Annotated in this window: 54 protein-coding genes (2 of these 54 only partly in view); 21 read left to right on the top strand and 33 right to left on the bottom strand. The window is 30.5% G+C overall.

The window, feature by feature from the left end; genetic code table 11:
- From ACFQ1O_RS01780 to ACFQ1O_RS01765, 4 genes are all read right to left on the bottom strand, one after another.
- On the bottom strand, positions 1 to 946 hold the 5' portion of the coding sequence (locus tag ACFQ1O_RS01780) for an alpha-ketoacid dehydrogenase subunit alpha/beta (RefSeq protein ID WP_377712689.1). Its footprint begins 1,463 nt before the window's first position; only the first 946 of its 2,409 coding nucleotides appear in the window; its start codon is at positions 944 to 946; its stop codon lies off the left edge, out of view.
- A 172-nt stretch (positions 947 to 1,118) separates the two neighbouring features.
- A complete protein-coding gene (locus ACFQ1O_RS01775) occupies positions 1,119 to 3,923 on the bottom strand; it encodes a M1 family aminopeptidase (protein ID WP_377712687.1) in 2,805 nt (934 codons plus the stop codon).
- Positions 3,920 to 5,101, bottom strand: coding sequence for an endonuclease/exonuclease/phosphatase family protein (locus ACFQ1O_RS01770; RefSeq protein ID WP_377712685.1), 1,182 nt, complete (start codon positions 5,099 to 5,101; stop codon positions 3,920 to 3,922). The genes ACFQ1O_RS01775 and ACFQ1O_RS01770 overlap by 4 nt, the downstream gene beginning before the upstream one ends.
- A 174-nt stretch (positions 5,102 to 5,275) precedes the next feature.
- Positions 5,276 to 5,965, bottom strand: a complete 690-nt coding sequence (locus tag ACFQ1O_RS01765; RefSeq protein ID WP_377712683.1) for an LOG family protein — start codon at positions 5,963 to 5,965, stop codon at positions 5,276 to 5,278.
- A 206-nt stretch (positions 5,966 to 6,171) separates the two neighbouring features.
- Here ACFQ1O_RS01765 and ACFQ1O_RS01760 point away from each other — a divergent pair, with 206 nt between their 5' ends.
- Positions 6,172 to 7,230, top strand: coding sequence for an endonuclease (locus ACFQ1O_RS01760; protein ID WP_377712681.1), 1,059 nt, complete (start codon positions 6,172 to 6,174; stop codon positions 7,228 to 7,230).
- A gap of 70 nt (positions 7,231 to 7,300) precedes the next feature.
- Here ACFQ1O_RS01760 and ACFQ1O_RS01755 read toward each other — a convergent pair whose 3' ends face one another.
- From ACFQ1O_RS01755 to ACFQ1O_RS01745, 3 genes are read right to left on the bottom strand one after another with little or no spacing between them, the layout of a single operon-like run.
- The gene (locus tag ACFQ1O_RS01755; protein WP_377712679.1) at positions 7,301 to 7,699 is read right to left on the bottom strand and encodes a YchJ family protein; all 399 of its coding nucleotides are present in this window, start codon (positions 7,697 to 7,699) and stop codon (positions 7,301 to 7,303) included.
- Between the two features lie 30 nt (positions 7,700 to 7,729).
- A complete protein-coding gene (locus ACFQ1O_RS01750) occupies positions 7,730 to 8,236 on the bottom strand; it encodes a T9SS type B sorting domain-containing protein (protein WP_377712677.1) in 507 nt (168 codons plus the stop codon).
- 18 nt (positions 8,237 to 8,254) lie between these two features.
- Entirely contained in the window at positions 8,255 to 9,709 is a 1,455-nt protein-coding gene (locus ACFQ1O_RS01745; RefSeq protein WP_377712675.1) for a TonB-dependent receptor, read from the bottom strand.
- A 184-nt stretch (positions 9,710 to 9,893) separates the two neighbouring features.
- Between ACFQ1O_RS01745 and ACFQ1O_RS01740 the strand changes: the two genes are divergently transcribed.
- The gene (locus tag ACFQ1O_RS01740) at positions 9,894 to 10,661 is read left to right on the top strand and encodes an MBL fold metallo-hydrolase (RefSeq protein ID WP_377712673.1); all 768 of its coding nucleotides are present in this window, start codon (positions 9,894 to 9,896) and stop codon (positions 10,659 to 10,661) included.
- 4 nt (positions 10,662 to 10,665) lie between these two features.
- Positions 10,666 to 11,184 carry a hydrolase gene (locus ACFQ1O_RS01735; RefSeq protein WP_377712671.1) on the top strand — a complete coding sequence of 173 codons (519 nt, stop codon included), beginning with the start codon at positions 10,666 to 10,668 and terminating at the stop codon, positions 11,182 to 11,184.
- A 1-nt stretch (position 11,185) separates the two neighbouring features.
- On the opposite strand, the gene ACFQ1O_RS01730 is transcribed toward ACFQ1O_RS01735, so the two are convergent.
- The 13 genes from ACFQ1O_RS01730 to ACFQ1O_RS01670 all read right to left on the bottom strand — a co-directional run bounded on the left by ACFQ1O_RS01730 (position 11,186) and on the right by ACFQ1O_RS01670 (position 27,805).
- Positions 11,186 to 11,803 carry an HD domain-containing protein gene (locus ACFQ1O_RS01730; protein ID WP_377712669.1) on the bottom strand — a complete coding sequence of 206 codons (618 nt, stop codon included), beginning with the start codon at positions 11,801 to 11,803 and terminating at the stop codon, positions 11,186 to 11,188.
- Complete coding sequence (locus tag ACFQ1O_RS01725) at positions 11,803 to 12,462, bottom strand: alpha/beta hydrolase (RefSeq protein WP_377712667.1); 660 nt, start codon at positions 12,460 to 12,462, stop codon at positions 11,803 to 11,805. Before ACFQ1O_RS01725 ends, ACFQ1O_RS01730 begins: the two co-directional genes overlap by 1 nt.
- Positions 12,463 to 12,465: 3 nt before the next feature.
- Positions 12,466 to 12,801 (bottom strand): hypothetical protein, encoded by a 336-nt coding sequence (locus ACFQ1O_RS01720; protein WP_377712665.1) that lies wholly within the window; start codon positions 12,799 to 12,801, stop codon positions 12,466 to 12,468.
- Positions 12,794 to 14,050: a dihydroorotase gene (locus ACFQ1O_RS01715; protein ID WP_377712663.1), complete on the bottom strand. Its 1,257-nt coding sequence runs from the start codon at positions 14,048 to 14,050 to the stop codon at positions 12,794 to 12,796. The genes ACFQ1O_RS01720 and ACFQ1O_RS01715 overlap by 8 nt, the downstream gene beginning before the upstream one ends.
- A 28-nt stretch (positions 14,051 to 14,078) precedes the next feature.
- Positions 14,079 to 15,992 carry a BatA domain-containing protein gene (locus tag ACFQ1O_RS01710; RefSeq protein ID WP_377712661.1) on the bottom strand — a complete coding sequence of 638 codons (1,914 nt, stop codon included), beginning with the start codon at positions 15,990 to 15,992 and terminating at the stop codon, positions 14,079 to 14,081.
- Positions 15,993 to 16,199: 207 nt separating this feature from the next.
- Positions 16,200 to 17,510, bottom strand: coding sequence for a PepSY domain-containing protein (locus ACFQ1O_RS01705; protein WP_377712659.1), 1,311 nt, complete (start codon positions 17,508 to 17,510; stop codon positions 16,200 to 16,202).
- Between the two features lie 156 nt (positions 17,511 to 17,666).
- Positions 17,667 to 19,853: a TonB-dependent receptor gene (locus tag ACFQ1O_RS01700; protein WP_377712657.1), complete on the bottom strand. Its 2,187-nt coding sequence runs from the start codon at positions 19,851 to 19,853 to the stop codon at positions 17,667 to 17,669.
- 118 nt (positions 19,854 to 19,971) lie between these two features.
- The gene (locus tag ACFQ1O_RS01695) at positions 19,972 to 20,355 is read right to left on the bottom strand and encodes a hypothetical protein (RefSeq protein WP_377712655.1); all 384 of its coding nucleotides are present in this window, start codon (positions 20,353 to 20,355) and stop codon (positions 19,972 to 19,974) included.
- Between the two features lie 66 nt (positions 20,356 to 20,421).
- Positions 20,422 to 22,236 (bottom strand): cytochrome-c peroxidase, encoded by a 1,815-nt coding sequence (locus ACFQ1O_RS01690; protein ID WP_377712653.1) that lies wholly within the window; start codon positions 22,234 to 22,236, stop codon positions 20,422 to 20,424.
- 1 nt (position 22,237) lies between these two features.
- Positions 22,238 to 23,695: a phosphatase gene (locus tag ACFQ1O_RS01685; protein ID WP_377712651.1), complete on the bottom strand. Its 1,458-nt coding sequence runs from the start codon at positions 23,693 to 23,695 to the stop codon at positions 22,238 to 22,240.
- Between the two features lie 184 nt (positions 23,696 to 23,879).
- Entirely contained in the window at positions 23,880 to 24,644 is a 765-nt protein-coding gene (locus ACFQ1O_RS01680) for a TIGR02757 family protein (protein ID WP_377712649.1), read from the bottom strand.
- A gap of 2 nt (positions 24,645 to 24,646) precedes the next feature.
- A complete protein-coding gene (locus tag ACFQ1O_RS01675; protein ID WP_377712648.1) occupies positions 24,647 to 25,309 on the bottom strand; it encodes an ABC transporter ATP-binding protein in 663 nt (220 codons plus the stop codon).
- Between the two features lie 51 nt (positions 25,310 to 25,360).
- Positions 25,361 to 27,805: a DUF5916 domain-containing protein gene (locus tag ACFQ1O_RS01670; RefSeq protein WP_377712647.1), complete on the bottom strand. Its 2,445-nt coding sequence runs from the start codon at positions 27,803 to 27,805 to the stop codon at positions 25,361 to 25,363.
- A 135-nt stretch (positions 27,806 to 27,940) separates the two neighbouring features.
- On the opposite strand from ACFQ1O_RS01670, the gene folE reads away from it, so the two are divergent.
- Together folE and ACFQ1O_RS01660 are read left to right on the top strand one after the other, a co-directional pair.
- A complete protein-coding gene (gene folE, locus ACFQ1O_RS01665; protein ID WP_377713214.1) occupies positions 27,941 to 28,537 on the top strand; it encodes a GTP cyclohydrolase I FolE in 597 nt (198 codons plus the stop codon).
- Between the two features lie 11 nt (positions 28,538 to 28,548).
- Entirely contained in the window at positions 28,549 to 29,664 is a 1,116-nt protein-coding gene (locus ACFQ1O_RS01660) for a hypothetical protein (protein WP_377712646.1), read from the top strand.
- On the opposite strand, the gene ACFQ1O_RS01655 is transcribed toward ACFQ1O_RS01660, so the two are convergent.
- Both ACFQ1O_RS01655 and ACFQ1O_RS01650 read right to left on the bottom strand, forming a co-directional pair.
- Entirely contained in the window at positions 29,654 to 30,190 is a 537-nt protein-coding gene (locus tag ACFQ1O_RS01655; RefSeq protein WP_377712644.1) for an NUDIX hydrolase, read from the bottom strand. The genes ACFQ1O_RS01660 and ACFQ1O_RS01655 overlap by 11 nt on opposite strands.
- 3 nt (positions 30,191 to 30,193) lie before the next feature.
- The gene (locus ACFQ1O_RS01650) at positions 30,194 to 31,516 is read right to left on the bottom strand and encodes a DEAD/DEAH box helicase (RefSeq protein ID WP_377712642.1); all 1,323 of its coding nucleotides are present in this window, start codon (positions 31,514 to 31,516) and stop codon (positions 30,194 to 30,196) included.
- Between the two features lie 105 nt (positions 31,517 to 31,621).
- On the opposite strand from ACFQ1O_RS01650, the gene rlmD reads away from it, so the two are divergent.
- The 3 genes from rlmD to ACFQ1O_RS01635 all read left to right on the top strand — a co-directional run bounded on the left by rlmD (position 31,622) and on the right by ACFQ1O_RS01635 (position 34,466).
- Positions 31,622 to 33,073 carry a 23S rRNA (uracil(1939)-C(5))-methyltransferase RlmD gene (gene rlmD, locus ACFQ1O_RS01645; RefSeq protein WP_377712639.1) on the top strand — a complete coding sequence of 484 codons (1,452 nt, stop codon included), beginning with the start codon at positions 31,622 to 31,624 and terminating at the stop codon, positions 33,071 to 33,073.
- Positions 33,074 to 33,506: 433 nt separating this feature from the next.
- Positions 33,507 to 33,869 (top strand): hypothetical protein, encoded by a 363-nt coding sequence (locus ACFQ1O_RS01640; protein ID WP_377712637.1) that lies wholly within the window; start codon positions 33,507 to 33,509, stop codon positions 33,867 to 33,869.
- A gap of 216 nt (positions 33,870 to 34,085) precedes the next feature.
- Entirely contained in the window at positions 34,086 to 34,466 is a 381-nt protein-coding gene (locus ACFQ1O_RS01635; RefSeq protein WP_377712635.1) for a hypothetical protein, read from the top strand.
- A 50-nt stretch (positions 34,467 to 34,516) separates the two neighbouring features.
- On the opposite strand, the gene ACFQ1O_RS01630 is transcribed toward ACFQ1O_RS01635, so the two are convergent.
- The 3 genes from ACFQ1O_RS01630 to prfB all read right to left on the bottom strand — a co-directional run bounded on the left by ACFQ1O_RS01630 (position 34,517) and on the right by prfB (position 38,554).
- On the bottom strand, positions 34,517 to 36,979 hold the full coding sequence (locus ACFQ1O_RS01630; RefSeq protein WP_377712633.1) for a TonB-dependent receptor domain-containing protein: 2,463 nt from the start codon (positions 36,977 to 36,979) through the stop codon (positions 34,517 to 34,519).
- 121 nt (positions 36,980 to 37,100) lie between these two features.
- Positions 37,101 to 37,439, bottom strand: a complete 339-nt coding sequence (gene arsC, locus ACFQ1O_RS01625; protein WP_377712631.1) for an arsenate reductase (glutaredoxin) — start codon at positions 37,437 to 37,439, stop codon at positions 37,101 to 37,103.
- 5 nt (positions 37,440 to 37,444) lie between these two features.
- A complete protein-coding gene (gene prfB, locus ACFQ1O_RS01620) occupies positions 37,445 to 38,554 on the bottom strand; it encodes a peptide chain release factor 2 (RefSeq protein WP_377712628.1) in 1,110 nt (369 codons plus the stop codon).
- A 121-nt stretch (positions 38,555 to 38,675) separates the two neighbouring features.
- Between prfB and ACFQ1O_RS01615 the strand changes: the two genes are divergently transcribed.
- From ACFQ1O_RS01615 to ACFQ1O_RS01585, 7 genes are all read left to right on the top strand, one after another.
- The gene (locus tag ACFQ1O_RS01615) at positions 38,676 to 39,695 is read left to right on the top strand and encodes a threonine aldolase family protein (protein ID WP_377712625.1); all 1,020 of its coding nucleotides are present in this window, start codon (positions 38,676 to 38,678) and stop codon (positions 39,693 to 39,695) included.
- 91 nt (positions 39,696 to 39,786) lie between these two features.
- Positions 39,787 to 40,194, top strand: a complete 408-nt coding sequence (locus tag ACFQ1O_RS01610) for a hypothetical protein (protein WP_377712623.1) — start codon at positions 39,787 to 39,789, stop codon at positions 40,192 to 40,194.
- Positions 40,194 to 40,745, top strand: a complete 552-nt coding sequence (locus tag ACFQ1O_RS01605; protein ID WP_377712622.1) for a DUF1572 family protein — start codon at positions 40,194 to 40,196, stop codon at positions 40,743 to 40,745. The genes ACFQ1O_RS01610 and ACFQ1O_RS01605 overlap by 1 nt, the downstream gene beginning before the upstream one ends.
- A 3-nt stretch (positions 40,746 to 40,748) precedes the next feature.
- Positions 40,749 to 41,432, top strand: coding sequence for an alpha/beta fold hydrolase (locus ACFQ1O_RS01600; RefSeq protein ID WP_377712620.1), 684 nt, complete (start codon positions 40,749 to 40,751; stop codon positions 41,430 to 41,432).
- Complete coding sequence (locus ACFQ1O_RS01595; protein WP_377712618.1) at positions 41,433 to 41,903, top strand: hypothetical protein; 471 nt, start codon at positions 41,433 to 41,435, stop codon at positions 41,901 to 41,903.
- A gap of 15 nt (positions 41,904 to 41,918) precedes the next feature.
- Positions 41,919 to 42,083: a hypothetical protein gene (locus ACFQ1O_RS01590; RefSeq protein WP_377712616.1), complete on the top strand. Its 165-nt coding sequence runs from the start codon at positions 41,919 to 41,921 to the stop codon at positions 42,081 to 42,083.
- Positions 42,084 to 42,109: 26 nt separating this feature from the next.
- Complete coding sequence (locus ACFQ1O_RS01585) at positions 42,110 to 42,313, top strand: DUF4279 domain-containing protein (RefSeq protein ID WP_377713212.1); 204 nt, start codon at positions 42,110 to 42,112, stop codon at positions 42,311 to 42,313.
- A 26-nt stretch (positions 42,314 to 42,339) separates the two neighbouring features.
- Here ACFQ1O_RS01585 and recQ read toward each other — a convergent pair whose 3' ends face one another.
- Positions 42,340 to 44,451 carry a DNA helicase RecQ gene (gene recQ, locus ACFQ1O_RS01580; RefSeq protein WP_377712614.1) on the bottom strand — a complete coding sequence of 704 codons (2,112 nt, stop codon included), beginning with the start codon at positions 44,449 to 44,451 and terminating at the stop codon, positions 42,340 to 42,342.
- 33 nt (positions 44,452 to 44,484) lie between these two features.
- Positions 44,485 to 45,300 carry a DUF1853 family protein gene (locus ACFQ1O_RS01575; protein WP_377712612.1) on the bottom strand — a complete coding sequence of 272 codons (816 nt, stop codon included), beginning with the start codon at positions 45,298 to 45,300 and terminating at the stop codon, positions 44,485 to 44,487.
- Positions 45,301 to 45,470: 170 nt separating this feature from the next.
- On the opposite strand from ACFQ1O_RS01575, the gene ACFQ1O_RS01570 reads away from it, so the two are divergent.
- Positions 45,471 to 47,021: a DEAD/DEAH box helicase gene (locus ACFQ1O_RS01570; protein ID WP_377712610.1), complete on the top strand. Its 1,551-nt coding sequence runs from the start codon at positions 45,471 to 45,473 to the stop codon at positions 47,019 to 47,021.
- 87 nt (positions 47,022 to 47,108) lie between these two features.
- On the opposite strand, the gene ACFQ1O_RS01565 is transcribed toward ACFQ1O_RS01570, so the two are convergent.
- Both ACFQ1O_RS01565 and rlmF read right to left on the bottom strand, forming a co-directional pair.
- The gene (locus ACFQ1O_RS01565) at positions 47,109 to 49,079 is read right to left on the bottom strand and encodes a GTP-binding protein (RefSeq protein WP_377712608.1); all 1,971 of its coding nucleotides are present in this window, start codon (positions 49,077 to 49,079) and stop codon (positions 47,109 to 47,111) included.
- Between the two features lies 1 nt (position 49,080).
- Positions 49,081 to 49,935 (bottom strand): 23S rRNA (adenine(1618)-N(6))-methyltransferase RlmF, encoded by an 855-nt coding sequence (gene rlmF, locus ACFQ1O_RS01560; protein WP_377712606.1) that lies wholly within the window; start codon positions 49,933 to 49,935, stop codon positions 49,081 to 49,083.
- A 120-nt stretch (positions 49,936 to 50,055) separates the two neighbouring features.
- On the opposite strand from rlmF, the gene ACFQ1O_RS01555 reads away from it, so the two are divergent.
- Positions 50,056 to 50,844 (top strand): tRNA pseudouridine synthase A, encoded by a 789-nt coding sequence (locus ACFQ1O_RS01555; RefSeq protein ID WP_377713210.1) that lies wholly within the window; start codon positions 50,056 to 50,058, stop codon positions 50,842 to 50,844.
- Positions 50,845 to 50,895: 51 nt separating this feature from the next.
- Here ACFQ1O_RS01555 and ACFQ1O_RS01550 read toward each other — a convergent pair whose 3' ends face one another.
- Positions 50,896 to 51,030, bottom strand: a complete 135-nt coding sequence (locus tag ACFQ1O_RS01550) for a hypothetical protein (RefSeq protein WP_377712604.1) — start codon at positions 51,028 to 51,030, stop codon at positions 50,896 to 50,898.
- A gap of 108 nt (positions 51,031 to 51,138) precedes the next feature.
- Between ACFQ1O_RS01550 and ACFQ1O_RS01545 the strand changes: the two genes are divergently transcribed.
- The gene (locus ACFQ1O_RS01545; RefSeq protein WP_377712602.1) at positions 51,139 to 51,873 is read left to right on the top strand and encodes a DUF2461 domain-containing protein; all 735 of its coding nucleotides are present in this window, start codon (positions 51,139 to 51,141) and stop codon (positions 51,871 to 51,873) included.
- Between the two features lie 3 nt (positions 51,874 to 51,876).
- On the opposite strand, the gene ACFQ1O_RS01540 is transcribed toward ACFQ1O_RS01545, so the two are convergent.
- A complete protein-coding gene (locus ACFQ1O_RS01540) occupies positions 51,877 to 52,299 on the bottom strand; it encodes a glyoxalase (RefSeq protein WP_377712600.1) in 423 nt (140 codons plus the stop codon).
- Between the two features lie 148 nt (positions 52,300 to 52,447).
- Complete coding sequence (locus ACFQ1O_RS01535; protein ID WP_377712598.1) at positions 52,448 to 53,485, bottom strand: TlpA family protein disulfide reductase; 1,038 nt, start codon at positions 53,483 to 53,485, stop codon at positions 52,448 to 52,450.
- A gap of 190 nt (positions 53,486 to 53,675) precedes the next feature.
- Between ACFQ1O_RS01535 and hutH the strand changes: the two genes are divergently transcribed.
- The gene (gene hutH / locus ACFQ1O_RS01530; RefSeq protein WP_377712596.1) at positions 53,676 to 55,181 is read left to right on the top strand and encodes a histidine ammonia-lyase; all 1,506 of its coding nucleotides are present in this window, start codon (positions 53,676 to 53,678) and stop codon (positions 55,179 to 55,181) included.
- An 87-nt stretch (positions 55,182 to 55,268) separates the two neighbouring features.
- The gene (locus ACFQ1O_RS01525) at positions 55,269 to 56,027 is read left to right on the top strand and encodes a M15 family metallopeptidase (protein WP_377712594.1); all 759 of its coding nucleotides are present in this window, start codon (positions 55,269 to 55,271) and stop codon (positions 56,025 to 56,027) included.
- On the opposite strand, the gene ACFQ1O_RS01520 is transcribed toward ACFQ1O_RS01525, so the two are convergent.
- A complete protein-coding gene (locus ACFQ1O_RS01520; protein ID WP_377712592.1) occupies positions 56,024 to 57,046 on the bottom strand; it encodes a formimidoylglutamase in 1,023 nt (340 codons plus the stop codon). The two genes, ACFQ1O_RS01525 and ACFQ1O_RS01520, sit on opposite strands and share 4 nt — an antisense overlap.
- A 123-nt stretch (positions 57,047 to 57,169) precedes the next feature.
- Between ACFQ1O_RS01520 and ACFQ1O_RS01515 the strand changes: the two genes are divergently transcribed.
- Positions 57,170 to 57,671, top strand: the 5' portion of a protein-coding gene (locus tag ACFQ1O_RS01515; protein WP_377712590.1) for a chromosome partitioning protein ParA. 377 nt of this gene lie beyond the right edge of the window; only the first 502 of its 879 coding nucleotides appear in the window; the start codon lies at positions 57,170 to 57,172; its stop codon lies beyond the right edge, outside the window.

Raw genomic sequence — 57,671 nt, 5'->3', positions numbered from 1 at the left:
AATCGTACTCAACTTCCCAAGCCAAACGATCTTTAGATTTGTAACGTTCATGCGAACCAGAAGTAGAGTGACCTTGAGGTTGAGTTAACTCTTTTACGTGAATTAAAACCGGACAATGCTCTTTTCTTGCAACAGAGGAAGCCCTTTGGTATACATCTACTAAATTAGGGTAGTCCCAACCGTTGATAGTAAAGATCTCATATCCATTAGAGTTTTCATCTCTTTGGAAGCCTTTAAGGATTTCTGAAATATTCTCTTTGGTAGTTTGATGTCTTGCATGTACAGAAATTCCGTATTCATCATCCCATACAGACATAACCATAGGTACTTGTAAAACTCCCGCAGCATTTATAGTTTCAAAAAATAAACCTTCACTAGTACTTGCATTTCCTATAGTTCCCCAGGCAATTTCATTTCCTTCAACAGAAAATTTTTCGGTATTAATTCCTTCTACATTTCTGTAGATTTTTGAAGCTTGAGCTAATCCTAATAAACGTGGCATTTGCCCAGCAGTAGGAGAGATATCTGAACTTGAATTTTTTTGTTTAGTTAAGTTTTTCCATGTGCCATCTTCTTGTAAACTATGAGTAGCGAAATGCCCACCCATTTGCCTCCCAGCAGACATAGGCTCTTCTATAATATCTGTATGACCATATAAACCAGCAAAAAATTGCTGAATTGTCAACTCACCAATAGCCATCATAAATGTTTGATCTCTGTAATAACCAGATCTAAAATCACCATTTTTAAACGCTTTAGCCATGGCCAATTGTGGAACTTCTTTTCCATCTCCAAAAATTCCGAACTTAGCTTTACCTGTTAAAACTTCTCTTCTTCCAAGTAAACTACATTCTCTACTTGTAATGGCTATTTTGTAATCGTTTAAAACTTCTGCTTTAAAATCTTCAAAAGTAATATTGCTAGTAGTATTATCTGTTTTACTCATGGTGCGTAGAAATTAACTTTTATATCTCTCGCAAAAGTAGTGAAAATAGAAGATTTTAGCAAATTGAAAAACATCTCTTTTTTATTAAATTAACTTATATTTAGTTAATTTTTTATGAAAAATTTAAAATAGTTTAATAAAAAGCTTTCTTGAATAAGAAATCTTCAATGTGTTAATGCCATTTACGAGTGAACAATCCTATTAATACTTTAGGTGTCAAAACTATTTTAAAACGTATTTTTTCTTGATATTTTGTTTGATTAACTTCCCAACCTAGGTTAGAATATACAGGAAAATATAATTCAAAATAATCTGGTACTAGGTTTAAATGTATACCAGAGTCATAAACAAAATTTGTTGAATTTCTATTTCCCACAAACCCTATATCTCCATAAGCAAATATATATTTCCAGATGTTAGTGTTTAAATTAGTGGTTGTAATCCAGCTATTAGCAAAAGGGGTAAGTAATTTAGATTTAAAACCTCCTTCGGCAATAATAATTTGTTGACTATATATTCCAGTGCTTTCTGATCGACCTAAATAATCATAATCAAACAAGTAATCTGTTGGACGGTCTAAAGCAAAACTAAAGTAATCAGAATTAGTGTTGTTGTATAGAAAGCTTCCAGCAAATAAACGAGCATTAATTTGTCTGTTGTTTTCAAAAGTTCTTCTCCACTCAAAACTAGCTGATATTTTTCCAAACCTTTTTGCAAATTGAATATCTGTACCAGCAGAATAGAAGTGCAGTAAGTTCTTGTTAGATAGGCCGTATTTTAAATTGAATACACTGTAGTTTGGGTCTGTTTCAATACCTGATTGTTGTTCTTGCTGAACAGTAACATGCCTAGCAACAATTTTCTGACTAAAATTATCTCTTAAGTCATTTTTATTACGAAACGAAAAAACGATAAACGGATTAAAACGTTGGTAACGCAATCCTTCTTGATAGTGATAGGTAGAATATGATAATGCATAATCTACACTAAATAAGTTTTTGTTTTTTATAAATTGAGTGTAAATAGCGCTTGCACTACCAATTAAAGTTTTACTGCGTAAACCATAAGTGGGTTTAATACTATAAGTAAATGGTTTTTTTAATATTGCTTTGTTAGAAAAACGCATTCCAGGTGTTAAACCATCGTATAAGTTAAAACCTAATTGTGGAGTGTAAAAAGCCTGATTGTGTTTTGGGGCTTCAGCGTCTTTTAAGAAACTAAACTTTAATGGTTTGTTAAATAAATGGTTTTTAATTGTTTTAGTATTGTTTCTTTGGTTAATTTCTGGAACTATTTCTTCGTAATTTAAAACCAACCTATCTGGTTGATGATTGGGTATAAGTACTGTTTTTTCACCAACAAAACCATCAATATATTGTTTGTGAACAATTTTTTTATCTACTATCTGGTAAATAGCGATAGGTGTAGTTGTTTGAGCTCTATTTTTTAGCTGAACTTGAATAGTTTGAGCACCTTCTACAGCATCTAAAATTGTATAATCTATTGGGTTGTTTGTGTTGATAAAGTCTGATATAAACCAACTTATGTCTTTATCTGTTTTACTTTGTATAGCGTTAAAAAAGTCATTAGAAACGATATTAGCAGTTTTATTTTTAAGGTAAAACTCTTTAATGGTTTTTGGAATGATGTCTTTACCTAAGTAATCATTTAAGTACACTAATCCAATACCTGCTTTATTTTTATTAGCTATTTTTTGATTGAATTTTAATAATGAATCTTTTGAAGTGTTAATAGCTTGTCCTAAATTAATTCTAGCCATGTATTGAGTAGTATAATCATACTGGTCATTAAATTTCTTTTTTGCTATTTCAAAAGATCTTAGCCCCCAAATTTTAGACAATGTTCCTAAAATTTTCATGTCAGGGTAATATTTTTCAATATACTGATACATTAAATAGGTTTCTAAAGCATCATTTAACCAGAAATCTTTTCTAGGGTTGGTGTTTACGGTGTTTTTTAAAAAGTTGTGTATCGTTGTTTTTAAAATTTTAACTTCATATTGAAAACCGTCAGGGTAAGGTCTAATAAAATCTGGAAGTTGGTTTAGACCGTACACAGGGTTGTTTTTATAGGCTAGTTCTGAAAGGATTAATTTTTTATGAGGGTATTTACCAAGTTTTTCAATTAAAAATTGATCAATTTTATCATGAATAACTGCTTTTAAACCGATACCAATTCCCTCATTATCAATATCAGATATATAACTTAGGTTTTCTGTTTTAAGTTCAGAAAAATTACTGTTTTTACTTAAATAGAGTTCGGTGTTGATTCTATTAACGCCTTTAAGCAGTACTTTACTAATACTGTCGTTAGAGGTTATATTTTGAATATCTAAATCACTAGTAATTTTATAGCTTTTAGGAAAAGTTAAGTTGATGTATAAATTACTATTAGGGAAATATAAGTCGTCTAAATCTTTATTGCTGTAATATTCCCAATTTTTATTTAGCTTGGCTGGTACAATAAACCATTCTTTAAGAGCAATGTCTTGTTTGTTATCAATTCCAAACCCATTAAATTTTGATGATGGTAGTTGTAGTTGGTAATTTAAAATAAGCTCTATAGATTGTTTTTTGTCAAGCGGATTTTCTAATGCTACCTCTATTATATCTACTTCGACTCTTTTGTATTTTAATGAAATGTTGTTTGACAAAATAGAATTTATAGTAGTAATACCTCTTTCTTTGTCTTTAGCAAAATGCATTTTTTGAATATACTCTTCTTCATAGCGAATTGCCAAAGGAGAGTTTTTAGACGAAGATGAATTATTCCAGTCAGATAAATAAATACGATCTATAGGTTTATTGGTAGTATTATGTATAAGAATTTTTTGTTTTACAGAAACCTGGTTTTCATCAGGGTTAAATTCGGCATTGATAAAAATATCTTCTTGAGCTTGAAGAAAACTGTAACAGCTTAAGAAGATAAAGAATATAGATATTTTTATTGCTTTCAATTCGTTTTAAAAAATTTGAGTGGCTCAATGTTGAATTTGTCGTTGGTAATATAGTAAATACCGGTAGATAAATGAGCAACATCTAGCGTAATTAATGCTTCACGGGTTATATAATAATCTAATACTCTTTGTCCGAGTTGATTATAAATAATTAGTGTGCTGTTATTTAATTTGTTAGGACTTTTTTTAATTCCTAAAGAATGTGTAACGATATTGCCATCACTAAAGCTAAGTAAATTTTCTACAACTATCTCAGAAGAAATTGTTAAAGTTTGCTGAGTTTCTAGTTCCATTACAACAGGTAGATGATCACTAAAGTTAAATAAATGGTTTCTAATTGTTTGTGAATAGGTTCCAGAACAGCTAGTATTGTTTATACTCTTATTCCAGCAGTTTCCATTATTTCCATAGGCTGCATATGTGTTGGGTTTATAATAAACTTCAGAGGATGTTTGAAGGTTTTCAGACATCATTATAAAGTCGAATCGATCATCAATACCTCCAGTAGATCCATCTCCAATATGTCCGTTTCCATCAGTTACAGAAAAAGTAGATTGTGTAAAAATATCTTGAAAAGAACTTGTATTGTGCCAAGAGCCAGGTCTGTTTATGGGATCTACCATAACAATGTTATTGGTAGGATCTAATAATTCTACATATGCAGGTTCATTAGCATCGTATAAGTTAAAGTCGCCCGCAAATAAAATATACCTATCTGTTGGAACACTATTTAATGCTGTTGTGAAAACATTAATAGCATCTAATCTCTTTTGTTCGTTATTAGGATTTTGCGAGTTGGTTCCTGCTTTTAAGTGAGTAACAAATACTTCTAAATATTTTGGATTAGTAACTTTATCAGGTGTTTCTAATAGAAATGTATATTGGTTTATATCTCTAACAACAGTTGTATGAACAGTCTCTGTTACTAAGTTTAGTTTTTGATGGTTAAAGTAAATCATTTGTTGTAAATCACTACTAGGTACCGACTGATTACTTACAAAAGTGGCAGCTACGTATCTATTATCAGGAGTTTGAATAGCGTTTAATACACCACTAGCACCACCATTTTCCAATTCGCAAACTGCAAAAATATCGGGCTGATAATCATCTAAAATAGCTTCTAAGTGACTAATTCTTGATGGCTGAGTAGAAGGGTAGTGTAATAAGTTATAAAACATAACTTTTATATTACCTTGGCTAAAAGATAAGAGCGTGCAGGAAAGCACAAAAAATGAAAGTAGCTTTTTTTTCATGAAGTAGTTTTTAAAGAAGTGAGAAGAGAAAATGTTATATCAAAAAACACACTGAGGGAGTTTGCTAAAACTCCCCCAATGATGTATGATATTAGGCAATTAGAAATTAGGACTTAAAGCATACTTTCTGTAGAAAGCGTCAAGAATATTTATAACTTCATCTTCTGTGTCTACAACATTAATTAAGTCTAAATCTCCAACACTAATAGTTTTGTGTTCTATTTCCATAGTTTGTTTAATCCAGTCTAATAAACCTGACCAATATTCTGAGCCAACTAAAATAATTGGGAATTTTTCTATTTTATTTGTTTGTATTAAAGTAATAGCTTCAAATAATTCATCTAAAGTTCCGAACCCACCTGGCATTACTACAAACCCTTGAGAATATTTAACAAACATTACTTTTCTAACAAAAAAGTAATCATGATCTATTGATTTATCTGAATCGATGTAAGGGTTGTCATGTTGCTCAAAAGGTAATTCTATGTTAAGCCCTACAGAAGTTCCTCCTCCTAAATGTGCCCCTTTATTACCTGCTTCCATTATTCCCGGGCCACCTCCCGTAATTACTCCATAACCATGATTAACAATTTTATTGGCAATACTTACGGCTAGTTCGTAGTATTTATCTCCTGGTTTAGTTCTTGCAGATCCAAAAACAGATACACAAGGACCAATTTTACTCATTTTCTCAAAACCAGAAACAAATTCGCTCATGATTTTAAAAATAGCCCACGAATCATTTGTTTTAATTTCGTTCCAAGTTCTGTTTAATTGTGATTTTCCCATATAAGATTTTTTTTACTGATTATCTATAAGATGTTTTTTTTCAAACCTACCAAAAATAATATTTTTTTCATTATCCAAGTAAAATTGTAGAGTTTAAACTAAAAAACAGATAAATTTTACTGTTTGTAGATTAAAAATGCACTTAGTCTAATAAAACATTCAACTAGATAAAAAAACTGTTTATTTGTCGGCCCTAAAAATTACTTATGAAAAAAATATTTCTTGTTTTATTCTTATTACCATTATTAGTAGTTGCTCAAATACCTAATTATTATAATGGTATTGATTTTAGTTTAACAGGAGATGCTTTAAAAGCAGAGCTTAGTAATTTAATAACCAATACACATACAACAGAGCTGCCATATACAAGTAGTTTAACAGATACTTGGGATGTTTTAAGACAAACTGATTTGAATCCTAATAATACATCAGAAGTATTGTTACTATATGGATATGATGATTTAGATGCGGTTACCAAAAATGATTCTAAACGCGATAAGAATTTATCTTGTCATGTTTCATCTTGTATTGGTTTATGGAATAGAGAACATGTTTATGCAAAATCCCTGGCAACACCTTCTTTGCAGACAGATGATCCTGGAGCAGGAACAGATATTCATAGTTTACGTTCTTGTGATGGACAAATGAATAGTTCTAGGAACAATAGACCATATGAGTCGGGTAGCGGTAATGCAGGTATAACTAATAATGGAAACTGGTATCCTGGAGATGAATGGAAAGGAGATGTAGCAAGAATGATGATGTATATATATGTACGTTATCCATCTCAGTGTTTGGCAACAAATGTAGGTGTTGGAAGTGCATCATATTCTAATTTTGGTGATATGCCTAATATTTTCTTAGATTGGAACGAACAAGATCCTGTTTCGCAATATGAACGAAATAGAAATGATGTTTTAGAAGGTATTCAAGGTAATAGAAACCCTTTTATAGATAACCCATATTTAGCTACTATTATATGGAATGGGCCAATAGCTACAGATACTTGGGCAGTATTATCTAGTCAAGATGTATGGTTTAAAAATGTATTTGTTTATCCAACTTTAACTGAAGATTATGTGTATATAGAAGCTGGTAATAAGGAAGAGTTTGTGTATTATGTATACAATACTTTAGGCCAATTGATTAAGTCTGGTAGTACAGATTATAAAATAAATTTATCTAACCAATTAGAAGGTATGTATTTTATAAAATTAACACTCGGAGGTGCTCAAGAAAAAACTTTTCGAATATTTGTGAAGTAAATTCGAGAAAGCAATAATGGAATATTTGTATAAAAGTCAGGTAATTACTTACTTGACTTTTATATTGCTATTAAAGAGCATCTACATACATCCAAATCCCTTTTTCTTTTTTGAATAGAGAGTTTTCGTGAATAACTTGAACACTACCATTTTCAAAATAAAATGCTTTAAACGTTACAGTTCCTTCATTGTCGTTAGCTAAACCATTAGTTGTTTTTATTACATCTAAGCGAATCCACTGTACAGATTTAGCCCATTTAACAATGCTCTTCTTCTCTTTAATTGGTCTAGTAGAAGAGTGGTGACTATCTATTAAGTAGTTGCCATTTGCTAAAACAAAAGCACTATATCTAGAGCGCATTAATTGTTCTGCTGTAGTTACTTTAGTTATATCTCTATGAGCTATTTCGCAGCATTTAGTATATGATGAATCGTTTCCGCAATAGTAGGAAGATTTAGAATAGTTCATAATACGAAATAAATTTTTAAGTGATATTACCTATATGATTAAAGGGTCAATGCCAGAAATGTCAATGCAAGAGTTAAAGCTATGACCATTAGCATCAGAAAAGTGTCTAATAATGCATAAATAACCTTGATTAAGATAAGTTTGTTCGTTTTCTACAACTATTTTGTATTTGTAGGATCCAAATGGTAACTCTTCATTCGTTATGTGATGATATCCTGAAAAGTAGTGAAATGGAGTAGATGCATAATTTTGAATTTCAAAAACTAGATTATCATTTAAGTCATAAATACTAACTGTAGTATTATTATACAATTCAATATTTCTTATTCCAAAAAAATCGTTTAATCCATCTCCGTTAGGAGTAAAAGCTTCATAAACAGTAATTACCTCATTACCTTCATTTAGATTATTAATGTTTTGAAATGGATTCTCTCCACAGCATAAAAATGTATCTTCTTCAGGTGTTTCATCGTTATCAGAGCTACTGCATGATAATAAAATTGAGAGCGCTAATAGCGGTTTGATAATTTTAATCATAAAAAAAGGAAAATAGTATTAAAGACTAACTATGTCTTCTTCAGCTTCACAGTTAAATAAACTATGTTTTTTAATTAACTCTGCAATACCATTAGGTAACATTTCTTCCCATCCTGGTTCTCCTTCAGAAATCATTTTTAAAACTTTTCTAGAGTAAATATCTAAAACAGAAGTGTCTGCATTTTTAATATCAACCATTTTGCCGTTGTATTTAAAGAATTTATATAAATCTTTCATGCGCGGGTGAACTTTAATGTTCTCGGTTGTCATTAATTCATTTTCTTTATTTTTAAACGGATAAACAAATACTCTTAAATCACTAGTTGCTAATTTACCAAAGGCTTCTAAAATACCACCAGGTAGATCTCTATAGTATCTTTCGTCAAATAATTCTACTAAGTTTTTACCGCCTAAGGCTAAGCCAATACGTTTTTTAGTATAGTTGTTAAAGTATTGAGCAACTTTGTAATATTCTTTAAAATTAGAAATCATTACGGTATGCCCTAGAGAACACAATAACTCTGCTCTATCAAGAAAGTCACGTTCATCAATTTCTTCCGATCCATCTTTAAGATTGGATAGAGTAATTTCAAAAATTACTTTGGTTCTTTCTTCATCTACTTTAGACTCTTTAATAAACATATCATATGATTTTTTAAACATATCCATGTTTACTTTGGTAACTGGTCTAAAACTTCCTCTTAGAGCAAGAATGTTCTTTTTGTATAAAATTTTTGCTGCTAATAAATTATTTCCATCAGGTCCGAACATTACGGCATCGGTCATACCATGTTTTACCAATTGCAAACTCATTAAACGATTATCTACATTCTTAAAACGAGGACCAGAAAAGTTTACCATATCTATTTCTATCTGATCTTTATCTAGGTGATCGTATAAATATTCAACAAGTTTTTTAGGGTTATTGTGTTTGTAGAAGGCACCGTGAATTAAGTTGGTACCTAACGCTCCTAATGTGTTTTGTTGTAATCGAGCATCATTTTCTTTAAAACGTACGTGTAAAATAATATTGCTAAAATCTTCATTAGGATCTATCTGGAAACGAATACCTACCCAACCGTGACCTTTGTATTTTTTTGCAAAATCTATTGTAGCAACAGTATTTGCATAAGAGAAAAATAATTTATTAGGATGCTTATCTCTAGAGATACGCTCTTCTAATAAATTCATTTCATGATCTAACATTTTTTTTAAACGAGCTTCTGTAACATAACGTCTATCATCTTCAATTCCGTAGATGGCATCACTAAAGTCTTTATCGTAAGCAGACATGGCTTTTGCTATAGTACCAGAAGCTCCTCCAGCTCTAAAAAAGTTTCTTACAGTTTCTTGCCCCGCGCCAATTTCTGCAAATGTTCCGTAAATGTTATCATTTAAATTAATTCGCAACGCTTTACTAGCAAGTGAAGGTACGTTTTCAATTTGTTTGTCTCCTTTAAGCTTAATAGTCATAATTAAATCTGAGGGTTAAAGTCTCTTATAGACAAAAATAAGAATTCTAGGTGTCTAATTGAAAAAAAACACTGTTTTATTAAGTGTTTAAGCTTAAATTAGGATGATTCTAACTTTACTATAAGCTTAATAATTTGTTTGTTTAATTATTTCTAACTAGTATTGATAGATAAAATTACTCAGAATGAAATTAACATTTTTAGGCACTGGAACTTCTCAAGGAATTCCTGTTATTGGAAGCACACATCCGGTATGCCTTAGTAATGATTTTAAAGACAAAAGACTTCGTTCGTCTGTTTTAATAACTACTGCAGGTAAAAATATTGTTATAGATTGTGGCCCAGATTTTAGACAGCAAATGTTACGTGTAAACCCTAAAACTGTAGATGCTATATTATTTACTCACGAACATTCAGATCATACAGCGGGTTTAGATGATATTAGACCATTTTGTTTTAGACAGGGTGATATTCAATTGTATGGAGAAGCCAATGTGTTTCAATCTTTACAGCAGCGTTTTGCGTATATTTTTGAAACTCAGAATAGGTATCCAGGTGCTCCGACCGTGGCTATGAATACTATAAATGAGAATGAAAAATTTTTAGTTGCTAATAACACTGAAGTCATTCCGATAAGAGTTATGCATGATAAATTACCAATTTTAGGTTTTAGAATAGGCAAAGTGGCTTATTTAACTGATGCAAAAATTGTTAGTGATACAGAAATAGAGAAGTTATTAGGTGTAGAGGTATTGGTAGTTAATGCTTTAAGAGAGGAGGAGCATGCTTCTCATTTTACATTGTCTGAAGCTTTAAATTTTGTAGAAAAAGTAAAGCCTAAAAAAGCTTATTTAACCCATATAAGTCATTTGTTAGGTTTTCACGAAGAAGTAGAAGAAAATTTGCCAAAAAATGTATTTTTGGGATATGATAATTTAACTATTGAAATTTAGCCTCATGAAAAAACAGATCTACTTATATTTATTCTTATTAACAGCCTTAATATTATTATTTGTTATTGTAAACGGAAAGAAAGAAGTAACACAGTACGAAACGAAAATAAATAAGTTAGAGCAAACTGTTGAAACGAAATCTGCTAAGTTCAAGGATACAATAGATCAATTAAGAATTGAGAATATTGAATTAGGAGGATTTACACTAAAAGAAGATGCTTACTCTTTAGAACATTTGTTTAAAGAGGGGTATGATGCAGATAAACTAGAAGGACTTATTCAAGATCAATTAATTGACCTAAATAGTCATCCAGAAGGCAACCCATTAATTCCTTATGCAGGAATGCATAATGATAAAATGTTGATTAATAGTGTGAAAATGTTGAATTACAAATGGGTAATTGCCGATTTTTCAGACGGTAAACATTGGGGACAAGTGATGCTAAAATGCCAGTATAACGAAGATAAAACGATTAGTTTTACAGTTTTAGATTCGTTTTTATATCCTTTAGATGTTTTATAAACTAAATAAGAGTTGTTAGCTCTTTTTTTAAATTAGTTCTTGCTTTTTCCTCGTAAAGGAAAAAGAAGAAATCTGTTTTATACAACTTATCTTGGTTTAATAAATGATTTAGTACCTTTTTTCTTCCTTTGTTGTAAATAAGTTTAGGGTAAATTTTATATTCTTTTCTAATTTTTTGAGAATAACCCTGATATGTTTCCCATTTAGAAGCTAGTATGCTAAGATCTGCATCTGTAAATAAGTTACAATCATTATTCATTGATAATTGATGAGATTTTGTAGCTAATATATGTGAGTAACAACGCTGAATTTGTTTTTCAGGAAAACTAGTTTCACGAAGTCGAGTTACCGCTAAATCAGCACTTTTTTCTTCATTATCGTTTTTTAAAGTATTGTAAATGGCATCATGATAAAACAAAGCAAATAGAATAGAATCCCAATCTTCAATTTGATCTTTTACTAGTTCTAATTGTTTGTAAAGATTTTCTAGGTGGTTTAAATTATGGTAATACCTTTTATTTGAATTATATAGACTTTCAAGTTCTATCCAATACTCATTAATTAACTCAATATTTTGTGTATACTTGAGTAGAGTAGACTTGAAAAGTTTTTCTAACATTATAGTTTGCTTTCTAGCCAAGTTTTAAACTCAAAAAAGTTTTGAGGAGCTACTCCATGTCCAACAGGAAACTCTCTATAGGAGTTTTTAATATTTAATTTATCTAAAAAGGCAGGAGCTTTATTAGCCCAAGTGTATGGTATTACTTGATCTACACTACCATGAGATATATAGAAATCTAGATGAGAATGATCTTTATCTGTATAATCATTAGTCAAAATAGATTCATTTAAATAACCACTTAATGCTACTACATTTTTAATTTTTTCTGGATATGATAAAGCAACAGAATAGCTTAAAATAGTTCCTTGGCTAAAACCAATTAAGTTGACATTATTAGCATCAATAGGGTAAGTGTCTATTAATTCATCTATAAAAGTAGCTATGGTGTCTCTAGAAACTCTAGCTTCTTCATCGTTAGAGAATTTTTCATTATCTGCAGTAAAATGTATAGCGTACCATGCATGTCCGTATGGTTGTAAGTCATAAGGAGCTCGAGCAGAAACTATAAAATAATCTTCTGGCAATTCTGAAGCAAAAGAAAATAAATCTTCTTCGTTACTTCCATAACCATGTAATAATAACAATAATGGAGCTTTTTTAGAAGTGTCATTTGCAGGTCTTACTAAATGATAAAGTGATAAATTTTGCGTAGTCATTAATTAGTTTTGATTACCGATTATATTTTTAAAAATTTCTTGAATTTTTTCTCCAACTAAAGGTACTGGAGTTGTCTTTCCGTTTAAAGCACCTAAAAAACCATAAAACCATAAAATAGCAAATGAAAAATAAAAAGCACCAGAAATCATCCAACTATCAAAATACCCAATGAATGTAGATATTAGAAAAAATAAAATCCATAAACCTAAAGACTGACGAATATGGAAGAAAGCAAACTCTTTCTTATCGTCAAAGTTTATAAAATATGCTATAATTACACCAAACAGCGTTAAGTACGCTACAATACCAGCTGTTTTTCCTTCAGGGTTATTACTCATTACAAATTAATTGACTGTTGTTATATATTCCATATGCCTTGCCTTTTAATGTGCTACCTAAAAATGCTGAGTTTTTAGAAGTAGATATAATATCATCTATATTAAATTGATAAGAAGCATTTGGATTGAAAATACTTAAGCAAGCTTTGTTGCCTTCTTCTACGCTAATGTTTTCTTGATTAAAACGAGCTTTATTTTGAGTAAGTAACTCAATTACTTTTTCGGTATCTAGAATACTATTTAAAACTCCAAAGGCAGACTCTAAACCAATGGTTCCGTATTTGGCATGATCAAATTCAACTTTCTTATGTTCAATGTCAATAGGTAAATGGTTACTAGTTACAAAATCAATAGTACCGTCTAAGACTCCATCTAACAAAGCCTTTCTATCTGTTTTAGTTCGTAAAGGAGGAAGTACTTTAAAATTAGTATCAAAATCGGTTATAGCATCGTCTGTAATTGCTAAATTAATAAGAGCTACAGAGCATGTAACATTTAAGCCTCTTGCTTTAGCTTCTTTAATTAATTCTACACTTTTTGCGGTTGATATTGTAGGTATATGTAATTTACCTTCTGTGTATTCTAATAAAAATAAATCTCTAGCAACTTGTAGTTCTTCTGCTAAGTTTGGAATTCCTTTTAAACCTACTCTTGTTGCATTTTCTTCTTCGTTCACAATACCTTTTCCAGCTATTGCATTTTCTTGAGGATAAGAAAGTACCAATCCATCAAAATTTTGCGTGTACTGCAAAGCTATTTTTAATAAGTTAGGATTAGAAATAGACTTTTGATAATCGCCAAAAGCAACTGCTCCAGCTTGTTTCATATCATATAATTCAGCCAAGTCAACTCCTTTACTCTCTCTAGTTAACGCTCCAATAGGATGTATACTAACCGCACTAGTTATTGCTTTGTTTTTTAAGAAAGCTACTCCTGTGTTGGTATCTGTAACCGGAAAAGTGTTTGGATTGAGGTTGAGGTTTGTAAAACCGCTTAAAGCAGCAGTTTTTAAACCATTTTCTAAGGTTTCTCTTTCTTCATAACCGGGCTCTCCAAAAGACACAGAACTGTCTAGCCAACCTTGAGAAATGTGTAAATCTTCTAAATGAAGTTCTTTGGTGTTATTTGAATTTTCGATGACATCTTTTATAGAAGTAATGATGCCATTTTCAATAAGAATATCTTTTGTTTGTTGATGATGCTTGCTTGAAGCATCTATTATCGTGGCTGATTTAATCAGTAAATTCACAAGTTTAGATTTTATGCGTTAACCTCATTTATAGATATTTTAAAATGAGTAGTTCTATACCTAAAAATATCAGTGCAAAAATAATAAACCATTTCCAAAGAGAAACAACTTCATTCATAGAATTTATTTGGTCAATACTTTTTGTAACAGATGTTCCAGTTGTAATGTGGTCTGAGCGTAAATTTTCAATAGTATAATAGTTCATATTACTTTCTAATCTATTGTGATTATAAGCTAAAGAACTAAGTTTTTTTTCTCCTTGATTAATACTGTAAATACCAGCTTTACTCGGTTGTTGGAAAGTATGTATTTGAACTTTATTACCTTTGATTTCTTGAAGAGGTATAAAGTTAGATTCATCAGAAGTTATATGAACTACTTCGTCTTTTTGTAGCTTAAAAGGAATCTCAATTGTGTTTTCTTGTGCTATTAATTGATATGGTTTTCCTAGTTTTAAGCTGCTTTTTGCAATATTATATATAGTAGGAACAATAATTGGTGATTGTTTGATATTGCTATTGTCTTTATTCAGTGCTGCTGCAAATAAGTAATAGTTCTTATACTGAACTAAAAGTGGAGATTGGTTTTCTAACCCAAGAATTAAAGTTTCATAGTTTTTTAGTTGATAATGTTTCTGAATTGTTGGGTATTGAAAGTTATTTACTTTTTTTTCAAAAACATCTTTTAGTATTGGGTGACTATAGTTCAGTTCAGTTAATCTAGTTTTATTTTTGTTTAAACTTCCATAGTTAGGCAACAAAAACTTATAATTAGCAAGGTTGCTATTTTCATTAGGAATAATTAGAACAGTACCGCCATTTTTTTCAAAAGTTTGTATATTCTGAATAAGAGCTGCAGACAAATTTTCTAATTCATTTAAAACAATTATGTTTTGGTTAGAAAAGTTGGCGTATTGAATTTTTGATGGATCATTTTCTGTTAATACAAACTCATCTTTTGAAAAGATTTTTTGAAGAAAAGCATTACTAGAACTTTTACCAATAGTTAATGCATTTAGCTTTTTAGGTTGAATTTTGGTTAAAAACAACTCATTGTCAAATAGTAAGTCATCTTTATTAATAAGTAATTTTAAATTCAAATTATTTTTATTGGGTAAAGGAAATGTTAGTTGATTGTTGTTTTTGTCGAGTTCTGCGGAAACTTTACTAATCAAACTATCATTTTGAAATAATGAAACAGGAATAGTATTTAAAGAACTGTTTTGGTTTTTTAAGTTAACTATTAAAGAGTTATTATTCAGTTTCGTTTCAATATAGGCAGTGTCAATACTGATGTTCTCTTTTTTAACTGGCAACGTTTGTATAAGAGTATTTTGAATGTTGGTATTGAATGTATCAGGATTGAGTAATTTGTTGTTTTGAAAATCTGAAATAGCTATAAATCTTTTATGGGTATTTTTATTTTTACTAAATAATTGGTCAGCTTTAAAACTAAGTGTTTGGTAACTTAGTTGTTGAGGTGAATATTTAATAGTAAGTAATTCCTTTTTTAAGACTTCTAAGTTAGTATTCTTATAAGTGTTATTATTAGTAAGAACCGTAATGTTTTCAGTTGAACTAAACGTTTCAATAAAATCTTGAATATTAGTATGTAATAAAGTTCCTTTATTGCCTTTTGCCTGCATACTTAAAGAATTGTCTATATAAACAACAGTTTCTTTTTTTTGGGTAGCTTGTTCAGAATTAGGAATAAAAGGTTGAGCAAAGGCAAAAATAATACAAGAAAAAACAAGCAAACGAGTGAGTAATGTTAACCATTTCTTTAGTTGAGAACTTTTTCTAGTTTGAACTTCTAACTCTTTTAAGAACTTAACATTGGTAAATGCAGTTTTCTGAAAACGTCTTAATTGAAATAAATGAACTATTATCGGAATTAATAGAGCAAATAAAGCGTAGAGTATTGTAGGGGTTCCAAATTGCATTTGGTAAAGATAAGTTTTTATAGGTTTAATAAAACTTAGTGATAAAAAAAATCCTGCTAGAATACTAACAGGATTTTTTTACCCCAAAAAAATTACTTTCGCTCATAAGATATTTTATATAAGCTTATTCCAAATATACAAAAAATATACGTAACTATTTGATATTTAATTGGGTATATTTTTTTATCACATTTTTTAGTGAAGGTGTTATCTTTTTCTACGCCTTAATTTCCAACCTTTAAAAGCTACTAACAGCATACTTAAAGCTGCCATTATAGCAATGATATCTCTTGGTGTTCTGCCTAATGCGTCTAAAAAATGAAATTTATGTAGAAAAGCAAAAGAAAACCCTTCTAGCCTATCAGAGTCGGTTACCTTACTTGCAAGTTTACCTGTTTTAGGCTCTATATAATAACTTAAATGATTAGAAGTATTGAAGTCTATTTTATAAACAGGTAACAATTTGTTTACAAAGCCATACTCTCCTTTAAACTTTTTCACAATACTAATTTTTTGAATTTTTTTAGTACCTAAACCGCTGTATTTTGAAGCAAGTTCTTTACAATATAGTTTATCACCTTCTAATAAAGGTTTAGAGTTATTGGTATTATAGTGTTTACTTATACTGTGCTTGCCTTTTTTACTGTTGATTCTGTAATAAGGAATGTTATTGATCTTTTGTAAAGAAAAATTATAGGCTTTGTTTAGATTAACTAAAGCAGATAAATCACCTCTTAAATCTTTAGTATTAATTATTTGTTTATCAATTACTAAATGCCTGTTATCAGGTGTAAACTTTTTAGTAGCATGATAAAATCCACTAAAGGCAAACATCAAGCAAAAAATGGAAAAAATAATACCATAAGCTCTATGACTTTTACGTTTTTTAAGATGTTCATTTCTAATTTTTTGCTGTTTAAAATTTTTAAATCCTAATCCATAAATCCAGACTCCTGCAACAGCTGTTAAAAGCGCTAGTAAGCTAAAAAGACTAACTAATAGGGACTTTAAAAAATTATTAGGTATAATACCCCAATTATGAAAAGTGTGAAAAATCCAAATATGAGCTTTTCTGTATTGGTTGTTAAAGGTCCCCAATCTAGAAGCTCTAGTGTCTACATAAATATCAGTATTGTCATTATTATTAAAACTTACTTTGTAAACAGGTAATAACCTATTTATGGGTTTGTAAAAGGTAGTATATTCTGTAATGAGTTCAATAGAATTTATAGGAGATTGATAGTCGTTCAAAAAATATCGAGCAAGATATTCTGCATATTTTTTATCTAATTGATTTACTATAGATCCATCATTTGTAGATAAATAAAGTATCGATTCATCAATCTTTTTTATTTGGTAGTAAGATTGATTATTAAAATGTATTAAACGAGCATTATTAATGCTAACAATACTATTTTTTTCTAGAGCTTTCTGAAGAGAAATCTTAATAGTACTTGTGTCTATTACTTTTTCTATATAGAACTTTTTAGCAATAGATGGTCTGAAAAAATTTGACATAAAGGGATGCATAATACCACTAATTACCCAAAATAGTATGGGGGTAAAAATGAATAATGCTACCTGTTTATGGAATTTATAAAGAAACAGTTTCATAATTTATAATGTGTTATATTTCAAACCGAACGCAGTATTTACTACGCTCGATGAGATAAATTACAGAGATAACTTTATACCAGCATGAATTCCCCTAGGGTTTCCAATACTATATCTATTTCTACCGTAACTATAGGATGCTCTTATTGAATATAGTTCATCAAAAACGTTTAAAACCTGAGTCCATAATTCTACCTTTTTGTATTTATAAGAAGCTCTCAAATTGAATACATGATGGCCATCATAAACATTAGTAGTTTTTATAGCATTCCCATTAATATCGGTACTGCCAGTATCTACTTCATTCTCAAAACTCATATTGTATTTACCCATTAATTCATATTCAGCTGTAAAGCCAAAGTTTTTGATGAATTTTGGAGTATAGTGAAGGCGGGTAGTTCCTACTAAATTAGGGGCTACTTGCATATCGGTATCTGAGTAATCTACAATTTGTGTGTTTGAGCCAAACCCTTCTTTATTATAAAACTCAATATATTTATGTTGACTGAAACTACCATTGTGAGATAGAGTTAACTCATTTATAGGCTGGTAAGTAATGCCATATTCTATACCATATGAACGTGTCTTACCAGCATTTTTACTTACAAATCCATTAGCATTATCACTGGTAGTAACCAATCGGTCTTTCCCATCTAAAACGTAAACAGCAATATCTGCTTTTACTTTATTATTTACTTTAAAGTAAGTACCTACTTCGTAGTTGTAAAAACTACTTGGTTTTAAATTAAAAACTTCATTATTAGTATTAGTTAAACTATTTCTATAAAGACTCGATACTTGTGGAGGGGAGAAGCCATTAGCAATATTAGCATAAACACCAAAAGTGTTATTAAAGTTATAATTAGCTCCAATTTTAGGAGATAAGTTCTTGTATGATGTTTTAGCATCGTTTACACCGGCAGTATTTTCTATTTTGTTATCATAATCATAGCTAAAATTATCATAACGTAAACCAGCTGTTATATGTAACTTATCTATTGGTTTGAATTCAAACTGAGCATAACTAGCAGTATTAAAAATATCAGCTTCATAGTTTAATAGGTAATCAGTTTCGTTAATAGTAAAACTTTCATTTATACCAGTTAAAGGATTAACTATTATATTAGTTGAATTTGCTTCATAGCTTTGTGGAGAAAAATCTGCAGAAGCACCAATAATTAATTTAGCATTTAAAAAATTGAGGTTAATTTTATGTTGTACTAATGCCATATAACTGTTGAAATGATTTTCGTTCACTTCACCACTGCCAAAACCAGTTAATTGTCCAGAATTTCTGAATTGACGGATTCTGTATGATGGATTTTGGTCCATTTTATTGTTTCTAAAAATAAAATGGAAGGCCGTTTTATGCATATTATTCCATTTTTTATCTAAGCTAGAACGCAAACGAAATGATTTTGCAATACGATTGGTAAAAGTTTGGTTACTCTCGTAGTTGCCGTCTAAATAGTTATCTTCACTTAACGATCCTGTCATATCAGATTTATAATCAATAAGGTCTATTGTATTCGTCCATGTTAAACGAGAAGAGAAGTCGTAAACTCCTTTAAAAGTAGTTGCAAACTTTCTATAGTTACTATATTCAATAGGACCATTATTTCGGTGTTTATATGATGTACCTGAATAAAATCCAAATTTGTCAGTTACCTGTTGAGCTAGCTCTATACCTGTTCCAAAGATGCCTAAGTCACTACCTTCAAATTGTGCAGAACCTGTTAGTTCTTCTGTTGGACTTTTAGTGATAAAGTTAAAGCTTCCGCCAATGGCTTCACTACCATAAATATTTGAAGCAGCACCTCTAACAACTTCAATTTTATCGATAGCTAACTGGTTAATTTCTAATAAAGCATTATGGTTAAAAACAGCAGTAGGTCTAATGGGTAAACCATCTTCTACAAATAAAAATAAAGCTTTGGTAGATATAGGACTTCTAGAAGCCATAAAGTGTTGTTCGTTACTAGCTGCTTTAGAAGTAGCCATATACACACCAGGAACATTGTTTACTAATTGTTCTAGGCCAACAGCTTTGGTTTGTTCAATTTCTTTTGATGATATACTAGAGATAGCAGCTGCTACTTCTTTACGCTCTTGTTTCTCTCTACTTGCAGTAACAACAACTTCTTTTAATTGTTGTTTGTTTATAGAGTCTTGTTTTTTTTCTTGGGCATTAAAAACCCCTAAAGTACTAAAACCAAGTATAGTTAAAGCAATATAATTTTTAATCATTTATATAGACTTGAGTATCCATATAAATATCTAATCATAAATTTTATGATGTTAGATATTTAAGGATAGGTTGAAAAATTGATAATAAATAACCACTTGTAAAAGCGGGACGATGTTATTATAAAAATTCAGGGGGGTAATCTATAGATAAATTAATAAGTTTACTAAGAAGCTTAGAGTTCTTAATTGGTTGTAGTGTTTTTATAAAAGTGAAAGTAGGGTCTAATGGTTTTATGTTATTTTTCTGAAAAAATAACATAACAAAAGAGTCAGAAGGACTTATAGTAGCTGGCTCTTGAGTGTTGTTTTTTTCTGTAGAGGAGTTAAGTTGTTTGGCTAACTCACATTTACCATTACATTGTAACTCAACTTTAGTTTTGTTAACACAGTACTTTTCAATAAATCCATCGATGTCTAAAAAATAGTTTCCATACACAGAGCCTACATATAGCGGTTTGGCTATAATAGAAAAAAGAAGTATAAAAACAGCAATCTTTTGCACTGAAGATAAATTTGCGCAAAAATACTAGCTCTTTATATATGAGCAAAAGATTTACTGTTGTTTTTATCAATTATTACTGTATGGCTCATCATCTAGACTTTTCAGAAAGGCAATAATATTTTTAGTTTCTCTTTCTGTTAAATTTAATGAGTCGGTTGGCAAAGTTTGATTCTCTAATTCAATACCAATACCAACGCCTCCACCAACATTATAAAACTTTATAACATCTTCTAATGTATTGTATATACCATTGTGCATATATGGGGCTGTTTGGTTACTATTTCGTACAGTAGGCGTTTTAAAAGCATGTTTTTTCTTTTTAGCTTTAAACAAATCATAACGACCTAAATCATCATCAACAATAGCTTTTTCCCATATAGCTTCATTAGGAATCCCTAAAACTTCTAATTCACTTTCGTTGTATAACGGTGGAACTGTACCGTTAAAAACAGGAGCAAAATGACAAGTAGCACATTTGGCCTTACCCATGAATAAATTAAATCCATTAATTTCTTCCTGACTTAAATTATTTTCCTTTCCGGCCATGTTTTTATCAAACTTAGAATCAAAGTTAGATAGAGTTCTTACGTAAGTTGCAATAGCGTGTCTGAAATTTTGACTATTAATCTCTTGATTAAAAACTTTTTTAAACTTTTCTCGGTAATTCAGACTGTTTTGTAAGTTAAGCACTAGACTATCAATATTATTATGAAATTCTTTCTTGTCTTTAATAACACCTAAAATCTGATTTTCTAAACTTGCAGCTCTTGCATCGTAAAATTGCGCTGCCTGTAAGCCCGAATAAAGTAGAGTAGGAGAGTTTCTTTTTACAAAAGCCCCATTATTTGCAGTAGAAAATTGTTGCCCGTCTGTAAAAGCTTTATCTGGTTGATGACAGCTAAAACAACTTAAACTATTATTACTTGATAATTGAGAATCGTTAAACAATTCTTTACCTAACTCAACTACATTGTTAGTTACTTTTTGGTACCTTGGAGAGAACTGATGAAGATTAAATGCTTCTTTACTAAATAAATTGGTTGTGTTATTAGCAAACTTTCTATCAAAAGGAAAACTAACCTTCCAATCTAAACTTGTTTCTTTTAAAAGAGTTAACAACGGATTTATATGATGCTTTATAAAATTATACCTATCAAATTTATTAAAATCCTGATTTTGTAATGAAGCAATAGCCTTATTTAATTCGCTAAGTTGATTTTTGTATATTTCTGAATTAGAAAATTTTAATTCATAGGAAGTTAGTAATTCTTTTACACCTTCTAAACTAGCGATGGTTTCTGGTAAAGATTGTAATAATACTGGTGAGTCGAACCCAGATATGCCCAAAGAAACAATTCTTAAGTAATTGTCTTGTATGGCCCAAATTATATGATAGTCTTTTATTTTTTTAAATGAACAGTTATTCAATTCTAATTTTAAGATATTACTAATGTTATCTCTATTCTGAATAATAGCAGTAATATCTAAATCATCTTCAGATAACAATTCTTCTACTACTTGAAATCCAGTTGGATAAATTATTTTTTCCGCATTGTCATCTTCATCTACAATAGGTAGGTTAGGCCTGTTTAAACTCTTGTACAAACTAGCATTAAAAAAACTCATAATTGCTTCGGTTTTTTTAAAGGCTAGTTTAGCATTTTTGTAGTTTTTTATATTTTCTTTTTTACTGACAGAGCTGTCTATTAACTTACAATAATGTAAGCAGTTTTCTAAATTGTTTTTGTAAAAAGTTTCTAAAGAACTAATATACTTAATGCTTTGATAATTGGTGTTGTTTTTTTCTTGTTTACAAGCTACAAACAAGAAAAAGAAGCTCAATAATAGAGCCCCTTTTTTAGCATTACAAATTAAATTCATGTTACCTTTCTAATCCTTGAATTACAGTTAAAATACTACCTTCGTTTCTGCTATCTTCATTTGTTCCAGCACCATCAGGATTTAAAAAAGCGTCATTTTTCCATGAGTGTGCTTGTTGTATTAATAAAAATGTATTATCAACTCCTATGGTTTCAGAAATATCAATCATTCCTGTAATTTCCCATTTACCCCATCTGTCTTCAATATTGGCATATCCATTATCTATAGCGGCTGGAGTTCTGTGGGCAGACTCTAAAACAACTTTTAACTCTTTAGTTTGTAAATTGTATTGGTATAAATACGCATCATGTTGTTTTATAGCTTCATCATCATATCCGTTAGGGTCTTCTTGTATATAGGCATAGTTTTCTGTTACTAAGATATTATCTGGGCTATGGAAAGTTTTAGCTTTACCAGTTAAATCATCTCCATTTAATTCTACTTTTATTTTCCCGACTAAAGGATTGTTTTCGTCTAATGTTAACTTATAAACTCTACCGTATTTTGTTCTAGTATCATTATATTGAGATCTGCCAGTAGCATTAAAATATATTTCTCTATTGGCTGCTGCAGAACCTTTTCTATAGTCTATATCTTCAACTCTATTAAAAGCCATAACATTTTTGTTTATACACTCAGTGTTTAAGGCATCGTAAGTAGTTTCGTTTAGTTCTACAAATTCTACATCGTATTCAGAACCATTAATAATATCATTATCTTTTAATGAAGTATTGACCATTTTTAGAGCATAAAGTTTTCCGTTCTCTAAATCGCCAACAGTATCAGATTTATACATTACTAACTGTCCCCCAGCATTTCCATGGCTATCATCACCAATTAAAATGATGGTTTTACCAGGAAAGGCATTTTTATTTAAAGGAACTGCATTTTCTATAGTCCATTGTCCCATAGCATTTAATGTAGTAGCTGTGCTGGCTGTAGATACGTTTTTGGTAGGATCTACAGCAAAAACATAAGTAGAGTTTCCTCCCCATTCTCCACCACTTAAGTATAATGGACCGAATCCATGCTCCTCAGGAGTTGCTAATGAACCAGAGCATTGAGCTGTATTAGCAGTAGCATTAGAATTAATAATATATTCTCCTTTTACAGGTTTAAAGGTTTCATCTAGAGTGATTCTAGCTATAGAATAATCGGCTTCAATATTATTTATAAGAGTAAAAGTTCCGTCACTATTTTTTAATAAGCCACAACCGTCAGCCATAGATCCGTAAACAAAATCAGGAGATTCTACCAATTGATCTTCAGAACTTAAAAGGGAGTGGATTTTGATATTCTCAAAGCCAGGGTGTTTTGATAAAAAATGAGGTGTAACTGAATGATTTTTTAATTCAATTAAAGCAGAATCGCTGTTTGATGATGAACGATCGTCATCATTCTTACATGCTGTAAATACAGTTGCTAATGTTAATACTGCAATAGATAATTTTAATTTCATTGTTTAGTAAATTTTATTACCGCAATATTAGTTTGTGTTTGTAAGGAGAATCTATAATCTGTATTATGAAATTTTTATATGAATGTTAAAAGAATTAAATAATTGTTACTACTTAGATGAAGTATAAATTACAGAAAAGTATGATAAATTAACACGAAATAAATGTCTTGTTAACCTTAGATTCTTAAAAGCCTTCAAAGACTCCTAATCCAAACAAAGCAAAATCGTATTTAACCGGATCGTTCGCATCTAATTCTCTTAAAGAAGTGTCTAGCTCTGTTAAGGCCTTGGCATCGTTTTGTTTTCTAGTTAATAAGCCTAGTTTTCTAGCTACATTACCAGAGTGAACGTCTAAAGGGCACGAAAGTTTACTTGGCGAAATACTTTTCCAAATGCCAAAATCTACACCAGCATTATCTTTTCTAATCATCCAACGTAACCACATATTAAGACGTTTTGCTGCAGAACCTTTTAATGGATCTGATACATGTTTAGTAGTTCTTTTTGGATGATCTATTTCAAAAAAATATTTTTTTAATTGATGGATGGCTGGTTGTAAAGAATTGTTGGTTTGATGTTGATTAAAGACATTCTCTAAACCTTTATGATAGGTATAAATATGCTTTAAGGCTTTTATGAAAAATGAAAAATCTACCGAATTAAAAGTTCTATGAACAAAACCATCTAAATTGTCTAAATGATGAGGTTGATGACTCATGATAAAATCATATGGAGAATTTCCCATAAGTTCCATCATTTTATGACTGTTCTTAATAATCATTTCTCGTTTACCCCAAGCAATAGTTGCCGCTAAAAAACCAGCAATTTCAATATCTTCTTTAATGGTGAATAAGTGAGGAACTTGTATAGGGTCACTCTCAATAAATTCAGGTTTATTGAATTCAATTACTTTTTGGTCTAAGAAATCTTTGAGTTCGGTTCTATTCACAATTATGAAACTATATTCCCATCTTTCATAACCAATTTTCTATCTGCCATATTGGCTAAAGTTTCGTTATGAGTTACGATAACAAAGGTTTGCCCGTATGTATCACGCAATTCAAAGAATAGGTTATGAAGATTTTCAGCAGATTCAGAATCTAGGTTTCCTGAAGGTTCATCTGCAAAAATAACTGCAGGATTATTAATTAAGGCTCTAGCAACTGCAACCCGTTGTTGTTCGCCTCCAGACAATTCATTAGGCTTATGATTATAGCGATGAGATAAGCCCAAGAAATCAAGTAATTCTTTAGCTCTCTTTTCTGTTGCGATTTTATCTTTTTTACCAATAAAGGCAGGAATACAAACATTCTCTAGGGCAGTAAACTCTGGTAGTAATTGGTGAAATTGAAATATAAAACCAATATGTTCATTTCTAAATTTAGCTAATTCTTTTTCAGATAAAGTATTTATATCTGTATTGTTAATTAGTAAACTACTGTCAGTGTTTTTTTCTAAAAAATCTAGAGTGCCCAGTATTTGTAATAAAGTGGTTTTGCCGGCTCCAGAACTACCAACTATAGAAACTACTTCTCCTTTTTGTATGTGCAGATCTACACCTTTTAATACTTGTAAATCGTCGTAGTACTTATGAATATTTTTAGCTACAATCATATATTATCTTCAAAGTCGTGAAAATAATTAAAAATAAATGGGTTACCTAATTTAACTATTAGACTTTTTAAGCCACTGTTTTGCATTATTATAATCTAAAAAATAAACTATTTTTAAAGAAAATGTATGTTGTATTGGCTGATTAAAAAGATTATCAAAACTAACTAGCAGGCCTGCATCGGCAAATTCATCTTGATTAAATATTTGTTGTCGGTATAATAAAACGGCTTCACTACCAGGGGCAAAACGCCAGTTGTATGTTAAATCTAAATTCCAAATATTAAAGTTAGTATTATGGTTGTTTTCATCGGTGTCGTAGTTAATATCTGTTAACTCCCCATTGTTTTCAAGCTTAAAATAACGATCATCTTTGTTGTATAATGCTAAAGCCCAAAAATTTCTAAAACTTAAATTAATAGCTTGTTTATTGTTAAAATTATAACTAGCAGTAATATTGTTTGAAAGGTTCATTTGGTCTCGTTGAGCAATAACAATATCATCATTGTCTAACTTATCTACATAACCCAACCTGTTATTACCATACCAATTTTCTATTTCGTAAATAACAGTAAAATTATCAGAAAAACGATATCTAGGCTCAAAGCGAAGAAAGATAGCATTTTGATTTGTTGTAAACCATCTTCTAACATTTACTGAAGCTTCCCAAGCGTATTTTTTTCTAAAGTCTGTAGAAATCCAGATATTACCCGCAATGTTACCATCTCTTAGCAAAAAACGTCCTTCTGTTCTAGGTTCAAAATAATCTTTTAATTGCCCTCTACCATTTATATTACCACCAAAAGACAAACGGTTTTTAGTTACAGCAAAGAAGTTTACCCAGAAATTATTGGTAACAAAAACATTAGGAATTAACCTTCTCTCATGACCAAAACCTCCATTAATTCGGTACTTATTTAATTTTTCTGTTGGCTCAAAGTTTTCATAAGATAACCTAAAACCATAATTGTTAAAATTGGTTCTCTGGCTTACCCCCAAATCATTGATATTATAGCTTTTATTAACTATATCGTTCCAAATTCCATATCGAAAACGCCCTTTAATTCTATTTACAGAAAATCTTTGTGCAAAGCCAGCTTTGTCTCCGTTGGTATCTAAAACTTGACTAACTGTGCCTTGTCCAGAAAAATTAAAAGAATTTTCTTTATTATTAATATCAAAAGCTACAGCAGATACGTTAGCATCTCTAAAATGACCATTTCTAGTAACATTGGTATTGATAAGGGATATAGAAGAATTGTTTCCAAACTGCTGATCTAAAACCAGTACGCTATAGTTTGCCAAAGGTTCGGTTACTACCTTTCTTGTTTCTCCGGTAGAGGTGTTTTTTATAGTAGCTTCTGTTTTTTGAGTTACAGAATTGAAAACCCCAACTCCTAAACCATCTTTAGTTCTTCCCGAAACCTTAATAGAGTTTAAAAGTTTAACATCTTCCGGATTGTCTGTAACTATTTCATCATCACTTAAATTATCATCAACTGTTCTATAGGTAGATGGAGCGCCACCAATTCGCCTAGAATAAAATAAGTTTCCCTTGTTGAAAATTTCAGTACCTTCAGTAAAAAACTGTCTGTTTTCAGAAAATATTTGTTCAAAAGGCCCTAGGTTTAAACTAACATCATCAAATTTGGCTTGTCCAAAGTCGGGTATTAATGTAGCGTCTAAGGTAAAGCTGTCACTTATACCATATTTTACATCCATACCTGCACTAAATGTAGTTTCGCTATCTCCATTAAAAACCTCTTGATTGATAGCGGTAAAAGGATAAAAACTTAATCGTACAGGAGGTGTAATGTTTTTAATACCCTTTAGCAAACCTACATATTGACTTTCGTATCCGTTATTTCGATTTACATAGTTCCAAGAATAGGTTTCATTTAAGTGTTGTATACGTCTAAAAAATTGTAATCCCCACAATTGTTCTGGTTTTTCTGGAAAACGTAAAGCTGCATATGGAATTTTAAATTCTGCATTCCATCCTTTATCATCAAAAGATATTTCTGCTTGATATACAGTACTCCAACTCCAATCGTCTCTACCGTTTTCACTAGTAGCATCTGCTAAAGTACCAGAAGAACTTACTAAAAACTTCGTTTCGTTAACATCATTATTATAAGTGTTGAAAATAACCCCAATCCAATCAAACTGAGCATTTAAATTATCTCTTTGGCTAAATTGTCTTAAAATTCTATGCGGTTCATTATCATATAATTTTACCGCTATGTATATGGCTGTATCGTCGTAAGCAATTTTTGCAGTAGTTTTATGAGTATTTCTTTCAGGAGTTCCATCTTCAGGGTTCATCATAACAAAATCACCTAACTCAGGAATAGCCTTCCATATCTCATCATCTAAAACACCATCTATTTTAGGGGGCTTGTTTATTCTAGTGGCAGTGTATTCTTTTTTTGAAATATTTTCTTGTGCAATAGATGAGAAAGCAAAGAAAAAAGTAAGTATAATAGTTAGGGTCTTCATGTAGTGTTGATTGATCAAAACAAAATTACAATTCTGAGACACCTTAAATGCTAAATAAAAGTTAAAGCTTACTAAAAAGAGTTACTCTATTCACAAATAATAATAGTATTTTAGTGTTTTATTTCTAAGTAGAATATCATGTATAAAAAGTTTGAAGAGTATAACATTCAAGTTACAGAAGCAGTTCAGTTGAATTATTCTGGAATTATTTCAGAAATTGGAGAAGATGTAACAAGAGATGGATTATTAAAAACACCAGAGAGAGCTGCAAAAGCTATGCAGTTTTTAACTCAAGGTTACGATATGGATGCTGCGGAGATATTGAAAGGAGCTATGTTTTCTGAAGAATACAATAATATGGTTATTGTTAAAGATATAGAATTATATTCTTTATGTGAGCACCATATGCTACCATTTTTTGGAAAAGCTCATATTGCTTATATACCTAATGGTAAGATTGTTGGCTTGAGTAAAATACCAAGAATAGTTGATGTATTTGCGCGTAGGTTGCAAGTGCAAGAACGTTTAACAGATCAGGTATTAAAATGCATTGATGAAACTTTAAATCCTCAGGGTGTAGCTGTAGTTATTGAGGCAAGTCACATGTGTATGATGATGCGTGGTGTACAAAAACAAAACTCGGTTACAACTACTTCTGGGTTTACGGGTGCTTTTAAAAACCAGGAAACTAGGAATGAGTTTTTAAAATTAATTACTTCTGATTTGACATAAAATAAGAGTTTATGAGGTTTTATTACTTGCTTATATTTTGTTTATTACTTCTATCTTGTAAAAAAGAAGGCAAAGTAAAGGAGATAATTAATGTTAATGAAGTAGTAGAATCAGGTAATAAAATCTCATTACTGTCTAAAGATTTTTTTAAAGTTAAAGAACATAAAAATAGAGCAGTAGTTATAAGCAATAGCTTGAAAATTTACAATAGAAATAAGAAGGTTATTGATTCAGTTAAAAACCTTTATGGAAGCCTTGTCGAGATTGATAGTATTTCTGAGTTAAAGTATGATTTATTGGATTCGGGTGAAAGGTGTAATTTATATAATTTTATTAGAATCAAGGGAAATAAAATTGAAGGCTGGGTTATAGGAAAAGATATATTTGAATATTCAAATGAAGAGAGAGATTCTGTATTAGAAATGAATGGAGTTAAGTTACAACTTAAGACCACACAAAATTTTGATATTGGAGTTTATGACGAAGAAAATGAAATATTATCATTTTGTGGAGAAGGAAATCAAATGCCCTTATTAATTAAAAATAGTCTATTCGATAAAGAAGAATTAATTAAAGTAAAGGGCTTTCAAAATTTATATCCAGATGGGTATTTAACCTTAGATGCACATGATGGATGGTATGATAGTATTAATGAGTTGAGTTATATAAATAATGTGTTGAATATTACCATAACTCGAGTGTATCAAGAAGGGAGTGATGTGATTAGAGCAAATATTTTTTTTAATGAAAAACAATCCTATGCTGAGGTAACAAAACTACCTGAAAACTGTATAGAAGTAATTTTAAAAAAAGATTCTGAGTTAGGATCTATTAGAAACCATGCTTGTGAGAAAATATCATTAAGTACTACAATAGATAATTATGTAACGAGTTTGCAAGCGTTAGATTATACTAATTGCTCTCCAGAGTTCAGCCAAGCGTTTACAAATCATCAAAAAGCTTGGCTCGCAAGTAAACAGATAACAAATAAGCATCCTGAATTACGAGGAGAAATGCATGACTTGTTTGATACAATTAATAAAACTTCAGATAGTACCGAATTTAAAAAGTTAGTAAAAGATATTTGGGATACTTGGGCTGATGTTGAAAAAGCTGCTAAGAAATAACTTTTCTTAACTCAGTTAATAATGTGTCAAAATACTCTTTTGAATAGGGAACAAATTCATTTTTAAGTTGCTTCAATTGTTCAATAGGAAATAGTTTTACACCCACAACTTCTTCTTGTTGCAAAATAAGTGAGTTTATATCTTGTTTTAAGGGGCTTAAAAAGATATAATTGAATTCATTATCTATATAATTATCTTTATGAGTAACGCTTGTTTTGTGACTACCAATATATTGTAAATGATCTTCAGAAAGGTGTATTCCTAACTCTTCTTTTACTTCTCTAATAGCAGCATTAATAGAAGTTTCTCCCGATATGATATGTCCAGCAACAGAGACATCCCATAAGTTAGGGTAATTAATTTTATTCGGACTTCTTAGTTGAAACAGTAGTTCGTTCTCTGTAGTGTAAAACCAAACATGAATAGTGGGGTGGAAGTACCCTTTTTTATGAGCTTCAGTTTTAGAGCATGATTTACCAGTGAAATTACCTTCGTTATCTATTATGTCTACCCATTCTTCATTCATTTTTTAGATCAGTTTTACTCTAACCTTTTTCTTTTTAAGTCTAGTATTATCCGTTCTTAAAATTACTTCATGAGCTTTATTTGCTTTTACAGCTACAAAAGCACAATCGGGTTTTAACTCTATAATACCTAAATCTCCTTTTTCTAAGTTTCCTTGTTTACCAAATAAACCAGCAATATCACCTTTAGATATTTTATCTTTTCTTCCGCCAGATACAAATATTGTCTTCCATTTTTGAGAATGACCATCTAAAGCTTCATACATTTCTTCTATATGGTAGTTATCCGGGTTAGCTTTTTGAATAAAATCGGGTAATTCTTCACGTTCCCATTGTAGAACGTAGGCCGTTCCATCTGCATTCATTCTTGCAGTCCTACCATTTCTATGGGTAAATTCTTCGGCTTTTAAAGGGAGATGATAATGAATAATAAAATTCAGCTCTTTTATATCGATACCTCTTGCTGCTAAATCGGTAGCAAGTAATATCTGGTGTGTACCATTTCTAAATTTTATCAAAGCTCTTTCTCTATCTTTTTGTTCCATTCCTCCATAAAAAGTACCATGAGGAATATCAAACTCATTTAAGTAGTTGCTAATACGTTGTATAGAGTCTTTAAAATTACAGAAAATAATACCTGGTTGGTTACCTATGTGTTTAATTAAGCTCACTAAGGCTTCTAACTTATCTTTTTTAGGAGTTAAAACAGTTTTTAACTCTAAATTAGATTCAACCTTCTGATCTAAATAATTAATGGTAATAGGTTTATGTAATCCTACAAATGCAGGAATATCACTCTCTTGAGTAGCTGAGGTTAATATTTTTTTATCTATACTAGGTAGGCTAGCTACAATTTCTTTCATTTCTTTTTCAAAACCAATTTCTAAGGATTTATCAAATTCATCTAAAATTAGGGTTTTGATACCTTTAACATTTACGGTTCCTCTACGTAAATGATCGGCTATTCTACCAGGTGTACCTATTAATATGATAGGAGTGTGTTTTAAATCGATTCTATCTTTAGAAAAAGGTCTACCTCCATAAACTACATTAGTTTTAAAACCTGTACCCATTTCTCGAGTTACTTGCTCTATTTGTATAGCTAATTCTCTAGAGGGAGCTAAAATAAGTACTTGTGTATTACTATTGTTTGTGTCTATTCTATTTATAATAGGTAATAAAAAAGCCAAAGTTTTACCAGATCCAGTAGGCGATAATAGTACCACATCGTTATCTGAAGGAATCGCTAAACGAGCTTCTTCTTGCATTTCATTTAGTTGCGAAATTCCTAATTTTTGTAAAATCTGTTTTTGCTTTTTATTTTCCATACAGCAAAAGTAATCTAAAAAAGAAAAGATTAACAGCTCCTAGTAGTATATAATTGTATACCCGAAATTGTTTCTTAGTTTTGCAGCTCAAAAATAACGTACAGCATGCCTAGAAGAGAACGTAACAAATTCGTAAAAAGAGGACAACATATAGAAATCTTAATAGAAAACTATGCTTTTGGAGGAAAAGGAATAGGGAAAATAAGAAACGAAGAAGGAGAGTTTGTTGTGTTTGTACCAAACACCTTGCCAGGGCAATTGGTAAAAGCACAGGTAAAGAAAACAAGTAAGCGTTATGCAGAATGTAAGTTGTTAGAAGTTATTGAAGATTCTAAAGATGAAGTAGCTGTACCATTTCAAAGTATTCCTGGAGCACCATATATAAAGTTACCTATTGAGTTACAGCACCAATATAAAAAAGAGAGTACTTTAGAATTATTTAAGAGGATTGGTAAAGTAGCCAATATAGAAGATAAATTTGATGAATTTATTTCATCTCCTAGTGTACATCATTATAGGAATAAAATGGAGTACGGATTTTCGGCTATTCGTTATGACCATGATTTAAAAACAGATGTAGATGAATTTTCTTTAGGTTTTAAGAAAAGAGGAACTTGGTGGTGTGGAGAGAATTTAGATAAAGACTCTGGATTGTTTGATAAACAAGTAGAAGATAACTTAAAGTTGGTTCGTGAATTTTGTGAGAAAAGTGAACTGGCTCCTTGGCATGCTCCTAAGAGAGAAGGTTTTTTTAGGTTTTTAGTAGTTCGTAAATCATTTGATAGCGATGAACTATTATTCAATTTAGTAACGACTTCTCCAGATTTACCCAAATTTGATATGGATGGTTTCGTCTCTTTGTTTAAAGAGATGTTTGGTAATCGTTTAGCAGGAATATTACATACTATAAATGATGAGGTAGGAGATAGGACCTTATCTAGTACGGGAACTTCTAGATTAGTTTATGGAAAAGAAAAAATAGTAGAGAATTTGTTAGGGTTGAATTTTGAAATTAGCATGAAGAGTTTCTTTCAGACCAATCCTAAATCAGCAGAGAAACTATATAGCAAAGTTATAGATTATGTAATGGAGCGCCAAGATACTGTTGATGGTAAAGTAGTAATGGACTTATTTTGTGGTACAGGAACTATTGGGCAAATAGTAGCTAATAGAAGTAATGATGCACAAATAGTAGGAGTTGATATTGTGGCTTCTGCTATAGAAGATGCAAAAGAAAATGCTAAACGTAATAATATAAAGGGAGTACAATTTTATGCAGCAGATGTAGGTAAGTTTTTAAATGAGCATCCAGAATATCAAGGAAAGATAGAAACTATCATACTAGACCCTGCTAGAGCAGGAATTGCTCCAAAGACTTTGCGTAAAGTAATTAGATTGGGGGCTGAAAGAATGGTGTACGTATCGTGTAATCCAGCAACTCAAGCTAGAGATACCGAACAGTTAATAGAAGCTGGTTATCAATTAAAGAAAATGAGTTTAGTAGATCAATTTCCACATACAGCACATATAGAAACAATTGCTTTGTTTGAGAAGTAATTTTGTTATTAAAAGGGTAAACATCGTTTTTTTGCAAGTCTAATATTTCATGATGCAATATCATTATATTAAATACGATTAGTTGTTAGTGAGTTATGTTAATTTTAGATGGTATTTATTGAAACTATTTCACCACACAAAATGAATATTTGACATTTTAAACTTGCATTTCGTCGATGTTTTGTGTTTTTAATCGATTTATTCGTTATTAATAATTTATCAATTTTATTATTTAGTTAACAATTTGATAATGAGAGTCATTTTTGTGTTGTCATATTATTAGTTAATAAACCATAGTTTTTGAATTTTTAATAAAAATCATTTATATCGGTTTAAGCTATTGGTTTGTAGTGCTTTAGCTTCTATATTTGTCTTGTTCTTAATTTAGAAAAGAACGTTGGGGAAATAATAGTTATCATAAAAAACATAGATTATGAATTTAAGAAAAGCAATATTAACTGGAGTTTTATTTTTATTAGTAGCAAATGTATTTGCAACAGGAAAAAATAGTAATATAGATAGAAAGAACGTTGATAGAAAAGCTTGTAAATATGTGCAAGAACAAATTGACTTGATAGAGAAATTTCATAGTTTAGAAGAAGGATATAGTTTAGAGTTGGTTTTTGCTAGTAAATTTTTAGGAGAAATTTCGAACTTAAAATCAGAATGGAAATATAGCTGTTTAGCAGATGAACCAACATCTGATATAGATGTTAAAACTTGGAAAAATTGGTATAATGATAATAAGCATAACTTATACTGGGATGCACAGTTAAAAACAGTTAGAATGCGTTAAAAAATGTATCGCAAATAAAATAATAAAAAGCCTCGATATTCGAGGCTTTTTTTATGCTTATATATTGATATACCTATATTTAGTGATATAAAAAATTACCAAATATAGAGTATTGTATAGTTCTTTAAATGACTCTATATTTGAACCACCACAATACATTACTTAATAGCTTATCTGTATAAGTCTGTTTAATCTGTTTATCTAAAAAATTAAGTAATGAGTTTAAAAAGCAAAATGTTTGTATTATTATTTTGTACAGCATTTATCAGTTGTAGTTTATCTGCACAACAGAAATCTAGGTTAAGTCAAAAAGCCTGTAAGTTTGTAAAAAAGCGTATTGATTTAGTAGAAAAATTTTATAATCTAGAAGAAGGTTACAGCATTGAATTAATGACGGCTAGTAAATTTTTAGGAGAGTTAACAAACCTAAAGTCTAAGTATGTTTATAGCTGTTTAACAGAAGAACCAGAGTCAAATAAAGATGTTATAATCTGGAAAAAATGGTTTGAGAAAAACAAGCATTTGTTGTACTGGGATAAATTTTCTAAAACAGTAAAGATTAGATTAGAGAATTTTAACACAATAGTTACGAACTAAAAAACAAAGGGAACTTATTTAATAAGTTCCCTTTGTTTTTTATATATCATTTAAAATCCTCCACCTTCGTTACCTCCATTGTCATATCCACCATTAGGTCTTGCTCTTTTCTTTTTTTGATTGAACCTATAAGTAAAGTTTAGAGATATTTGACGCTCTCTCCATTGAAAAGCCCCATCTACTATAGAACTTGGATTTTCTCTTCCGCCTAAATAGGTTGTACTTTCATATTTTCTCGAGTTAAATAAATCGCTAACATTGAAAACCAATGTTGCCTTATCTTTAAATAAATCTTTACTAAATGAAAGATTGGCAGAAAACATCCCTTTTCGGTCACTCTGAGCATTTTTTTGTGGACCTCTATACATTAAACGTGTTTGCCATTGAACCTTTGCAGGAAGCGTAATTCTAGAGTTTAAGCGAGCAAACCAGCTACTTTCATTAACAGCATCTAAACGAGTTGTTACTTGTGTTCCGTTCTGAGCGGTATAAACATAAGTAAAAGCATCTGTATTAAACTTAAAGTAGTTAAAAGAAGCACTTAATCTAACCCTTTTAGAAGCATTAAAATTAGAAGTAAATTCAAGTCCGTAACGTTTTTCATCATTTAAATTTGATGGTTGACGAACAGTAACATCTGTTAGAACACCATTTATATTGCGTTCTTCTAGAATAGCTATTCTTTGAATAATATCTGTAGAATACTGGTAATATAGTGAGGCGCCTATATCTAACTTATTGATTTTTTTATTGTACCCTAGATCGTATGAACTAGTAAAAGTGGGGTCTAAATCTGGATTTCCTCTAAAAACATTAGTTGCAGAACTTCTACTTTCAAACGGATTTAAAAACCAGTGTCTAGGCCTTCTTAATCTTCTAGCAAATCCTAAAGTAAGGTTGTCATTATCATTAATTTCATACCCTAAGTTTATTGTAGGAAACCATTCAGTATAATTTTTATCTGATTTCTGATTGGTTGTAATAACATTTAAATCTATGTCTGTAATTTCTGTACGCAACCCAATTAAGTAAGATATTTTTTTAATTTTACTACCAAACTGAGTGTAAAACGCATAGATATTTTGTTTAAAATCGATAGCATTTGATGGATCTGTAGCTAAAGGCTGTCCGTTTCCGTCTCTCACTCTAAAATCTGAAGATAAATCTTGCAAGTCTGATTTATGACCAATTTCAAACTGACTATTTTCTCCAATAGGTAAAACATAATCTATTTGTACGAGTTTATTTCTAGAAGAGGTTGTTTGTGAATTTTGCTCAGATAACAATCCATCTACAGTAATCAATGCAGGTTCTTTTTCATAATCATCACTATATTGCAAATCAACACTTAATTTCTCTCCTTTACCTTTAAAATTGTTAGTGTAGTTTAAAGAGTATTGTTTGTTTTCTCCAGTTTCTTTTTCGTTTTCAATTCTATTTTCAACACCGGTTATGTTTTTGTTTTCATCAAAAAAAACGGTGTTGTTGGTTGCTATATCATCATCTTTAGAATTTCTATAAAAAAATGTACCTGTTACAGAGCTATTTTTATTGATGTAGTATTCTAAACCTAAAGAACCATTGTAATTGTTACTTTTTCTATCAAATACTCTATCTTCATCTCTAAAATCTGTTATAGTTCCATTATCTAAATTTGTAAAAAAACTTTGGGAATTACCAGGACCTTGCCTGTGCCTGTAGCCTAAATTAGAAAATAGATTTACCTTTTTAGTTCTGTAATTTAAGTTACCGTTTATACCATATAATTGTGGCGAACCTACAGTAGTATTGATAGAACCATTAAAACCGGTTACTTTTCCTTTTCTAAGTACAATATTTAAAATTCCAGCGGTACCTTCTGCATCATATCTAGCAGAAGGAGAGGTAATAACCTCTACTTTTTCTATAGCATCTGCAGGTAGATTTCTAAGTGCATCTGTACCATTTAACCCAACCATGGCAGATGGTTTTCCATCTATTAAAATTCTAACATTTTCATTACCTCTTAAACTAATAGCTCCTTCAGCATCTACATTAACAGATGGTACATTGTCTAAAACATCCGAGGCTGTACCACCTTTTATGGTCATATCTTTACCAACATTGTATATTTTTTTATCTAATCTGATCTCTACAGTACTTTTTTCAGCTATAATTTCGACTTCGTCTAAGCTATTGTTATCTACTTTTAACTCAATTGTTCCAAGTTGGATAGCTGAATTAACTTCTTTATTGTTAATTATGTATGGTTTAAAACCAATAAACTCTACTGTAATATTGTAAGTTGATTTTAAAGCAGTAATATTGAATATTCCCTTTTCATTAGTAATACCACCGGTTATTTTTTTTGTTTTAGTATTTTCTAAAACAATAGTTGCGTACTCTAATACTTGCTGAGTTTCTTGATCTATAACCTTTCCTGAAATGGTAAAAGAAGCTTTATTACCTTGTTGCGCAAATGAAGCGTAACTTATTAAAATGGTTAAGATTGTAATTTTTAATATTGGTTTCATATGCGATGTTACAATAAACTTTCAAAATTAGTTCTGTAGCTGTAAATTTCTGTTAAACTGCTGTTAAAAAGAATACATAAAAATGATAAAAGGTGAGTTATTATACTCACCTTTTATTTTTTTATAGTAAATCTAAAACATTTTCTGGGGGTCTACCTAAAACGGCTTTTTGGTCTTTAATAACAATAGGTCTTTCAATTAATTTGGGGTAAGCAATCATTGCATCAATAATTTCTTCGTCAGATAACTCTTTCCCTTTAAAGTTTTCTTTCCAATCTTTTTCTCCTTTTCTAATTAATTGTAAAGGTTTAATGCCTAGTAAATTAATAATTTCGGTTAATTCTTTTTTAGATGGAATGTTTTCAAGGTATTTTACAATTTCAACTTCTTTACCAGCGTCTTCTATTAAAGCTAATGTTTGTCTTGATTTACTGCACCTAGGATTGTGATAGATTTTCATATTAATTATATAGTATTAGTATCTTCTTCTTTTTGTCCCATCATCATTAAATAGGCTTTTAAAAAGGAGTCAATATTTCCGTTCATAACAGCATCTACATTACCAGTTTCATGAGCAGTTCTTACGTCTTTTACTAGTTTGTACGGATGCATAACATAGTTTCTAATTTGGCTACCCCATTCAATTTTCATCTTCCCTTCCTCAATACTAGCTCTAGCTTCTAATCGTTTGTTCAATTCAATTTCATATAATTGAGATTTAAGCATCTGCATAGCTCTGGTTCTATTATCTTGCTGAGAACGAGTTTCAGAACAGGAAATTTGAATACCAGATGGTTTGTGAGTTAACTGAACTTTAGTTTCTACTTTGTTTACGTTTTGCCCACCAGCTCCACTAGATCTTGAAGTTATAATTTCTATATCTGCAGGGTTAATATTAACTTCTATAGAGTCATCTACTAACGGATAAACATAAACAGAGGCAAAAGAAGTATGGCGTTTTGCGTTACTGTCAAAAGGAGAGATACGAACCAACCTATGAACTCCATTTTCACCTTTTAGCCAACCAAAAGCGAAATCACCTTCAATCTCAATAGTTACTGTTTTAATACCTGCAACATCTCCAGCTTGATAGTTTAGTTCTTTTACTTTATAACCTTGCTTTTCACAGTACATTAAATACATACGCATTAACATATCTGCCCAGTCACAACTTTCAGTACCACCAGCACCAGCTGTAATTTGCAAAACAGCACTTAGGTTGTCACCCTCATCAGAAAGCATATTCTTAAATTCAAGGTGCTCTATTAAATCAATCGTTTTTTTATATTGATTGGTCACTTCTTCTTCAGTTGCATCACCTTCAGAATGAAATTCAACAAGAATTTCTAGATCATCAAATAACTGCTTAGCGCTGTTATAATCGGCTACCCATTTTTTGACAACTCGAAGTGATTTCATTACTTCTTCTGCTTCTTTTGGATTATTCCAAAAATCTGGCGCAAAAGTTTTCTCCTCTTCATTAGTAATTTCGATAAGTTTTTGATCAATATTCAGGTATTGTTTTAACTTATTTATTCTTTCAGAAATATTTTTTATTTGTTCTTGTGTAACCATAGATGTTACAAAAATAAATTAAAAAGTGAGTTTTGATATTTTATCATGCTAATTTATTGCAGAGATTTTATAGTTTTATCAAAAATGAAACAAAACCCTAACTAAATTATCACCAATAACTATGGAAATAAATTTAATAAGCGATACAATTACAAGACCTACTGAAGGAATGCTACAAGCTATGATGACGGCTGAAGTAGGAGATGATGTTTATAAACTAGATCCAACTGTAAATGAATTAGAAGCACGCCTTGCAAAGATGTTTGGTATGGAGGATGCTTTGTTTTTTCCTAGTGGAACCATGGCAAATCAAGCAGCTATTAAATTGCATACTAATTATGGTGAGCAATTAATTTGTGATAAGTGGGCTCATGTATATAATTACGAAGGTGGAGGAGTGTCTTTTAATAGTGGAGTATCGTGTAAATTAATTGATGGAGATAGAGGTATGTTTACCGCCAATCAGGTTATTGAAGCTATTAATCCACCAGATTTTTATCACAGTCCATTAACTACTTTAGTGTGTGTGGAAAATACGACCAATAAAGGAGGAGGAGCATGTTGGGATATAGAAGAATTAAAGAAAATTCAACAAGTTTGTATAGATCACGGATTAAAATATCATCTAGATGGGGCTAGACTATTTAATGCTATAGTGGCTAAAAATCATGACCCAAAAATATTTGGAGAAATGTTCGATACCATTTCTATTTGTTTATCTAAAGGTTTAGGAGCTCCCATAGGTTCTGTTTTAATAGGAAGTAAAGAATACATTGCAAAAGCGTTACGAGTGCGAAAGGTTTTAGGAGGTGGAATGCGTCAGGTAGGTTATTTAGCTGCAGCAGCTTTATACGCTTTAGATAATCACATTGAAAGATTAGCAATAGATCATGACAGAGCTAAAGAAGTAGAACGTATTTTGCTTCATAACGATAAAGTTGTTTCAGTAGAAACTGTAGAAACTAATATTGTTATTTTTAATTTAAAAGAAGAAGTAGATATTGATAAGTATGTAAGCAATTTAGCCTCTAAAAATGTATTTATTAGTAATATGGGGCAAGGTAAACTTCGAATGGTTTTCCACTTAGACATTTCAACTGAAATGTTTGAAAATTTATGTGATATTTTAAGAAAGCAGTAAGGAAGATAATAACTTATAAATACAATGCTTAAAAGTTATTGTCTATTAGTCGTAAATAGACTATATTTAAATACTAACTAATATAAAAAATATGAGTCCGATTGTAAAAAATATACTAGCTGTTATAGTAGGTATTGTTATAGGTGGAATGTTTAATATGGGCTTAATTATGATAAGCGGAAGTATCATTCCTCCACCAGGAGGTGTAGACCCTTCTAATATGGAAAGTTTGAAAGCAAATATTCATTTGTTTGAAGCTAAACATTTTATATTCCCTTTTATAGCACATGCATTGGGAACTTTAGTAGGTGCATTTTTAACTACTAAAATAGCAGCAACAAACCATTTAAAAATGGCATTAATTATTGGTTTTTGGTTTCTACTCTGTGGAATTATGGCAGCTAATATGTTACCAGCTCCAATGTGGTTCAATGCCTTAGATTTAATAGTAGCATATATTCCGATGGCATTTTTAGGATATAAATTAGCTAGGAAATAATGAATACCTATCTATCAAGTATACAAAAACAATTTAATTATTATAAAAGTTTAGGAGAAAAGACTTTTAGTCAATTGACAGATGAACAATTGTTTTGGCAACCTAATGAGGTAAATAATAGCATTGCTATTATAGTTAAGCATATTTCAGGCAACATGCTTTCTAGGTGGACTAATTTTTTAACAGAAGATGGAGAGAAAGAATGGCGTGATAGAGATGATGAGTTTGAAGGAACAATTACTACTAGAGAAGAGTTGCTAGTTGTTTGGAATAGAGGATGGAGTTGTTTGTTTGAAGCAATTAATCCGCTAGAGGTAACTGATTTGGAAAAAGAAATCTTTATCAGGAATATGGGGCATTCGGTTACCGAAGCGATTAACAGGCAGTTGGCTCATTATTCATATCATATCGGGCAAATTGTATTAATAGGAAAATTAGCAGTCAATCAAGATTGGCAATCATTGTCAATTCCAAAAGGAGGATCTAAGATTTACAATGCAGATAAGTTTTCTAAACCTAAACGAACAGAACATTTTACAGACGATTTATAGTTAATGAAATCAATTTTATTATTACACGGTGCGTTAGGAAGTACGAGCCAATTAAAGACTTTAAAAAAGCTATTATCTAATCAATATAACGTGCATTCATTTTCTTTTGAAGGTCATGGAGGAATTCCTAGTTCCCATAAGTTCTCGATCGATTTATTTACTCAAAATATAGTAGATTATTTAAAGAGCCATCAATTAGATAAAGTATCTATTTTTGGGTATAGCATGGGAGGGTATGTTGCTTTAAATTTAGCCAAGAATTATCCTGATTTGGTTGACAAAATAGTTACTCTGGGAACAAAGTTTAACTGGTCTGAAGAAAGTGCAGCAAAAGAGGTGAAAATGTTAAATCCTGATAAAATAGAAGCAAAGGTACCTGTCTTTGCTAATTATTTAGAAAAGCTACATGAACCTAATAATTGGAAAGAAGTTTTAGCAAAAACAGCCGATTTAATGTTCGGCTTATCAAGAGGAAAGAAGTTCAATTCAGAAGATTTTAAAAGCATCAACCATAATGTATTATTGACAGTAGGAGATAAAGATACTATGGTTACGCAAGAAGAAACATTACAAGTTTCAGGTTGGTTACCTAATTCTGAATTTAAGTTGTTAAAAGGTGTAGAGCACCCAATAGAAAAACTAGATATTGAAATGATGGAGAAACTGATTGATGGTTATTTTCAATAAATGAAAGAGTTTTTTAAATATCAATTTGGCTATATAAATATAGATGAAGATAATTTATATATGACTACTACTGGAGTTTGGTCAGAAACTAAGGAACTATTAGAAAAATCTAGTCTATCAAAAAAAGCAAATGAACTTAGAAAGGGTAAAAAAGATTTAGGTGCTTTTTTATTAGTAGCAATTCTAGCTTTATCAGCAATAGTAACTCTTAATAAATCGATAGGTATTATTGGTTTTATTAGTGCAATGGGATTGTGTTCAGGTGCGTATAAAGTTTATAAGGTTTTTCAAAAAGATAGTGGATATCAGTATAAAATTCCTAGAGATAAAATTAAAAGCATTCATTTAAGTGAAAATGAACTAGAAATTGAGTTTTTAAATGCTGAAGGAAATGTAGATAAGGAAGTGTTAAAAAATATAGAGGAAAAAGGAGTTAAAATAATAGAGACTCGTAATTTGAAAAAGAGTTAATTTTTTAGAGTGAATATGGGGTTGGAAAATATAAATATTGAATGTAATAGTTACGTTTATTTTTCTTTTGATGCAGAATATTTTGATGTAGTAACAGAATTAATGGGAGTAAAACCAACTTCGTTTAAGATAAAGAGAGAACCCGTTCCAAAATTTACGACATGGGAATATAAAATTTAAGCAGGTATTGACATTGATTTGAAAAAATACTTGGAGAGTTAATTGATTTTCTAGAACCTAAAATAAAGGTGATTAATCATTTAAAAGAGAAATATCTATTAGCAACAAGAATTCAATTTGTAATAGATATTAATGCAAATTCAGATTCTTCAACTCCGTTTTTCGGACTAAATAAAAATGCTGTTAGTTTTTTATATAAAACAGGAACTGAAGTTGATTATGATTTATAAACATGATGTAGTTAGAAGTCAAATAATTAACTTTCAACCTCAATAACAGTTAATGCTAATCTAATAGTAGCGTAACTTACTTTTTCTTCAAAATGTTCAAAATACACCTTTAAACCTTCTGGATTTTCGAGAGCTTGCTTTGCTTTTCTAATTTGTTCAACCTCTTCTTTACTAATAAACTGGTAGATATCTATATCTTTTCCTTCACTATATAATTTGGCTATATGAGAAAAAATAGTGGTATCCTTTAAATCTCTTTTTAAAGCAATTTCTTCTATAGTTAATCCTTCTTGGTAGAGTTCGTAGGTAACTAAAGAGGTATCTTTCTTTTTAGGTTTTTTCTTCTTTTCTTCTAAAAATGTTCTAATGACGTCTATAAATTCTGCTCCATATACTTCTAGTTTGCGTTGTCCAACTCCGCTAATAGCTAAGAAAGCTTCATCAGATAGGGGTCTTTCTTGTTCTATTTCTCTTAATGTAGCGTCATTAAAAATTAGATATGCAGGTATATTTTCTTCAAGAGAAATATTGTATCGCAATTTGCGTAATAGCTCGAATAAAGAATCTTTAGTCTTTTTAGATTTTTTAGTGATTTTATCTGTAACATTTCTAGAAATCTCTACAGGTTTACTCAATAAAACTTGCTCTTTTTCGAACAATACTTTTTTAGAAAAATCAGTTAATTGCAAAGCATTATGTTTATGAAAAGCAATTTCTAAATACCCTTGGTTAATAAGTTGAATAATGTAATGTTGCCAGTCTTTCCATGAAGTATCGGCACCCATACCATAGGTTTTAATATGATTATAACCTCTATCTATAACGGTAGCGTTTTTAGCGCCTCTTAAAACGTCTATAACTATACCAACAGCTTCTTTTTCTTGAAGTCTTGTAACAGCAGATAAAGCTTTTTGCGCTATTATGGTTCCGTCTATAAATTGAGGTGGGTTTTCGCATACATCACAATTGCCACAATTTTCTTCTTTCAGTTCTCCAAAATAACTCAATAAGATTTTTCTTCTGCATGTAGTTGCTTCAGTAAATTGTTTCATTCTATCTAGCTTGGCAATTTGTACTTCTTCATTAGTACTACCATCTATAAATTTTCGTAGCTGTATTACATCTGCATAACTGTGAAAAAGCAAAGCTTTTGCATTTAAGCCATCCCTACCAGAACGTCCAATTTCCTGATAATAGCCTTCTATATTTTTGGGCATGTTATAATGAACAACCCATCGTACATTAGATTTGTCTATTCCCATTCCAAAAGCAATAGTAGCACAAATGATAGGTGTTTTATCAAAGATAAATTCTTCTTGTATACTACTTCTCTCATTAAAATTCAGCCCAGCATGATAGGCTTTTGCACTGATTCCATTCTGTTGTAATTTACTTGCTATTTGTTCGGTAGTTTTTCTGCTCAAGCAGTAAATAATTCCAGATTCATTTGGGTGTTGTTCAATAAAGTCAATTACTTGATTAATTCTGTCATTAGCGGGTCTAACTTCTAAATGAATATTCTTTCTGTCAAAAGAACTAATAAATTGTTTTGCCTCAGAGATGTTTAATTGGTTTAAGATATCATCTCTAGTAGCTTTATCGGCAGTAGCTGTTAAAGCTATAATAGGTATTTTGGGTAGTTGGTTCTTTAAAAAACCTAGTTGTTGGTAAGAAGGTCTAAAGTCATGTCCCCAAGAAGAAATACAATGTGCTTCATCTATAGCGATGCAACTAACATTTTCTTCATTTATTACGGTACTTAAATAGCTTAAACTTTCTGGAGCAACATAAACTAGTTTTAGTTTTTTATCGGCTATATTTTCTAAAATAGTATTTCTTTCAGCGTCAGCTAAACTGCTATTTACATATGCTGCTGGTATTCCGTTTGCATTTAAGCCATCAACCTGATCTTTCATCAATGCTATTAACGGAGATATAACTAAAGTTACTCCATTTAGCAACAGAGCAGGAAGCTGAAAACAAATAGATTTACCACCACCTGTGGGCATAATTACTAAACTATCACTTCCAGATAATACATTTTGTATAATAGCTTCTTGCTGACTTCGAAAGCTATCATAACCAAAATATTTTTTTAAGGTAGGAATTAATAGTTTTTGTACTTCTGGCGTAATCATGTGGTTAAATTAGAGTATCAAAAGTAAGTAATTCTACCACCAAACAACAAAGAATTTTAAAAGTTCACCATTAGTTTTTTTCATCCAGCACATTGGAGATTTTTGTTTTGATAGATGGGACTCAACTTCTGCGTTAAATGTTTCAAAATTTATCCAGTTAATATGTTGGTGAGGTATAATTAACCAATCTACTTTTTTAGGGATATAAAATTTTGCAGAATGGTAATCATTCAATTCCTCAATTCTTGCATAAAAACCAATAATACAATCATTGTTTAGTTTTTTAAAACGTATGTTTGGTTGGTTTATAGGAAGAAAAACCTGAGCTTTAAAATAAACCCTTTGTTTGAAGCTTGTAGCTAAATAGCCAAGCTTGTCGAGTACAGGTTTAGTTTCAGGTCTGAATAATAGAGGAAGTTGTTTTTGTTGAAGTTTTACTAATTTTTCTACTAACGAATCTTTTCTGTTTGGACCAATTAAATGGTCTAATTCAGTATTACCTACAGAATCATCGTAGAGGTAAAACTTATAAACAACTTCTATATGTGTAGGGGTATCATTATGCATTAAAAGGCAGTCTAATTCACCAACAGTAATTTTATTATGATTAATTTGAATATTCTCTTGAAGAATATCAATGTCTTTGTTTTGTTGAAGTAAGTGAGAAGTAAATCTTTCTACTCTTTTTCCTAACATTAAATTCTGAGGAATATTTATAGATACAGATGAAGTAAATTCAGTTGCTATATCCAACTGTTTTAAATTATAAATTGCTTCATTGTTCCATAATAATGGAGTTAGGGCAAACCCTTGATATTGTTGTGGTATGTTTTTTGAAATTATTGTCATAAATAAGCAAGAAAGAGCTGTTTTTTGGAAACATTTCTCGTTGCTAAAATAGGCAATATGATGATTTAGAAGAGTTATTTATAAGCATTTAGTAGATAATTTCTTTAAAATAATTCGTTATAAACCCTAGAAAGAACGTATTTTTGCAAACCCTTAATCCACTAAATACTATGTCGGAAACAGCTTTAGAGCAAGAAGAAAGAAAAGTAGGAAAACAATTATATAGCTATCAAAAAGGAGCTATTAATAAGATATTTAAGTGTTTTGAAGAAGCAAAACCAGATTATCATTTATTGTATCAATTGCCTACAGGTGGAGGAAAAACCGTTATTTTCTCTGAAATAGTAAGACAATATATTAAGCATCATAAAAAGCGAGTGTTGGTAATGACACATCGTATCGAATTGTGTAAGCAAACATCTGGTATGCTTACTGAGTTTGGTGTTAAAAATAAAGTCGTAGACAGTAAGGCTAACTTAGATGATCAAGCAGATTATACTTGTTTTGTTGCCATGGTTGAAACCTTAAACAATCGTTTGAATGACAATAAGCTTGATATATCTGATATTGGATTAGTTATTATAGATGAGGCGCATTATAACTCATTTACCAAATTATTTAAGTTTTTTGAAAAGTCATTCGTACTTGGAGTTACAGCAACACCGTTAAGTTCTAATATTAAATTACCTATGACCGATAATTACGATGAGTTAATTGTTGGAGAAACTATAGAATCTTTAATACAAAACGAGTTTTTAGCTCGAGCAGAAACTTTTTCGTATAATGTTGGTCTAACATCTTTAGTAGTAGGAGCTAACGGAGATTATACTGTTAAATCGTCAGAAGATTTATATACCAATACCGATATGTTAGGTAAACTTTTACAAGCTTATGAAGAGCGTTGTAAAGGAAAGAAAACTCTAATATTTAATAATGGTATCAATACTTCATTACATGTATATGATACATTTAGAGCAGCAGGTTATCCTGTAGCCCATCTAGATAATACCAATACAAAAAAAGAAAGAGAGAAAATATTAAAATGGTTTAAAGAAACTCCTGATGCTATTTTAACATCGGTAAGTATCTTAACTACTGGTTTCGATGAACCTTCTGTAGAATCTATTATATTAAATAGAGCAACAAAATCATTAACTCTATACTATCAGATGATAGGTAGGGGGTCACGTATATTTACAAAGAAAAATACGTTTACAGTAGTAGATTTAGGAAATAACTTCCATCGTTTTGGACCTTGGGGAGCAGATATCGATTGGCAGAAAATATTTAGATCGCCTAATTATTACTTAGAGAATTTATTGAGCGACGAAGAATTAGAAAGTAATTTTAGGTATGAAATGCCAGCTGATTTGCGAGCTGAATTTGCTGCATCTGAAGAGGTTTACTTTAATATAAAAGAAGCTTATATTCATTCGGTTAGGGCAGGAGAATCATCTAAAGTAGTTTTAGAGCGTTCTATAGAACATCATGCTAAAATTTGTATTGAAAATAGTGAAGATGTTTATGATGCTTTAGACTTATCTAAAAAGTTAGGAGACGATATAGACCACAGAATACAACGTTATACAAAGTGTATTAGTAAAAGTACTTACAATTTTGTTGATTGGTTAAAAGACGATTATCGTAAAAAATTAAGAGCATACCTGCGTGAAAATTTTGATGAAAAATTTGAAGAAATTCACGGTAGACCAGCTGAGTAATAAATATAAGTGCTGAGTAATTAGTATTTAGATATAGTATATATTAAACCTCCTTTTTGGGAGGTTTTTTTGTTATATTGAAAGTAATCAAATTTTCCTTTCATCCGCTTTATAAGCTCCACGTCTGTGTAATATCCATTGGGCTTCGTCTAACGGATTTACGCCTTTATATTCTCTAACTTTTCCTTCTCCTTCTGGACAGGTTTGGTAACCGTTAAAAGTAGTTCGCAAGCGTATTTTACCACTACATATAGTGTTGAGTTTAATACTTAAGTCTAATGAAGTAGCTACTGGAATCGTACCGCTTAGTTCTACCTTATCATTTTCAAAAGTAGGGGAATTAAGGGTAGCTCTCCTTGTTATTAATTCTGAACTCAATTTCCCTAAAAACTCTTCATGGGTTTTAATTTGATAATTTAATACAGGCTCTAACAAATGAGTTCCTCCTTCTTGTAAACCTTTCATAATTCCCATTGGTGTAGCTAAGTTAAAATCGCCAGGTCTAGAATGTACATTATGATCTTCACCTTTAATTAGAGTGATTTTAACATCGGTAACTTCCCATCCTAATAAACCTTGTTCTAAAGCTTTGGGTATGGTTTTAGCTATTTCGTTTTGGTATTTATTATGAATATCATTTTTAGAAACTATAGATTCATAAATTACTCCAGAATTGAGTTTTCCAGGTTCAATTAAAAAAGTCATAATAGCCCAGCAAGGTTTAGGCATCCAGTACCTAATATACCCTTCGGCAGATTTGCTAATGGTTTCTTTGTAAACAATCTGTGGCTCGGTTATTTGTACATGAATAGAAAAGCGTTGTTCTAGTGTATGGCTTATAACTTCTGTTTGCATATCACCCATTAAAAGTAATAACAGTTCTTTCTCTTCTTTATGCCACTTAAATTGTAAACTAGGATCTTCTCTATCTATTATTTGTAGAGCTTGAGCTAAAGAATTATAATCAGATGCATTTTTTGGCGTAACCTGCACACTAAGTACTGGTATAGCTAGTTCGGGTAGTTGAGGTATTCCTAAAGGATTTCCTAGAATATCTCCAGCTTTAGTTCCTAAAACACCGGTTATAATCCCGATATCTCCAGCTTTAATAGTTGAATCTATAAATTTAGTTCCTTCTATTTTTTTGCTTTGATTTATCTTGGCTTCTAGCTTTTGAGTATGATTTTTAATAACCGATTTAGACTGCAATTCACCAGAAAAAACCTTCACATAGGCCATTATTCCGTTTACTGGATCATGTTCTAGTTTGAAGACATAGGCAGATAAATCTGTTAAGTTATTTTGCTTATTAACGATGTATTCAGTAATTCCATCAAGTAATTCAGTTACACCCGTATTGTTTTTTGCTATCCCAACATAAGTAGGAACTATTAGCTGATTATTGGTTTGGTTTTTTATAGCATCTAAAAGACTAGTTTTAGATATCTCATCACCATTTAAGTACTGTTCTAATAAAGCTTCATCTTGAGAGATAAGTTCTTCTAAATATTCATTATTTTCAAGATTGTTTATTGTAGGATAAATACTAACGTTTTCTAAGCCCTCATTTTTGCTTTTGTTTATTGAAAGTGTAGATAAACCGAGTTCTTTTTTTATCTGTTGTAAAACTGTTTCAGAATCCGCACCTTGTCTATCTATTTTATTAATGAAAATTAATAAAGGAATTTTTAGCTCTTTAATAGCTTCCGCTAGGGTTAATGTATGAGCCTGTACACCTTCTACAGCAGAGACAACTAGCACAACAGCATCTAAGACACATAAGCTCCTCGCTACTTCGCTTGAAAAATCAATATGACCTGGAGTGTCTATTAAATTTATTTTTGTGTTATTCCAGATAAATGATGTAGCTGCAGATTTAATAGAGATTCCTCTTTCCCTTTCTAATTCTAGATTATCTGTAGCAGTAGATCCTTTATCTACACTACCAAGGTTTCTAATAACCCCAGCATTATAAAGCATGTGCTCTGTAAGGGTGGTTTTACCAGCATCTACATGAGCTAAAATACCAATGGTTACAATTTTTGAATGCTGTTCCATATTAATTAAATTGCCAAGCGATAAAACGTGTTTTTTTGTTGCCTTGTTCCATTTCAATAGTTTTATGATTTGCTTGTAATTTATTAAGCTGCTTGTATATTTTTGGTAAGTTATTTACTTTAGAAACCAAACAGGTAAACCAGTTAACTTGATTTTTAAATTCCACACTTTGTTTAATCATTCTTTTAATGAATAGGGCTTCGCCACCGTTGCACCAAAGTTCATTAGCTTGCCCACCAAAGTTGTAATTTGTTTTTTTATTCAATCCTAAGTTTTTTGTTTTCTCTTTATTCGCTTTTAGAGCCTTTTCTTCAGATTCAAAAAAAGGAGGATTGCACAAAGTAAAATCATAATATTCATTTGACTGAATTATACCTTTAAAAATATTAGCGTTATTTGTTTGGTGTATTATATTTATATAATTAGACAAGTATGGGGTTGCAGCAACATTTTGTTTAGCTGTAATTACAGCGGTTTCATTAATATCAGATCCTACCATAAACCAACTGTAAATTTGGGCTCCTAAAATAGAATAAATACAATTAGCTCCTACGCCAATATCTAACCCATTTACTTCTTTCTTTTTATCTGAATCAATTAAATCTGCTATATAATGAATGTAATCAGCTCTAGAAGGTATTGGAGGACATAAGTATCCCTTAGGTATGTTCCAATCATAAATATTATAATGAGTTTTTAGAATAGCTTTGTTTAAGTGAAAAACGGCATTGGAATCTGAAAAATGAATAGTTTGATTACCATGTTCATTAATAAAAACAAATTCATTTAAGTCAGGATGCTTTTCGCAAAGCAATTCAAAATTATAAGGCTGGTGATGTATATTTTTCGGATGCAAGTATTAGATTTTTGGTAAAGATAATTTTTTAAGAAGAAGTTGAAATGGAAAATGAATTTGAAATTGAAAATAACTCAGTTATCATAAGGTTTTTGATAATTATTATATAGTTTTGATTTCATTATGCATAAGAGGAAATATTACATTATAAAAATTCAATACTTAGGGTTTCGTTTTCACGGTTGGCAAAAACAGCCAGACGTAAATACGGTTCAGAGAATGGTAGAAAGGACTTTAGCTTATGTATTAGGTCATAAAAAGTTTAAAACATTGGCAGCGGGGAGGACGGATGCAAAAGTATCTGCAAACCAAGCTTTTATTGAAATGTTTTTAGATGAAGAAGCTTTAATATTAGAAGACTTCTTACCTCTTTTTAACTTAAACTTACCTCAAGATATTAGGGCTATTTCTATTGAAGAAACAGATGAAAAGTTTAATATCATACAAGCTCCTAAACTTAAAGAATATTTGTATTTATTTTCTTTTGGAGAAAAAAAGCACCCTTTTTCAGCTCCTTTTATGGTAAATTTTCCTGAAGAGTTAGACATTGAATTAATGAAACAAGGAGCTCAATTATTTGAAGGAAGGCATAATTTTAGAAATTATACCTATAAACCCACACCAACTACAGATACTTTTGGGGAAATTAAAGTGTGTGAGATTGTAAAGAATGATGTGTATACAGCTAATTTTTTTCCAGAGAAAAGTTATTTGTTAAGAGTAGTAGGAGAGGGGTTTAAAAGAAACCAAATTAGAATAATGATGGCTAAGCTAATTTCTTTGGGTAGAGGAGAGTTTGATATTGACTTTATAAAGGAATCTTTAGCCACACCAGAAAAAGCTGTGGGTATAACCCATATTGCTCCAGCATCAGGATTGATACTACACGCAGTTAATTTTGTAAAATAAAAAAGTCCGATTGATGAGGTCGGACTTAACTAATTTAATTTAAGAGGAATATTAGTGGGCAAAATGCCTTCTTTTATTCCAAATTTGAATTCTTGACTGTCTGAAGTCTACAGAACCTTTTCTGCTTTTAAATTGATTTTCGTTGATTCCGTAGAAAAATTCTAAAAAATTAATAATTGCTTTCATGATATTTGATTTTTTAATTGATGTACTTATATGACGCTGTAGGAGCTTGTTTGTTACTGCTATTTGTTTTTTTAAGATTATTTTAACTAAACACCCCTTTTTTAACAAATGTTTGTTGTTTTTATAATTAGTACTTTAGCAATGCTAAAAACCAATAAACCTATGGAGCCTATAAATTCTGATTTGCTACAATTTTTAAACGAGTTAAAGAAAAACAATAACAGAGAATGGTTTGCTGATCGAAAATCAATTTTTGACATACATAATAGAGAAGCAAAAGCCTTTTTTGCAGGTGTAGAAGAACGATTAAAAGAAACAGACGATATAGAATCACATAAATTAATGCGTATTTATAGAGATGTACGTTTTTCAAAAGACAAGACCCCTTATAAAGCTCGTTTTGCTGGAAGTTTTAAAAGAGCAACAGAACACTTAAGGGGAGGATACTTTTTAAATATTGAACCAGGAAATACGATGGTTGGTGGAGGGTTTTATGGTCCGAATCCAGCAGATTTGTTGCGTATTAGAAAAGAGTTCGAAATGGATGCTACAGAAATTAATGAAATTATTTCTGATAAAAAATTCAAAGAAATTTTTCCGAAAGGATTAGAAGGTGATGGTGTAAAAACAGCTCCTAAAGGTTTCTCTAAAGATAGTGAAGCAATTGTATTAATTAGAAAAAAACAATTTTATGCTATGCGATCATTTACAGATAATGAAGTACTGTCAAAAACTTTTGTTGATGAAGTGATAGACACTTTTGTAACACTTCGCCCATTTTTTAATTACATGAGCGAAGTATTAACAACTAATTTAAATGGGGAGTCTATAATTACTGAATAAGTTTTATCCAGCTTTATGTAAAGGGGGATTCTCGTTATCTAAAAGTAACACGTTATCTTTTAACCGTTCTATAACAATTTGCATCATTCGTTTGTTAAGAGCAGATGAATTTTGAATATATTGTTTGTATTCAGGCACAGTAAAAGCACCAATAATCATTCCTTTTAATGAATTACGAAACTTCATATCTCTTTGTATAGCATTTTCTATATAAACCATTTTTTTATCAATGCTTAGGCTATAAAAAACACATTTGTGTTTTTTAGCATAGTTTTTAAAAGCTTCAATTAATAAATCACTCTGAAACTTAATCGCTGGTCGAATACTAGTGTTCTGAAAGCGTTCTTCATCTCTCATATTATCTGATAAACTTGCAGTTTCAATTCCCAAACGAATCTTTAATAAATCATCAGTTCTGTTATCCATAATCATTACTGTATTGGTTTATAAAAAGTTACGGTTTTATATGCCTCTTAACACTTAGAGGGTTTTATACTTATTAACGAAGTTGTGAACAAAAAAACGATTACCACTTAGGATAATCGTTTTATAGGTTTTTATTTAAAAGATTTTTTTAAATTCCTTGTGCAGCAAATAACTCCTTTAATTTAGGACTAGATGGTCTAGGTGCATCTGCATCTACAATATTTCCATTTGGATCTATTAAAATAAAACGTGGAATAGAGTTAATTCCGTAAGCAGTTGCAAAATCAGACTGAAAAGCTTTATCTGCATATAATTGCAAACCAGTCATTTCTTTATCTGCTATCATCTTTTTCCAACCTTCTTTAGCAGCAGCTTCAGCAGCCTCTTTACTATCAGCTTTATAACCTCTACCATTGTCTAAAGATATGCTAACAAATTCAATGTTTTTTCCGTGAAATTCTTTCTCTACCTCTTTTAAGAAAGGTATTTCTTTTTTACAAGGTCCGCACCAAGTAGCCCATGCATCAATGTATACATATTTACCTTTTAAGTCAGATAAAGAAGTTGTTCCACCTTTGTAGTTTTCATAGTTTTCAAATGCTGGAGAAGGTTTTCCTTTCATATCTGCCAATTTAGCTTTAGCAGACAACATTTGACCGTATTGCGCCACCATTTGTTCAATTTTTTTATTTTCTTGAACTTTTGTAAGGCTATCTAAACTTGTTGTTTTGTCTAATAAGGCTTTAGAGTCTGCTTGAAATTTCTTCATTAAACTAGGAACATCGCTTAAATCTTCTTGATCAAAAAGAGCTATTTCTAACCTTGTAGCATCAGAAAAATAGTTGTTACTTTCTGCTCCTTTTCCGGTAAACTTAATACTTTTATCAAACTCTTTGGTATCTAAAGTCATATCCATATGCGCTCCCTTTTTTACATAAATTGCAGCATATTCATTCCCGTCGTTAATATAGTACTGTCCTTCATCTAGACGCAAAGTATCAGCAAATTTACCATTCTCATCAACATTTATATCCTTTACAGGACCTTTGCGGGTTAAAACTGTTAATTTATCACTATTAGGATTTGTAATAGTACCTGTAAAAAGTGTATAATCTACAGGTTTGGTCTCTTCTTTTTTGCAAGAAACGATTGCTAGTGCCGCTAAAGCGAAAACAATTTTTTTCATTGTATTTGATTTGTTTTTATAGTTGATACCTTAATATGATAAAAAGATAGTTAACTTTTTAACTAAATAAAAAAGGTATTTATCAGGGGCTCTAAATTAATAAGAAAAAAATCAAATTTTGTTAATTAAATATAATTTGTTTGGATATTATTATAGCAATGTTGAATTTTGACCCCCTAAAGAAAGAAAAATGATACATAGCATAAGCACCGATCGCTTAACCATAGATATTATACAAGACATTATAGTTCAAAAGAAGACTTTACAGTTATCTGATGAGGTAATAGCAAATGTAAAGAGATGTAGGACTTACCTTGATGAAAAAATGGAAAAAGAATCAACTCCAATTTATGGAATTAATACTGGTTTTGGATCTTTGTGTAATGTAAAAATATCTAATGATAACTTAACGAAGTTGCAAGAGAACTTAGTAATGTCTCATGCTTGTGGAACTGGAGAAAGAGTGCCTAACGATATTGTTAAATTAATGTTGTTACTAAAAATACAAAGTTTAGGTTATGGTCACTCTGGTGTTCAGTTAGAAACTATTGAACGTTTAGTTGAAATGTACAATAAAAATATACTACCAGTAGTATATACTCAAGGCTCACTAGGTGCTTCAGGAGATTTAGCTCCTCTAGCTCATGTAGCTTTGGTCTTAATAGGAGAGGGAAGTGTAGTTTTTAACGATAGAGAAATTACAACTCAAGAGTTGTATAAAGAACTGGGTTGGTCTAAAATATTATTGCAATCTAAAGAAGGTTTAGCTTTGTTAAATGGAACTCAGTTTATGAGTGCTTATGGAGTAAGCAATTTAATTAAGGCTTATAAATTATCTTATTTTGCCGACGCAATTGGAACCGTTTCACTAGAAGGTTTTGACGGTAATAAATCTCCGTTTTTAGCTCATTCACATATTATTCGTCCACATAACGGACAGTTACACACAGCAGAGCGAATAAGTTCGTTTTTAGAAGGAAGTGAGCTAATTGAGCAAAATACCAAAGCTGTTCAAGATCCATATTCATTTAGATGTATGCCCCAAGTTCATGGAGCTTCTAAAGATACTTTAAACTTTGTTAGAAAAACTTTTGAAACAGAAATTAATTCAGTTACAGACAACCCTAATATTTTTATAGAAGAAGATATGATTATCTCTGCAGGTAATTTTCATGGTCAACCATTAGCATTAGGGTTAGATTTTTTAGCTATTGCGGTTGCGGAGTTGGGAAGTATTTCTGAAAGACGTACTTACCAATTAATATCAGGTTTAAGAAATTTACCAGCATTTTTAGTGAATGATCCTGGGTTGAATTCAGGATTTATGATACCTCAATATACTGCTGCTAGTATAGCTAGTATTAATAAGCAATTATGTTCTCCATCGAGTGTAGATTCAATCGTTTCTAGTAACGGACAAGAAGATCATGTAAGTATGGGAGCAAACGGAGCGGTAAAATGTAAAACAGTAATTGATAATGTAGAGAGAATCTTAGCGATTGAACTTTTAAATGCTACTCAAGCAATTGAATTTAGAAGGCCGCTAAAATCATCAGATTTTATTGAGAGTTTCATAACATCTTATAGAAAAGAAGTTCCTTTTGTAGAGGAAGATAGATTATTGCATAATGATATTCAAAACTCAGTTTTGTTTTTACAAAATATGATTTTAGATAATGAAGTAATGTTTAATTAACTTTAAGCTAATAGAATTATAAGGCCTGCTTGGTATACTAAGCAGGCTTTTTTAGTTATATTTAAGTGGTAATTATAAAGGTTTAAAATGAAATACATCTTAGCATTAATAGTTTTTGGAAGCATTGTTTTGTTTTCTTGTAAAGAGAAAAAGAAAATAACTCCAAAAGAAATACAGGAGAATCTAGTTGAAACTAATGATGTGGCTAAAGAGCAAGTTGAAAGTGGAGTAGGACAAAAAGACTCACCAGCTTCGTTAAATGTACAATTATATAGCAAAGAAGAAATAGAAAGCTTTAAAGATAGTACGTTTGTTATTTTAAAAAAGTTAGACACTACTTTTTTGTATAGTATGAAATATGCTACTAAAGATAATTTTTTGAAAGAGCAAGTATATGATTGTGATGACTGTTTGGTACGTTATAAAACTGCAAAACAGTTAATTAAAGCTAATAATGAGTTTAAAAAAGCAGGCTTGAGAATTTTGTTTTTTGATTGTTATAGACCCTTATATGTTCAAAAGAAAATGTGGAAAATTTACCCTGATAAGCGTTATGTAGCAGATCCAAGCAAAGGATCGAATCATAACAGAGGTACTGCTATAGATATTACATTAGCAGATTTAAAGAATGATACTCTTGCTATGGGAACTCCTTTTGACTATTTTGGTAAAAAGGCGCATCATGCTTATTTAAATTTACCTGATAGTATTTTAAATAATAGAAAAAAGTTAAAAAGCACTATGGAAAAGCATGGATTTTGGAGTATTACCTCAGAATGGTGGCATTATAACTTGAGTCAATCATACAAATACCCAGTTTCTAACTTTAAAACTACTTGCGATTAATTAGCACGAATAAAATCAGTTATTAAGTACGATAATACTTTTCCTATCTGTTTTTCATTTCCGTTAGACAAACTAGGCGCAGCTTCACATAAATGTAGATAAGCTACTTTTTTAGAATTTGCTACGCGAGATAAAAATTGCCTGGTTTCGTTTACACTAAAACCAGATGGAGTCATTGCACTACTGGCAACACCTTGAATAGCGTCTAAATCTATTTCAACTCCATATTTGTCGCTTTTAACAAAAGAATGAGCATATTCTATTTCTGCATTAAAACTATTTTCTTTGCGTATAGCTATAGCCTCAAAAGTATTAAAGTTTATATGGTCATGTAAGGCATTCATTTCATTGAATACTTTTTTAGAAGTATAATTTTCATGCAATCCAAAAACAAAATATTTATTTAAAAAACCTTCTTGAAAGGCATAGGAGAATCCGTTTCCTGAGTGCCTACCTTCTAAAGCTCTAAAGTCAGTATGAGCATCAAAATTAATAGCATTAATAGCTTTATTAAGCGCTAAAGATGTACCTTTTATATTACCGTAAGCATTGTTGTGACCTCCGCCAATTATAATAGGTATTTTACCAGCTTTAACAATTTTATACACTAAATTAGATACTTCTGTATCTATATCATCAACGAGTCTATATAATGCTTTTAAATCTTCTTGATTATTAGAGTCTAATTTTTCGGCTTTATGCATAAAACCAGAAAAATCTAAATAACCTAGTAGTAATATTTTTTTACCTTTATTATACGAGTTGTTTTGAGTGTTTAACAAACTATTTAAGCATGTTTTCCAAGCTGTTTCGGTTCCTTGTATACCTTTATTTGCTTTTACACCAATAGATTCTTGTATTCCAAACAAAACATATTTAGCTTTCGAGTTGATAAGTTCTTCATCTAAATTGTTACTCTTAGAAATAGTTAAAACTTTTTCTCCAAATTTTTTCTCCCCATTTCTGGTGTTTACAAATTGCAATACTTCTTCTTGAGTATAGATGTTTAAATGCGTCATAAATAGTAAAAATTACCTATAGCTAAGTTAACGGTTAATATTTTCTTGAGGAATAAAAAATATTAAAAATATTCAGATTTATTATTTACATTTGGAACATTCTAACATATAAATACTTACACAATGTCTACCGGAAATAATAACGGACTTAAAATTGGTTTAGGAATTGCTGCTGTACTTTTAATAGGGGTAGGAGCATTATTTTTTCTTAAAAACAATGAATTACAAGAAACTAAATCTGCACTTAACAGTGAAATAGAAAATATTACTTCAGATTTAGAAAGTTTAAAAGGAGAATATGACAAGCAAATTGCAGAAAATGAAGTTTTAAATGAAGATTTAATTGCTGAGAGAGCTAATTTAGAATTGACTTTAGATTCTTTAAAAACTGCACAAGCAGATGTAGCTACTTTATTAAGGTATAAAAATTCATTCTTTAGAATGAAAAAAGAAAAAGATAGATTGTTTGCAGAAAATAAACGCTTATTAGATGAAAACAATGCACTGACCATTGCAAATGAAGTTTTGGTTAAAAACAACGAAGAAGGAGAGCAAAAAATAGATTCTTTAAGTAACCAGTTAACAGATAGAGAAAAGCTAATTTCTCTAGGTTCAGAAATGACTG

The organism is Pseudofulvibacter geojedonensis, from assembly GCF_042675745.1.
Classification (GTDB): Bacteria; Bacteroidota; Bacteroidia; order Flavobacteriales; family Flavobacteriaceae; genus Pseudofulvibacter; species Pseudofulvibacter geojedonensis.
Note: the sequence above shows the minus strand (reverse complement) of the source record. Positions and strands in the feature narration are given on the sequence as shown.

Coding starts and splice junctions, on each gene's coding strand:
- ACFQ1O_RS01565 (WP_377712608.1), bottom strand. CDS start 49,079: ATGGAACAGCATTCAAAAATTGTAACCATTGGTATTTTAGCTCATGTA.
- ACFQ1O_RS01770 (WP_377712685.1), bottom strand. CDS start 5,101: ATGTTTTATAACTTATTACACTACCCTTCTACTCAGCCATCAAGAATT.
- ACFQ1O_RS01710 (WP_377712661.1), bottom strand. CDS start 15,992: ATGCAATTTGGAACCCCTACAATACTCTACGCTTTATTTGCTCTATTA.
- ACFQ1O_RS01765 (WP_377712683.1), bottom strand. CDS start 5,965: ATGGGAAAATCACAATTAAACAGAACTTGGAACGAAATTAAAACAAAT.
- ACFQ1O_RS01690 (WP_377712653.1), bottom strand. CDS start 22,236: ATGAATTTAATTTGTAATGCTAAAAAAGGGGCTCTATTATTGAGCTTC.
- ACFQ1O_RS01525 (WP_377712594.1), top strand. CDS start 55,269: ATGAAATACATCTTAGCATTAATAGTTTTTGGAAGCATTGTTTTGTTT.
- ACFQ1O_RS01705 (WP_377712659.1), bottom strand. CDS start 17,510: ATGTCAAATTTTTTCAGACCATCTATTGCTAAAAAGTTCTATATAGAA.
- ACFQ1O_RS01755 (WP_377712679.1), bottom strand. CDS start 7,699: ATGAACTATTCTAAATCTTCCTACTATTGCGGAAACGATTCATCATAT.
- ACFQ1O_RS01570 (WP_377712610.1), top strand. CDS start 45,471: ATGTCGGAAACAGCTTTAGAGCAAGAAGAAAGAAAAGTAGGAAAACAA.
- recQ (WP_377712614.1), bottom strand. CDS start 44,451: ATGATTACGCCAGAAGTACAAAAACTATTAATTCCTACCTTAAAAAAA.
- ACFQ1O_RS01520 (WP_377712592.1), bottom strand. CDS start 57,046: ATGACGCATTTAAACATCTATACTCAAGAAGAAGTATTGCAATTTGTA.
- ACFQ1O_RS01540 (WP_377712600.1), bottom strand. CDS start 52,299: ATGGATAACAGAACTGATGATTTATTAAAGATTCGTTTGGGAATTGAA.
- hutH (WP_377712596.1), top strand. CDS start 53,676: ATGATACATAGCATAAGCACCGATCGCTTAACCATAGATATTATACAA.
- ACFQ1O_RS01675 (WP_377712648.1), bottom strand. CDS start 25,309: ATGATTGTAGCTAAAAATATTCATAAGTACTACGACGATTTACAAGTA.
- ACFQ1O_RS01590 (WP_377712616.1), top strand. CDS start 41,919: ATGGGGTTGGAAAATATAAATATTGAATGTAATAGTTACGTTTATTTT.
- ACFQ1O_RS01685 (WP_377712651.1), bottom strand. CDS start 23,695: ATGAAATTAAAATTATCTATTGCAGTATTAACATTAGCAACTGTATTT.
- ACFQ1O_RS01615 (WP_377712625.1), top strand. CDS start 38,676: ATGGAAATAAATTTAATAAGCGATACAATTACAAGACCTACTGAAGGA.
- ACFQ1O_RS01630 (WP_377712633.1), bottom strand. CDS start 36,979: ATGAAACCAATATTAAAAATTACAATCTTAACCATTTTAATAAGTTAC.
- ACFQ1O_RS01760 (WP_377712681.1), top strand. CDS start 6,172: ATGAAAAAAATATTTCTTGTTTTATTCTTATTACCATTATTAGTAGTT.
- arsC (WP_377712631.1), bottom strand. CDS start 37,439: ATGAAAATCTATCACAATCCTAGGTGCAGTAAATCAAGACAAACATTA.
- ACFQ1O_RS01730 (WP_377712669.1), bottom strand. CDS start 11,803: ATGTTAGAAAAACTTTTCAAGTCTACTCTACTCAAGTATACACAAAAT.
- prfB (WP_377712628.1), bottom strand. CDS start 38,554: ATGGTTACACAAGAACAAATAAAAAATATTTCTGAAAGAATAAATAAG.
- ACFQ1O_RS01605 (WP_377712622.1), top strand. CDS start 40,194: ATGAATACCTATCTATCAAGTATACAAAAACAATTTAATTATTATAAA.
- rlmD (WP_377712639.1), top strand. CDS start 31,622: ATGCCTAGAAGAGAACGTAACAAATTCGTAAAAAGAGGACAACATATA.
- ACFQ1O_RS01550 (WP_377712604.1), bottom strand. CDS start 51,030: ATGAAAGCAATTATTAATTTTTTAGAATTTTTCTACGGAATCAACGAA.
- ACFQ1O_RS01655 (WP_377712644.1), bottom strand. CDS start 30,190: ATGAATGAAGAATGGGTAGACATAATAGATAACGAAGGTAATTTCACT.
- ACFQ1O_RS01745 (WP_377712675.1), bottom strand. CDS start 9,709: ATGACTATTAAGCTTAAAGGAGACAAACAAATTGAAAACGTACCTTCA.
- ACFQ1O_RS01610 (WP_377712623.1), top strand. CDS start 39,787: ATGAGTCCGATTGTAAAAAATATACTAGCTGTTATAGTAGGTATTGTT.
- ACFQ1O_RS01670 (WP_377712647.1), bottom strand. CDS start 27,805: ATGAAGACCCTAACTATTATACTTACTTTTTTCTTTGCTTTCTCATCT.
- ACFQ1O_RS01640 (WP_377712637.1), top strand. CDS start 33,507: ATGAATTTAAGAAAAGCAATATTAACTGGAGTTTTATTTTTATTAGTA.
- ACFQ1O_RS01735 (WP_377712671.1), top strand. CDS start 10,666: ATGAAAAAACAGATCTACTTATATTTATTCTTATTAACAGCCTTAATA.
- ACFQ1O_RS01650 (WP_377712642.1), bottom strand. CDS start 31,516: ATGGAAAATAAAAAGCAAAAACAGATTTTACAAAAATTAGGAATTTCG.
- ACFQ1O_RS01535 (WP_377712598.1), bottom strand. CDS start 53,485: ATGAAAAAAATTGTTTTCGCTTTAGCGGCACTAGCAATCGTTTCTTGC.
- ACFQ1O_RS01740 (WP_377712673.1), top strand. CDS start 9,894: ATGAAATTAACATTTTTAGGCACTGGAACTTCTCAAGGAATTCCTGTT.
- ACFQ1O_RS01700 (WP_377712657.1), bottom strand. CDS start 19,853: ATGATTAAAAATTATATTGCTTTAACTATACTTGGTTTTAGTACTTTA.
- ACFQ1O_RS01720 (WP_377712665.1), bottom strand. CDS start 12,801: ATGAGTAATAACCCTGAAGGAAAAACAGCTGGTATTGTAGCGTACTTA.
- ACFQ1O_RS01635 (WP_377712635.1), top strand. CDS start 34,086: ATGAGTTTAAAAAGCAAAATGTTTGTATTATTATTTTGTACAGCATTT.
- ACFQ1O_RS01595 (WP_377712618.1), top strand. CDS start 41,433: ATGAAAGAGTTTTTTAAATATCAATTTGGCTATATAAATATAGATGAA.
- ACFQ1O_RS01545 (WP_377712602.1), top strand. CDS start 51,139: ATGTTTGTTGTTTTTATAATTAGTACTTTAGCAATGCTAAAAACCAAT.
- ACFQ1O_RS01660 (WP_377712646.1), top strand. CDS start 28,549: ATGAGGTTTTATTACTTGCTTATATTTTGTTTATTACTTCTATCTTGT.
- ACFQ1O_RS01725 (WP_377712667.1), bottom strand. CDS start 12,462: ATGACTACGCAAAATTTATCACTTTATCATTTAGTAAGACCTGCAAAT.
- ACFQ1O_RS01575 (WP_377712612.1), bottom strand. CDS start 45,300: ATGACAATAATTTCAAAAAACATACCACAACAATATCAAGGGTTTGCC.
- ACFQ1O_RS01600 (WP_377712620.1), top strand. CDS start 40,749: ATGAAATCAATTTTATTATTACACGGTGCGTTAGGAAGTACGAGCCAA.
- ACFQ1O_RS01750 (WP_377712677.1), bottom strand. CDS start 8,236: ATGATTAAAATTATCAAACCGCTATTAGCGCTCTCAATTTTATTATCA.